The organism is Streptomyces sp. NPDC059852, from assembly GCF_042731455.1.
In the GTDB taxonomy this organism is placed as follows: Bacteria; Actinomycetota; Actinomycetes; order Streptomycetales; family Streptomycetaceae; genus Streptomyces.
Window position 1 is genome coordinate 1 of sequence record NZ_JBHWJK010000026.1, and the last position, 56341, is coordinate 56341.

Annotated in this window: 47 protein-coding genes (1 of these 47 cut by a window edge); 22 read left to right on the plus strand and 25 right to left on the minus strand. The window is 74.6% G+C overall.

Going from position 1 to position 56341, the window contains the following annotated elements; genetic code table 11:
- Positions 1-76: 76 nt before the first annotated feature.
- Positions 77-1321, minus strand: coding sequence for a cation:proton antiporter (locus tag ACFV46_RS27270; protein WP_376728119.1), 1245 nt, complete (start codon positions 1319-1321; stop codon positions 77-79).
- Between the two features lie 4 nt (positions 1322-1325).
- Positions 1326-1796 (minus strand): TrkA C-terminal domain-containing protein, encoded by a 471-nt coding sequence (locus tag ACFV46_RS27275; RefSeq protein WP_361934909.1) that lies wholly within the window; start codon positions 1794-1796, stop codon positions 1326-1328.
- A 272-nt stretch (positions 1797-2068) separates the two neighbouring features.
- On the opposite strand from ACFV46_RS27275, the gene ACFV46_RS27280 reads away from it, so the two are divergent.
- From ACFV46_RS27280 to ACFV46_RS27290, 3 genes are all read left to right on the plus strand, one after another.
- Positions 2069-3040, plus strand: a complete 972-nt coding sequence (locus ACFV46_RS27280) for a HAMP domain-containing sensor histidine kinase (protein ID WP_385500149.1) — start codon at positions 2069-2071, stop codon at positions 3038-3040.
- Entirely contained in the window at positions 3037-3696 is a 660-nt protein-coding gene (locus ACFV46_RS27285; RefSeq protein ID WP_385500150.1) for a response regulator, read from the plus strand. Before ACFV46_RS27280 ends, ACFV46_RS27285 begins: the two co-directional genes overlap by 4 nt.
- 134 nt (positions 3697-3830) lie before the next feature.
- A complete protein-coding gene (locus ACFV46_RS27290) occupies positions 3831-4286 on the plus strand; it encodes a MarR family winged helix-turn-helix transcriptional regulator (RefSeq protein ID WP_376728117.1) in 456 nt (151 codons plus the stop codon).
- Between the two features lie 12 nt (positions 4287-4298).
- Here the strand turns inward: ACFV46_RS27290 and ACFV46_RS27295 are convergent, their stop codons facing one another.
- The 6 genes from ACFV46_RS27295 to ACFV46_RS27320 form a co-directional block, all read right to left on the minus strand.
- Positions 4299-6032 (minus strand): PP2C family protein-serine/threonine phosphatase, encoded by a 1734-nt coding sequence (locus ACFV46_RS27295; RefSeq protein ID WP_385500151.1) that lies wholly within the window; start codon positions 6030-6032, stop codon positions 4299-4301.
- Positions 6029-7096 carry a SpoIIE family protein phosphatase gene (locus ACFV46_RS27300; RefSeq protein ID WP_385500152.1) on the minus strand — a complete coding sequence of 356 codons (1068 nt, stop codon included), beginning with the start codon at positions 7094-7096 and terminating at the stop codon, positions 6029-6031. The genes ACFV46_RS27295 and ACFV46_RS27300 overlap by 4 nt, the downstream gene beginning before the upstream one ends.
- Entirely contained in the window at positions 7096-7536 is a 441-nt protein-coding gene (locus ACFV46_RS27305) for an anti-sigma regulatory factor (RefSeq protein ID WP_361934925.1), read from the minus strand. The genes ACFV46_RS27300 and ACFV46_RS27305 overlap by 1 nt, the downstream gene beginning before the upstream one ends.
- On the minus strand, positions 7533-7955 hold the full coding sequence (locus ACFV46_RS27310; RefSeq protein ID WP_385500154.1) for an STAS domain-containing protein: 423 nt from the start codon (positions 7953-7955) through the stop codon (positions 7533-7535). The genes ACFV46_RS27305 and ACFV46_RS27310 overlap by 4 nt, the downstream gene beginning before the upstream one ends.
- Positions 7952-8851, minus strand: coding sequence for an STAS domain-containing protein (locus ACFV46_RS27315; RefSeq protein ID WP_385500155.1), 900 nt, complete (start codon positions 8849-8851; stop codon positions 7952-7954). The genes ACFV46_RS27310 and ACFV46_RS27315 overlap by 4 nt, the downstream gene beginning before the upstream one ends.
- Positions 8852-8912: 61 nt before the next feature.
- Positions 8913-10073 carry a PP2C family protein-serine/threonine phosphatase gene (locus ACFV46_RS27320; protein WP_385500156.1) on the minus strand — a complete coding sequence of 387 codons (1161 nt, stop codon included), beginning with the start codon at positions 10071-10073 and terminating at the stop codon, positions 8913-8915.
- Positions 10074-10286: 213 nt separating this feature from the next.
- On the opposite strand from ACFV46_RS27320, the gene ACFV46_RS27325 reads away from it, so the two are divergent.
- On the plus strand, positions 10287-10721 hold the full coding sequence (locus ACFV46_RS27325; RefSeq protein WP_361934935.1) for a MarR family transcriptional regulator: 435 nt from the start codon (positions 10287-10289) through the stop codon (positions 10719-10721).
- 211 nt (positions 10722-10932) lie between these two features.
- Here ACFV46_RS27325 and ACFV46_RS27330 read toward each other — a convergent pair whose 3' ends face one another.
- Positions 10933-11331: an STAS domain-containing protein gene (locus ACFV46_RS27330; RefSeq protein WP_361934937.1), complete on the minus strand. Its 399-nt coding sequence runs from the start codon at positions 11329-11331 to the stop codon at positions 10933-10935.
- A gap of 337 nt (positions 11332-11668) precedes the next feature.
- Between ACFV46_RS27330 and ACFV46_RS27335 the strand changes: the two genes are divergently transcribed.
- Entirely contained in the window at positions 11669-12133 is a 465-nt protein-coding gene (locus ACFV46_RS27335) for an ATP-binding protein (RefSeq protein ID WP_361934940.1), read from the plus strand.
- An 80-nt stretch (positions 12134-12213) separates the two neighbouring features.
- On the opposite strand, the gene ACFV46_RS27340 is transcribed toward ACFV46_RS27335, so the two are convergent.
- Positions 12214-13086 carry an RNA polymerase sigma factor SigF gene (locus ACFV46_RS27340; RefSeq protein WP_361934943.1) on the minus strand — a complete coding sequence of 291 codons (873 nt, stop codon included), beginning with the start codon at positions 13084-13086 and terminating at the stop codon, positions 12214-12216.
- 369 nt (positions 13087-13455) lie between these two features.
- Between ACFV46_RS27340 and ACFV46_RS27345 the strand changes: the two genes are divergently transcribed.
- The 4 genes from ACFV46_RS27345 to ACFV46_RS27360 all read left to right on the plus strand — a co-directional run bounded on the left by ACFV46_RS27345 (position 13456) and on the right by ACFV46_RS27360 (position 15604).
- A complete protein-coding gene (locus ACFV46_RS27345; RefSeq protein ID WP_385500157.1) occupies positions 13456-14316 on the plus strand; it encodes a SigB/SigF/SigG family RNA polymerase sigma factor in 861 nt (286 codons plus the stop codon).
- A gap of 50 nt (positions 14317-14366) precedes the next feature.
- A complete protein-coding gene (locus ACFV46_RS27350) occupies positions 14367-14606 on the plus strand; it encodes a DUF5133 domain-containing protein (protein ID WP_361934949.1) in 240 nt (79 codons plus the stop codon).
- Between the two features lie 44 nt (positions 14607-14650).
- Positions 14651-15022 (plus strand): PRC-barrel domain containing protein, encoded by a 372-nt coding sequence (locus ACFV46_RS27355; RefSeq protein WP_385500158.1) that lies wholly within the window; start codon positions 14651-14653, stop codon positions 15020-15022.
- Positions 15023-15169: 147 nt separating this feature from the next.
- Complete coding sequence (locus ACFV46_RS27360; RefSeq protein ID WP_361934955.1) at positions 15170-15604, plus strand: ATP-binding protein; 435 nt, start codon at positions 15170-15172, stop codon at positions 15602-15604.
- Between the two features lie 53 nt (positions 15605-15657).
- Here ACFV46_RS27360 and ACFV46_RS27365 read toward each other — a convergent pair whose 3' ends face one another.
- The 3 genes from ACFV46_RS27365 to ACFV46_RS27375 all read right to left on the minus strand — a co-directional run bounded on the left by ACFV46_RS27365 (position 15658) and on the right by ACFV46_RS27375 (position 18072).
- Entirely contained in the window at positions 15658-16098 is a 441-nt protein-coding gene (locus ACFV46_RS27365) for an ATP-binding protein (protein ID WP_376728108.1), read from the minus strand.
- 181 nt (positions 16099-16279) lie between these two features.
- A complete protein-coding gene (locus tag ACFV46_RS27370) occupies positions 16280-17764 on the minus strand; it encodes a helix-turn-helix domain-containing protein (RefSeq protein ID WP_385500159.1) in 1485 nt (494 codons plus the stop codon).
- Entirely contained in the window at positions 17761-18072 is a 312-nt protein-coding gene (locus ACFV46_RS27375; protein WP_385500160.1) for a helix-turn-helix domain-containing protein, read from the minus strand. The genes ACFV46_RS27370 and ACFV46_RS27375 overlap by 4 nt, the downstream gene beginning before the upstream one ends.
- Positions 18073-18182: 110 nt before the next feature.
- Between ACFV46_RS27375 and ACFV46_RS27380 the strand changes: the two genes are divergently transcribed.
- From ACFV46_RS27380 to ACFV46_RS27395, 4 genes are all read left to right on the plus strand, one after another.
- Positions 18183-18578 carry a helix-turn-helix transcriptional regulator gene (locus ACFV46_RS27380; protein WP_361934964.1) on the plus strand — a complete coding sequence of 132 codons (396 nt, stop codon included), beginning with the start codon at positions 18183-18185 and terminating at the stop codon, positions 18576-18578.
- A gap of 165 nt (positions 18579-18743) precedes the next feature.
- Positions 18744-19577 carry an ABC transporter permease gene (locus ACFV46_RS27385; protein ID WP_361934967.1) on the plus strand — a complete coding sequence of 278 codons (834 nt, stop codon included), beginning with the start codon at positions 18744-18746 and terminating at the stop codon, positions 19575-19577.
- Positions 19574-20653 carry an ABC transporter ATP-binding protein gene (locus ACFV46_RS27390; protein WP_385500161.1) on the plus strand — a complete coding sequence of 360 codons (1080 nt, stop codon included), beginning with the start codon at positions 19574-19576 and terminating at the stop codon, positions 20651-20653. The genes ACFV46_RS27385 and ACFV46_RS27390 overlap by 4 nt, the downstream gene beginning before the upstream one ends.
- A gap of 41 nt (positions 20654-20694) precedes the next feature.
- A complete protein-coding gene (locus ACFV46_RS27395) occupies positions 20695-21456 on the plus strand; it encodes a YqjF family protein (RefSeq protein ID WP_385500162.1) in 762 nt (253 codons plus the stop codon).
- Between the two features lie 69 nt (positions 21457-21525).
- Here the strand turns inward: ACFV46_RS27395 and ACFV46_RS27400 are convergent, their stop codons facing one another.
- The 3 genes from ACFV46_RS27400 to ACFV46_RS27410 form a co-directional block, all read right to left on the minus strand.
- A complete protein-coding gene (locus ACFV46_RS27400) occupies positions 21526-23574 on the minus strand; it encodes a DUF1996 domain-containing protein (RefSeq protein ID WP_385500164.1) in 2049 nt (682 codons plus the stop codon).
- A gap of 238 nt (positions 23575-23812) precedes the next feature.
- Positions 23813-24265 carry an NAD(P)H-dependent oxidoreductase gene (locus tag ACFV46_RS27405; protein WP_361934976.1) on the minus strand — a complete coding sequence of 151 codons (453 nt, stop codon included), beginning with the start codon at positions 24263-24265 and terminating at the stop codon, positions 23813-23815.
- A gap of 62 nt (positions 24266-24327) precedes the next feature.
- Complete coding sequence (locus ACFV46_RS27410) at positions 24328-25056, minus strand: STAS domain-containing protein (RefSeq protein WP_385500165.1); 729 nt, start codon at positions 25054-25056, stop codon at positions 24328-24330.
- 128 nt (positions 25057-25184) lie between these two features.
- Here ACFV46_RS27410 and ACFV46_RS27415 point away from each other — a divergent pair, with 128 nt between their 5' ends.
- Positions 25185-25571 (plus strand): helix-turn-helix transcriptional regulator, encoded by a 387-nt coding sequence (locus tag ACFV46_RS27415; RefSeq protein WP_385500166.1) that lies wholly within the window; start codon positions 25185-25187, stop codon positions 25569-25571.
- 26 nt (positions 25572-25597) lie between these two features.
- Here the strand turns inward: ACFV46_RS27415 and ACFV46_RS27420 are convergent, their stop codons facing one another.
- Together ACFV46_RS27420 and ACFV46_RS27425 are read right to left on the minus strand one after the other, a co-directional pair.
- Entirely contained in the window at positions 25598-26479 is an 882-nt protein-coding gene (locus tag ACFV46_RS27420; protein ID WP_385500167.1) for a YegS/Rv2252/BmrU family lipid kinase, read from the minus strand.
- An 82-nt stretch (positions 26480-26561) separates the two neighbouring features.
- A complete protein-coding gene (locus ACFV46_RS27425) occupies positions 26562-28157 on the minus strand; it encodes an FAD-binding oxidoreductase (RefSeq protein WP_385500168.1) in 1596 nt (531 codons plus the stop codon).
- 73 nt (positions 28158-28230) lie between these two features.
- On the opposite strand from ACFV46_RS27425, the gene ACFV46_RS27430 reads away from it, so the two are divergent.
- Both ACFV46_RS27430 and ACFV46_RS27435 read left to right on the plus strand, forming a co-directional pair.
- Entirely contained in the window at positions 28231-28830 is a 600-nt protein-coding gene (locus ACFV46_RS27430; RefSeq protein ID WP_376728101.1) for a TetR/AcrR family transcriptional regulator, read from the plus strand.
- The gene (locus ACFV46_RS27435) at positions 28827-30416 is read left to right on the plus strand and encodes a glycerol-3-phosphate dehydrogenase/oxidase (RefSeq protein ID WP_385500169.1); all 1590 of its coding nucleotides are present in this window, start codon (positions 28827-28829) and stop codon (positions 30414-30416) included. Before ACFV46_RS27430 ends, ACFV46_RS27435 begins: the two co-directional genes overlap by 4 nt.
- Positions 30417-30444: 28 nt before the next feature.
- Here ACFV46_RS27435 and ACFV46_RS27440 read toward each other — a convergent pair whose 3' ends face one another.
- Together ACFV46_RS27440 and ACFV46_RS27445 are read right to left on the minus strand one after the other, a co-directional pair.
- Complete coding sequence (locus tag ACFV46_RS27440; RefSeq protein WP_385500170.1) at positions 30445-31077, minus strand: class I SAM-dependent methyltransferase; 633 nt, start codon at positions 31075-31077, stop codon at positions 30445-30447.
- Positions 31078-31182: 105 nt separating this feature from the next.
- Positions 31183-31968 carry a maleylpyruvate isomerase family mycothiol-dependent enzyme gene (locus tag ACFV46_RS27445; protein ID WP_385500172.1) on the minus strand — a complete coding sequence of 262 codons (786 nt, stop codon included), beginning with the start codon at positions 31966-31968 and terminating at the stop codon, positions 31183-31185.
- An 80-nt stretch (positions 31969-32048) separates the two neighbouring features.
- On the opposite strand from ACFV46_RS27445, the gene ACFV46_RS27450 reads away from it, so the two are divergent.
- Positions 32049-32726, plus strand: a complete 678-nt coding sequence (locus ACFV46_RS27450) for a lipoprotein (protein WP_385500173.1) — start codon at positions 32049-32051, stop codon at positions 32724-32726.
- Between the two features lie 22 nt (positions 32727-32748).
- On the opposite strand, the gene ACFV46_RS27455 is transcribed toward ACFV46_RS27450, so the two are convergent.
- The 5 genes from ACFV46_RS27455 to ACFV46_RS27475 form a co-directional block, all read right to left on the minus strand.
- The gene (locus ACFV46_RS27455) at positions 32749-33528 is read right to left on the minus strand and encodes an alpha/beta hydrolase (RefSeq protein ID WP_361935006.1); all 780 of its coding nucleotides are present in this window, start codon (positions 33526-33528) and stop codon (positions 32749-32751) included.
- Positions 33529-33591: 63 nt separating this feature from the next.
- A complete protein-coding gene (locus tag ACFV46_RS27460) occupies positions 33592-34731 on the minus strand; it encodes an alpha/beta hydrolase (RefSeq protein WP_385500174.1) in 1140 nt (379 codons plus the stop codon).
- Positions 34728-37211 carry a thioester reductase domain-containing protein gene (locus ACFV46_RS27465; protein WP_385500175.1) on the minus strand — a complete coding sequence of 828 codons (2484 nt, stop codon included), beginning with the start codon at positions 37209-37211 and terminating at the stop codon, positions 34728-34730. Before ACFV46_RS27465 ends, ACFV46_RS27460 begins: the two co-directional genes overlap by 4 nt.
- A gap of 49 nt (positions 37212-37260) precedes the next feature.
- The gene (locus ACFV46_RS27470) at positions 37261-50781 is read right to left on the minus strand and encodes an SDR family NAD(P)-dependent oxidoreductase (protein WP_385500176.1); all 13521 of its coding nucleotides are present in this window, start codon (positions 50779-50781) and stop codon (positions 37261-37263) included.
- 124 nt (positions 50782-50905) lie between these two features.
- Entirely contained in the window at positions 50906-52633 is a 1728-nt protein-coding gene (locus ACFV46_RS27475) for a fatty acyl-AMP ligase (RefSeq protein ID WP_385500178.1), read from the minus strand.
- 498 nt (positions 52634-53131) lie between these two features.
- Between ACFV46_RS27475 and ACFV46_RS27480 the strand changes: the two genes are divergently transcribed.
- The 5 genes in view from ACFV46_RS27480 to ACFV46_RS27500 are tightly spaced (each overlapping or abutting the next) and all read left to right on the plus strand, a layout consistent with a single transcriptional unit that may run on beyond the window.
- A complete protein-coding gene (locus tag ACFV46_RS27480; protein ID WP_385500179.1) occupies positions 53132-54700 on the plus strand; it encodes an ATP-binding protein in 1569 nt (522 codons plus the stop codon).
- The gene (locus tag ACFV46_RS27485) at positions 54697-55119 is read left to right on the plus strand and encodes a roadblock/LC7 domain-containing protein (RefSeq protein WP_385500180.1); all 423 of its coding nucleotides are present in this window, start codon (positions 54697-54699) and stop codon (positions 55117-55119) included. The genes ACFV46_RS27480 and ACFV46_RS27485 overlap by 4 nt, the downstream gene beginning before the upstream one ends.
- A complete protein-coding gene (locus ACFV46_RS27490; RefSeq protein ID WP_361936531.1) occupies positions 55116-55478 on the plus strand; it encodes a DUF742 domain-containing protein in 363 nt (120 codons plus the stop codon). The genes ACFV46_RS27485 and ACFV46_RS27490 overlap by 4 nt, the downstream gene beginning before the upstream one ends.
- The gene (locus ACFV46_RS27495) at positions 55450-56094 is read left to right on the plus strand and encodes an ATP/GTP-binding protein (protein WP_385500182.1); all 645 of its coding nucleotides are present in this window, start codon (positions 55450-55452) and stop codon (positions 56092-56094) included. The genes ACFV46_RS27490 and ACFV46_RS27495 overlap by 29 nt, the downstream gene beginning before the upstream one ends.
- Positions 56091-56341: the 5' end (the start) of a cytochrome P450 gene (locus ACFV46_RS27500; RefSeq protein ID WP_385500183.1), read on the plus strand. The gene runs 988 nt beyond the window's last position; 251 of the gene's 1239 nt are visible here — the first part of the coding sequence; it begins with the start codon at positions 56091-56093; the stop codon falls past the right edge of the window. The genes ACFV46_RS27495 and ACFV46_RS27500 overlap by 4 nt, the downstream gene beginning before the upstream one ends.

Consider the following 56341-nt stretch of genomic DNA (forward strand, 5'->3'; position numbering starts at 1 on the left):
GGCGGGGGTGTTCCCGCCGGAGCCGCCGCCCGGGCCGTTCATCGGTCGTGCATCGCCGGCGCTCGCCGTGGAGGGCTCACACCGATCCGGACGGACCGCTCTGGACCGCCTGCGCGGACTCCTCGGGGAGCCGTTCCGCCGGCGGGGGCGGCGTGGAGCCGCCCCGCCGGCGGGCGAACCAGGCCGCGGCCGGCTCGGTGTAACGGGCGGTCAGCGGGCCCACGACGACCAGGATCAGGACGTAGGCCGTGGCCAGCGGGCCGAGCGAGGGCTCGATACCGGCGGTCACGGCCAGTCCGGCGATGACGATGGAGAACTCGCCACGGGCGACCAGCGTGCCACCCGCGCGCCAGCGGCCCTTGACCCCGACCTCGGCGCGCTTCGCCGCCCAGTAGCCGGTGGCGATCTTCGTCGCGGTCGTGACGACGGCCAGCGCGAGGGCCGGGAGCAGCACCGGCGGGATGCTCGCCGGGTCGGTGTGCAGTCCGAAGAAGACGAAGAACACCGCGGCGAACAGGTCCCGCAGCGGCGCGAGCAGGTTGTGCGCGCCCTCGGCGACCTCACCGGACAGGGCGATGCCGACGAGGAAGGCACCGACGGCCGCGGAGACCTGGAGCTGCTGGGCGATGCCCGCGACCAGCAGGGTCAGGCCGAGCACGACCAGGAGCAGCTTCTCCGGATCGTCACTGGAGACGAAACGCGAGATGTGCCGGCCGTAGCGCACGGCCAGGACGAGGACGAGCCCGGCCACACCGAGCGCGATGGCCAGTGTGAGACTGCCCGCCGCGATCCCGGCACCGGCCAGCAGGGCGGTGAGGATCGGCAGGTAGACGGCCATGGACAGGTCCTCGAGCACCAGGATGCTCAGGATGACCGGGGTCTCGCGGTTGCCGAGCCGGCCGAGGTCGCCGAGGACCTTCGCGATGACGCCCGACGACGAGATCCAGGTGACGCCAGCCAGGACGACGGCGGCGACCGGGCCCCAGCCCAGCAGCAGCGCCATGGCGGCGCCGGGCAGGGCGTTCAGGGTGGCGTCGACGAGACCCGCCGGGTACTGCGTCTTGAGGTTGGAGACGAGGTCGCTGGCCGTGTACTCCAGGCCCAGCATCAGCAGCAGCAGGATGACGCCGATCTCGGCGCCGATCGCCACGAACTCCTCACTGGTGCCGAGCGGCAGCAGCCCGCCCTCGCCGAAGGCGAGACCGGCCAGCAGATAGAGGGGGATCGGCGAGAACTGCAGACGCCCGGCCAGCCGGCCGAGCAGGCCCAGGCCGAGGATGATCGCACCGAACTCGATGAGGAAGACTGCGGAGGAGTGCATGGGATCACTCCCGCCCGAGTATCGCGGCGGCCGCCTCCACGCCCTCGCGGGTGCCGATGACGATCAGGATGTCTCCCCCGGCCAGCCGGAAGTCCGGCGTCGGCGAGGGGATCGCCTGGGCGCGCCGCAGGACGGCGACGAGGGAGGCTCCGGTCTCGGTGCGCATCTTCGTGTCGCCGAGGACGCGCCCGTTCCAGTACGAGGTGCTGGACAGCTCGACGCGCTCGGCCACCAGACCGAGGTCGGTCGTGGACAGCAGGTTCGGGCTGTGGTGGGAGGGGGCCAGGGCGTCGATCAGCGAGGCGGTCTCCGGTTCGGTCAGGTGCAGCGACTGGGCGCACGCGTCCGGGTCGTCGGCCCGGTAGACGTTCACCGTCCGGGTGCCGTCCCGGTGGGCGATCACCGACAGATGGCGGTGCTCCCGTGTGGTGAGGTCGTACTGGACACCGATCCCCGGCAAGGGCGTGGTGCTCATCCGCGGAGCAGGCACAACCCCTCCCCTCCATGTTCGTTCGCGACTGTGGTGCCGGCACGGCTCGTCGGCCCGGTGGCCCACCGTGCGGTGCTCATCGTGCCAGGTGCTCGCGAGCTGGGGATATGGGTGTCAGCACGGATGGACGGGGGCCGGCGCCGGCGGTGAGAATGGTGCGGGGCAGTGGGCCTCTTCACAGGCCGGGGCCCCGTCGAGGGGCATCTGGCGGCCACGGGAGACGGTGGAGGTGGGCATCGGCGGGAAGGGCGGCGATCATGACGTTGTACTGGCGGATCTTCCTCCTCAACGCGGCGGTGCTGCTCGCCGCGGTCCTGCTGCTCCTGGGGCCGGTCACCGTGTCCACCCCGGTGCTGTTCGGGGAGGCGCTGGTCCTGCTGACAGGACTCGCCGTGATGCTGGTCGCCAACGCCCTCCTGCTGCGCTTCGGGCTCGCCCCGCTGGCCCGGCTGACCCGCGCCATGGCCACCGCCGACCTGCTGCGCCCCGGCAGCCGTACGACCGTCACCGGGCCCGGTGAGATGGCCGAGCTGACGAAGACGTTCAACGCGATGCTCGCCCGTCTGGAGGCGGAGCGGTCCACCAGCACCGGCCGGGTGCTGTCCGCGCAGGAGGCCGAGCGGCACCGCCTCGCGCAGGAGCTCCACGACGAGGTCGGCCAGACCCTCACCGCGGTCCTGCTCCAGCTCAAGCACGCTGCCGACCGGGCGCCCGAGACGGTCCGCGCCGATCTGCGCCAGGCGCAGGAGACCACCCGCGCGGGCCTGGAGGAGATCCGCCGCATCGCCCGCCGGCTGCGGCCCGGCGTCCTGGAGGAACTGGGGCTGCACAGCGCCCTGCGAGCCCTGGCGAACGAGTTCGCCACCTCCCGGCTGAGCGCCACGACGCACATCGCGCCCGGTGTGGCCGCCCTGGACCCGGCGACCGAGCTCGTCCTGTACCGCGTCGCGCAGGAAGGGCTCACGAACACCGCGCGGCACGCCCGGGCCACCCGGGTCGAGGTGCACCTGCGGCCGGAGGGGGACGGCCGGGTCGCCCTGCTGGTCCGCGACGACGGCCGCGGGATCGGGTCGGCACCGGAGGGCGCCGGCCTCAGCGGCATGCGGGAGCGCGCCCTGCTCGTCGGCGCCGAGCTCACCGTCGGCCCCGGTCCGCGCGGCGGGACCGAGATCCGCCTGTGCGTCGACGGCAGTCCGTCCGTCCCCCGTCCCCAGGAGAAGGCACGATGACCGCACCCGCCCGCATCCTGCTCGCCGACGACCACGCCCTGGTGCGTCGCGGAGTGCGGCTGATCCTCGACGCCGAGCCCGATCTGACGGTCGTGGCCGAGGCCGCCGACGGCGCGGAGGCCATCGAGCGGGCCCGTGAGCTGGGCGACGGCGTCGACCTGGCCATCCTCGACATCGCCATGCCCCGGCAGACCGGGCTCCAGGCGGCGCGCGAACTGTCCCGCGTCCGGCCCGGCCTGCGCACGCTGATGCTGACGATGTACGACAACGAGCAGTACTTCTTCGAGGCGCTGAAGGCCGGCGCCTCCGGGTACGTGCCGAAGTCCGTGGCCGACCGGGACCTGGTGGAGGCGTGCCGCGCGGCGCTGCGGGACGAGCCGTTCATCTATCCGGGGGCCGAGTCGGCGCTGATCCGCACTTATCTGGACCGCATCCGCTCGGGTGACCGGCTGCCGGCGCGGCCGATCACGGAGCGGGAGGAGGAGATCCTCAAGCTCGTCGCCGAGGGGCACTCCTCGAAGGAGATCGCGCAACTCCTGGTGATCAGCGTCAAGACGGTGGAGCGGCACCGGGCCAACCTGCTGCAGAAGCTGGGCCTGCGGGACCGCCTCGAGCTGACCCGCTACGCCATCCGCGTCGGCCTCATCGAGCCCTAGGGTCTTTCCCTTGACAGCGTCCCGTGGCGGTCCGCGCGGCGGCGATACGTGTTCATGCTGTGTACGGCCGTGTACTCTCCCGCGCTTCGGGTACGCCCCTTTGCACTGATGAAGTCCAGGCAGGATGACGGACGATGCCCCGCGAACAGGATTCCCCGCTCCCCTCCGGCACGGTCGGACGCGAGACCGTCGAGGCCGTGGAGGGGCTGGTGACGTTGTGGTTCTCGGCGGTCGCGGATGTGAATCCACGACTGTCGCCGCGTCAGGTCCGGGCGTTGAGAGCCGTACGGGGCCGCCCCGAGCTCAATGTGACCGCGCTGGCGGGGCATCTGCGGATCGGCCTGCCCACGGCGAGCCGGCTGTGCGACCGGCTGGAGGCCGCGGGGCTGCTGCGGCGCTGTGTGCAGCCGGACAACCGGCGTGAGGTGCGGCTGGAGACCACCGCGCAGGGCGACCGGTTCCTGGCGGAGCTCACCCGGGTGCTCTCGGTGCGTCTGACGGCCGCGTTCGACGGCGTCGCGGCGGCTCAACGCGTCGCGCTGGAAGGGGTGTTGCGCTCCCTGGACCACGACGGCTTCGACACCGTGTAGGCGCCGGGGGGGTCAGGCCGGCTGTTCGCCGCCGTGCACGTGGCACAGCAGCAGGCAGACGTCGTCGTCGTGTTCGGAGTCGTGCAGCAGCGGGTGCAGCAGCCGGTCGGCGGATCCTTCGAGGTCATGGCCGAGTTCGTCGGCGCGGAACGTGGCCAGTGCCTCGGTGAGCCGCCGGATGCCGGGGTCTATGCCCTGGGCGCGGCGCTCCACGAGCCCGTCGGTGTAGAGGGCGAGCGTGGAGCCGGGGGGCAGCGGCGCCGTGTGGTCGGCGATGCGCTGCTGCAGGGGGATGCCGAGCATCGCGCCCGGTTTGGCGTCCAGGGTGAGCACCTCGCCGTCGGGGCCGCGCAGCACCGGCGGCGGATGCCCGGCGGCGGCCCAGGTGAGGGTGTCGTCGTCCGGGTGGAAGCGGGCGATGACGGCGGTGGCGTACAGGTCCATGCGCAGCCGGTGCAGGAACTCGTGCAGCCGGGTGAGGAGTTGGCCGGGGCTGCTGCCGTCGACGGCGTAGGCGCGCAGGGCGGTGCGCAGCTGGCTCATCATCACCGCGGCGTGCAGCCCGTGCCCGGTGACGTCGCCGACGACGGTGATGAGGCTGCCGTCGGGCTGGCGGAACGCGTCGTACCAGTCGCCGCCGATATTCAGGCCGCGGGTGGCGGGGAGGTAGCGGGCCGCCAGGGTCAGTCCGGGCGTGCTGGGCAGGTCGGTGAGCAGGGCGCGCTGGAGGGTCTCGGCGATGTCCCGGTTGTGCTCGAACCTGCGGGCGTTCTCCAGGGCGATGCTGGCGCGGCGGGTCAGTTCGATGAGCATGACGGCGTCGTCGGCGTCCCAGCCCTCGTCGGGGGCGGTGAGCGTGAGGACGCCCTGCGGGGCCCGGCGGGTCAGCAGGGGGATGCAGAGCAGGGGCCGGCCCGGGTCGAGGGCGGACGGGGGCTGGTCGTCCACGCCGGGCAGGCCGCCCGGGTGGTCGGCGGCGTACTGGGGGCGTTCGCGACGGGCGGCGACGACCGCGGCGGCGGGGTGGGAGGCGCCGCGGTCGGGGCGGCTGCCCTCCGCACCGTCGAACAGCCAGACGTCGACGGCGCGGGCGTAGCGCGGGACCAGCAGGGCGGGCAGCAGCCGCACGATGGCCTCGTGGTTGAGGGACGCGGTCAGGGCGGCGCTCGCGTCGGCGAGGAAGGTCAGCCGGCCGCGGGCCGCCTCGGCCTCCCTGCGGGCCTTCTGCTCGGCGTCGAAGAGGCGGCGCTGGGCCTGGTTGGCGGCGTCGAGTTCGGCGTGCAGGGCGAGGACGCCCTGGTTGGTCTGGTGCAGTTCCTCCCGGTGGAAGGCGACGAGGGCCTCCTGCTCGTCGAGCCGTTCCAGCAGCAGGGCGGTGTCCTCGTCGGCGCCGAACAGGGCCTCGGCCAGGGCGGCCGGGTCGTCTCCGTCGGTGTCGCCGTCGGAGAGGTCCACGTCCTCGGCGCAGGAGATCGCCGTGCGCCAGGGCCGGCGGGGGTCCTCGGGGCGGCGTCCCTCCGCCTCCACCTCGATGACGAACTCGCCGCCGCCGGGCATCGGGGTGGCCGTGACGCCGACCCGCCAGACCCCGCCCTTGGTGAGGCACTGCCGCAGATGCGCGGTGAACGTCGTGACCATACGGGTGCGTTCGACCGTGCTGATCCCGCACGCGGCCGCCAGCCGCGCCGCGGCGATACGGACTCGCGCGGCGTCGGTGACGGTGCGGACGGACCAGGTTCGGATCATGAGGAGGGGTCCGGAGGGCTGGGGCTCAGTACGGCGACAGCGGTGTCGTCGCGCACCGGCCGGGCTGAGCTGCTGGCGTCCCGCACGATGGAGGCGGCGACGACGGCGGGGTCGAGCAGGGGTGGACCGCCGGTGGCGGGGCCGGGGCTCCAGCGGCTCGGCAGGCCGTCGGAGTGCAGGACGAGGAGACTGTCCGGGGTCCAGGGCTCCTGGTGCTGGTGCAGATGCGTGGGGAGGTGGGCGCCGACGATCCCGGGACGCGACACCAGTCCGTGCCAGGTGTCCTGCCGACGCAGCCGGGCCCCCGCGTTTCCCACCCCGGCAAAATACAACTGCCCCGCTGTGACGTCGAGTTGGGCCACGGCGACGGCCGCGCCCCGGGTGTCGCGCAGCGCGGTGTGCATCCGCCGCAGCAGGTCGGCCGGCGGGAGGTGGGCCGCCTGGTGCAGGGCGTGCGCGGCCGCCGAGGAGGCGCGGGCCGCCTGGGGGCCGTGGCCGAGCCCGTCGGCCAGCATCAGCGTGACGCGGTCGGCGGTGCGCACGCACGTCCAGGCGTCGCCGGAGAACTCGCCGCCGGCCAGCGGGACGTTGACGCCGCCGGCCCGTACCGGGACCGGCGGGGGGTACGGGCCGGTGCCGGGCGGGGTGGAGCCTATCCTCGCCATGACGACCGTGCCCCGGCCGGGCACGCTGTGCAGGCCGAAACCGTCGGCGGTGCGCCGGCAGGTGCCAAGGCCCGCGCCGAGGGAGTGGGCGGTCGTGAAGCCGTCCCGCAGCGCCGTCTCGACGTCGGCGATGCCGGGGCCGTGGTCGACGGCCAGGATCTGCACCAGCCGGAGGTCGTCGTCGCCGTACGCCGGTGCGGGCGGGCCGACGAGGTCGAGCAGGACGCGTCCGCCGCCGGCGTGCTTGAGGAGGTTGGTCGCCAGTTCGGTGGCCACGAGTTCCGCGGCGGCGACCCGTTCCCCGGGCAGCCGGGCACGCCCGGCCGCGTCCCGGGCCGCGACGCGGACGTCGCGGACGCGGGTCGAGTCGTGCACCGGCACCTCCCAGACGCGGGGCATCAGGAGCCCTCGCGCGGCCGGGGCGGCCCGGCGACCCACGACGTCACCGTGACGGTGGTGCCGCGGCCGCGGGCGCTGTCGACGGAGAACTCGTGCACCAGGCGCCGGGCGCCGGGCAGCCCCATGCCCAGCCCTTCGCCCGAGGTGTAGCCGTCGGAGAGCGCCTGGTCGAGGTCCGCGATGCCGGGGCCGTCGTCGCTGAAGACGAGGCGCAGCCCCCGTACGCCGCCCTCGGTCACCGCCGCGCACTCCATCCGGCCGCCGCCGCCGTGGACGAGGGCGTTGCGCGCCAGCTCGCTGGCCGCGGTGACCAGCTTGGTCTGCTCGACCAGGCTGAACCCGAGCTCGGCCGTCATCTGCCGCACATGCTGCCGGGCCCGGACCAGGTCGAGGTCCGAGGTCAGGGGCAGGCAGGCGGAGACACTTCCGGTGTGGGTCACGGGCGCTCCCGGCGGGCGCCGGCGGTCCGGGGCAGGGGCGCGACCTCGGCCCCGAGCAGGTTCATGGCCTCCTCGGTGCTCAGGGCGGTGCGCAGCCCCGGCAGGGTGAGTCCCAGTTCGACCAGGGTGATGGCGACGGCGGGACGCATCCCGGCGACGACGGTCTGCGCGGCCAGCAGCCGGGTCATCGCCGCGATGTCGCTGAGCACACGGCCCATGAAGGAGTCGACGATCTCGACGCCGGAGAGGTCGATGACGACGCCGGTGACCGCGTCGTCGGAGACGGTCCGGCCGATGTCCTGCCGCAGTCTCTCGGCCGTGCTGTCGTACAGGTCGCCCTGGAGGGTGACCAGCAGGATGCCGCCGAGGCGCAGGACGGGGACGTAGCCGTCGGGTGGCGGGGCGGCCGCGCCGGTCATCGCGGCTCCGCGACGGGGCCGGCGGACGGCACGATGTGCGCGCCCTGCTGCTGGAGGGCGTAGGCCAGGGCGTCCGCGAGGCTGGCGCGGGTGAGGATCGAGCTCAGGTCGATGCCGAGGTGGACGATGGTCTGCGCGATGGCGGGGCGGATGCCGGAGACGATGCACTCGGCGCCCATCAGGCGGGCCGCCGCGACGGTCTTCATCAGGTGCTGCGCCACCAGCGAGTCGACGGTGGGCACGCCGGTGATGTCCAGGATCGCGATGCGCGCGTGCTGCTCGACGATGGCGTCCAGCAGGGTCTCCATGACGACCTGGCTGCGCGCGCTGTCGAGGGTGCCGATGAGCGGGACGGCGACGATGCCCTCCCACAGCTTGATGACGGGCGTGGCGATCTCCAGCATCTCCAGCCGCTGCCGGTTGATGAGGTCCTGGCCCGCGACGGTCGTCGTCTCCAGCATGACCAGCCGCAGGGTGCCCATCAGCACCGCGAGGACGGTGGTGCACTCGCGGACGTGGTCGGCGGGCGCGCCGGAGAGCTCGTCGAGCAGCAGCTCGGTGACGGGCGGGCGCAGCGCCTCCATCTCCGTGGAGATCTGCCCCGTGGTGGCACCGGCTCGGGCGCGGGCGTGCGCGGTGCGCGCGAGCTGTTCGCGGACCACGGCGAAGCCGTCGGCCTCCAGGTCCTCGATGCGTCCGGACGCGGCGACCGCGGCCAGGGCCTCGACGACGGCGCGGCCGGCCTCGACCGCCTCGTCCCGGGAGACGGTGAACACGGTGCGGAACACCGCGGCGTCGGCCCAGCGCTGGGCGATCTGCTCGCGTCGCTCCCGCAGGAAGGCGGCCACCTCCTGCGTCGGATCGGTCCTGTCCTCTGCGGTGTGCTGTTCCGGCACGAAGTTCCCTCCTCGTTGGTTGTGCGCTGCCCCGACCCTACGGGGAAGCCGTGCTGCCCGGTCAGGGCACCTCGGGCGGCCCGAACCAGTCGAGGCACACCACGAGCGCGTCGTCGGCGGGTTCGGTCCCGCCGCGGTGGCCGGCCAGTTCCCGCAGGACAGCCCGGGGCACCTCGGCGGCGGGCAGCAGGCTGGTGGAGACGATGGCGCGGGCCAGGGCGCGCTCCCCGTACTCCTCCCCGCCGGGGGCGCAGACGGCGTAGACACCGTCGCTGGCGAACACGAGCCGGTCGCCGGGCGCGAGATCGACCTCGTGGGCGACGTAGTCCGTCTCCTCGAACATGCCGAGCGGGAGCTGCGCCTCCAGGTCGACGGGGGTGACGGTGCGGCCGCGCAGCCGCATCATCCGCGGGGACCCGGCGTCGACGACCCGCAGCCGTCCGGTGCGCAGTTCTAGTTCGACGAGCAGGACGGAGATGTACGCCTCCCCCCGGTACTGGGCGAAGACGGCCTGGTCGGCGAGGGCGGCCTGGTCCTCGACGGAGAGGCCGGCCCGGCGCGCGTTGCGCAGCGCGTTGATGCCGAGGTTGGTCAGCAGGGACGCCTCGATGCCCTCGCCCATGCCGTTGGTGACGTAGAGCATCAGCCGGTCGGCGTCGGCGGACCAGTCGAAGTTGTCGCCGTAGATGGCGTAGGCGGGCTCCAGCTGGGCACCCAGGGCGTACTCGGGGCCCGCGCAGGACCGTCCGGGAAGGAGCTGCCACTGCATCTCGGCGGCGAGGGTGAGCCGGTCGGCGCGCCGGGCGCGCATGTAGAGATCGGTGTCCCGGTCGGCGACGACGATCTCGTGCCCGAGCACCTGGGCGATGTCGGTGAGCTCGCCGCGGGCCTGCTCGGCCCGGTCGGAGGAGGACATCGTGACGGTGAGCACCCCGAGGCGGTCGCCGCGCACGGTCACCGGCAGATGCAGACGCGCGTCGCCCCCGGCGAGCTTCTCGACGAACGGCTCCTGCGCGCCGAAGGCCCGTCCGGCGCTGCTGCCACGGGCCGGGACCGACTCGGCCGGAGCGCCGGCCGAGCGGACCCGCTGGAGAGAGACGAGGGCGTAGTCGGCCAGGTAGAGCTCGACGGACGTCGCGCCGTACTCGGCGCGCACCACGTCGCGGACCGCGTCCACGAGCCGGTGCGGGGCCGCGGAGCGCAGCGCCCGCTCGGCTGCCATGAATCTGTTCACGATGTCGGATCGGCCATCCTCGTCACGGTGACGGCTGCGGGCCCCCGCGTCACCGCGGGAACCGCCGTCGGTCCCTCTTGTCCGTATCTATCGTTTCGCACGTAGTGCCCGAAGCCGCGGGCTGACAGCATCCGCCAAGCCTGCAAGAGTGGGGCCGTGACTTCCTCCTATGCCCATCCGCGGCCGGACGAGGTGGCACACATGACCTCCGAGGCCGCCGAGTTGCTGGAGGTCCTGTGGGGCCGCGCCTCGACGGCTCCGGTGTCCGCCTCCCAGATCCGGGTGCTGTTCATCCTGGAGCACAGCGACGGCATCAATCTGCGCATGCTCGCGGAGGCGCTCGGCTCCACTCCGCCGTCGACGAGCCGGCTGTGCGACCGGCTGCAGGCGGTGGGTTTCGTCGAGCGGGAGACCAGCGCCGCCAACCGCAGGGAGCTGCGGCTGCATCTGAGCCGGCGCGGGCGCACGTTCCTGGCGGAGCTGCGGGCTCGGCGGGAGGCCGCCCTGCAGTCCGTCCTGGAGCAGATGCCGGTCGCGAAGCGGCACGCGCTGCTGGAGGGCCTGGAGGCCTTCTGCCTCGCGGCGAGCGCGGAGATCCACGAGGGCGACGAGGCGTCCGACGCCCGAAGCGCCTGACACCCGGCGCCCGGTGACCGGGCCGGGGCAGGACGGGGTCCGCGCCACCGGACGGCGGCGCGGACCGGCGTTGCTGAACGGCACGTCCCACACCCCTCCCGCGCTATGACTCGCTCACTCTGTTGCCTCATGGCCATAGTTGTCAAACGGCAACTGTTGGGCCTGCGGGCGCGACGGCGCCCGGCCGGACCGGCCGCCGGAAGGGCGGCGCTCAGTCCTCGGCCGGGGGCTCCGGGGCCGCGGGGCCGCCGGAGTCCGCCACGGCCAGCGCCTCCTCCACGCTCTCCACGATCGGGACGGTGATGCTGACCCCGGTCAGGTCCATGATGCGCCGCACCGCGGGAGTAGGGGAGATCACGTACACCCCGCCGGGGATCTCCCGCACCTCCTGGTAGGCCCGCAGCACGATGTTCATGCCCGACGAGTCCATGAAGGGCACACCGGCGATGTCGAGCAGGAAGTGGCGCCGGCCGTGATGGAGCTGGTTGGCCAGGTGGTGCTGCAGCTCGGTGGCCGTATCCATGTCCAGGTCGCCCTCCACCGTCAGCAGCACGGCATCCTCCCTGGGCACTTCCACCTTGATCGACAAGGGATTCTGGGCAATGGACACGAGTACCTCCCACAGGATTGGCGATCGGGACGGGTGCCCCGACCGGCCGATTCGATGCATCACGGAACCGCTATGACGTCGACGCGTTCCGCACGGCCGTCTACCCCCGGATCCTCCCCGTACACGGACCAGATCCGAGGTACCCCCTGCCAGGTGACCCCGATGGCCCGACCTGCGCGGACGTGGGCCGCGACCGGTTTGACCCGCGAGCGTCTGGTCACGCGAAAAGGGAGGGAACGTCACAGATCGTGGAGGAGGAAGGAACGGTTCCGCCCGTCCGGTACGGACGCCCCGGCGGTCCCCCGTCCTTCCGCCCTCCGTTCAGGGGAGCGACAGGATGAGTCAGGAACAAGGAGCCGGTGGCACCACCGGCCCGGCCGGCGGCCACCCGCACCACGGTCCGCTCAACCCGGCCGAGGCGCGGGGAGCCGTGCGGCGCGCCCTCGCGCAGCGGCCGTCCGGCCAGGGCGCCCCGTACACCCCCGACACGCTGTCGGACGCGCTGCTCGTCGCCTCGGAGCTGACGACCAACGCCATGCTGCACGGCGGCGGGGTCACCGACTTCGACGTGGAGGTCGTCGGCGAGAACCTCTACCTGTCCGTGTGCGACAGGGAGCGGCGGCGGCCGGTGACGCTGGAGTCCGCCGACCGCGGGGACCGGCACCGGTGTGGGGGCCGCGGCTGGCCGATCGTGTGCCGGCTGGCCTGCGAGGTGGAGGTGGCGGACCTGCCCGCCGGCGGCAAGCGCGTCACGGCGGTGATCCCGCTGCTGGGGCCCTACCCGCACCCGGGCGGCGCCTGACCCCGCACATGCGGGTGGGCCGCCGGCCTCGCGGCCACGGCCCACCCGTACTGCTCCTTATGACATCCCTCAGCCCGCGGTCAGGCGACCCCGGGCTCCAGCAGTCCGACCCGCAACTGCTTGATGATGCGGCTGATGAGCCGCGAGACGTGCATCTGCGAGACGCCGATCTGCTCGGCGATCTGCGACTGGGTCAGCTCCTCCACGAACCGCAGGTGGATGATCCTGCGCTCCCGGTCGTCCAGCCCCGCGATCAGCGGGGCGAGCGAGTGGAAGTCCTCCACCAGCTCCAGCGACGGGTCCTCCTCGCCGAGGAGGTCCGCGAGGACCGACTCGCCGCTCTCCGCGTCACCGGAGACGGCGGCGTCCAGCGAGGCCGACTGGTAGCAGTTGGAGGCCTTGCGGGCCTCGATGACCTCTTCCTCCGACAGCGACATCAGCTCGGACAGCTCACGCGTGGTCGGCGTCCGGCCGAGCCGGGAGCTGAGCTCCTCGGTGGCCTTGGCCAGCTCCACCCGCGCCTCCTGCAGACGGCGCGGCACGTGGACCGCCCAGCTCGTGTCACGGAAGAAACGCTTGATCTCACCGACGATGTACGGCACGGCGAACGTCGTGAACTCGACCTCGCGGGAGATCTCGAACCGGTCGATGGCCTTGATCAGACCGATCGTGCCGACCTGGACGATGTCCTCCAGCGAGTCCCCGCGGGCACGGAAGCGGGAAGCCGCGTACCGCACGAGGGACAGGTTCATCTCGATCAGGGTGTTGCGTACGTACTGGTATTCGTGCGTGCCCTCTTCCAGGATGTCCAGTCGATCGAAGAACTGACGCGACAGCTCGCGTGCGTCCTGGGGCTTCACCCGCGACGGGTCCTCGATCAGCGGCAGCGCCGCCTCCGTCGCGTCCGTCTCCTGTGCCGTGGCCGTTGCCTGCGCCACCGTCACGGCTGCCATGCCGCCCTCCCGATGCCGGAACCTGTTGTCGTACCCCCGGATGCCCCCGATCTCGCGGGCCAATCCCGCGAAAACGAAGAACTTCGAGGAACTTTTCGAACGTGGTGACTTCCCACCGGAAGCCACGCCCGGATGCATCCACCATACGATGCGCGCACGCCCGGGGACCCGGCCGGTCCGGCCCGAAGATTTCCCTCCCCCTTCTTCTGCGTGTGCGCTGTTTGCACCCCCTGACCCGGGGCATGCGGGGATTCGTGCTTCGGACCAGAGGCGCGCCGGTGCGAACGAGGTGAGCCGCTCCGCGGCCGCCGCGCCCCGTGCACCGTTTCCACACGCACATCCCTGAGAACGCCGTTCAGGAGCTGCTACATGCTGGTTGAAACGTCCGCACATGGTTCCGACCTCCCCACCCGCCCCCGCGTCTCCGGCGGACGCGTCCACGACGACGCCCCCGACACCGCGAGCGGCTTCGTCCGTCTGGCCGAGCTGCCGGAGGGGCCCGAGCGGAACGCGCTCCGCGACGAGCTGACCCGGGCCTGGCTGCCCATGGCCCACCGCATCGCCGGCCGCTTCCGCAACCGCGGGGAGTCGCTGGAGGACCTGCGCCAGGTCGCCGCGCTCGGCCTGGTCAAGGCGATCGACCGGTACGAGCCGGGCCGCGGCGCCTTCGAGAGCTACGCCGTCCCCACCATCACCGGTGAGATCAAGCGGCACTTCCGCGACCGGATGTGGGCCCTGCGGGTCCCCCGCCGCGTCCAGGAGCTGCGCAACAAGGTGCGGATCGCGCGCCGTGAGCTGACCGAGTCCGGGTCGGGGGCCACCGCGTCCGTCGCGGACATCGCCGCCCACACCGGGCTCACCGAGGACGAGGTCAACGCGGGCCTGGAGGCGCTGGAGAGCTACAGCACGCTCTCCCTGGACGCCGAGATGTCCGCGAGCGAGGACGGCTTCAGCCTCGCCGACACGATCGGCGGCTGCGAGGAGGCGTACGACGTGGTCATCGACCGGGAGGCGGCGAAGGAGGGGCTGCGCCGGCTTCCGGAGCGCGAGCGGACCATCCTCTACATGCGGTTCTTCGAGGACATGACGCAGAGCCGCATAGCCGAGCAGCTCGGGATCTCCCAGATGCACGTCTCACGGCTGATCAGCCGGTGCTGCGCGAAGGTGCGGGCCGAGGTGCTCGACCAGGACGCCCGGCCGCAGCGCCGCGGCGGAGGCCGGGCCGGATGAGGCCCGCTCCCCTCCCCCGTACGACGACTTCATCCGAGGAGAGCACACCGATGCTGACGCCCCACCCGACGCTGCTGCGCCGGCTCGTCGACGAGTACGAGACGCTCATGGCGCGGCAGGACCCCGGCGAGGGTCACGGGCGGCGCGATGTGCGGGCCCAGGACCTGGCGTACACGCTGTGCGTGTCGACCGGGACCCGCGAGGTGGGACAGGCACTGGAGACGGCACGCCATCTGCTCGCGGCGTCGATGGACGAGGCCGCGGCGCGCGGCACGGCGGCAGCCGTGTAGCCCCGCGCCGGCACGGACGAACGGTCACGAACGAAGGGAGCCATGTGGGCACCGACGGAATCTGGTCCTACCCGCCCGGCAGCGGGCACCGGGAAGGGCTCGCGCTCACCGGGTTCAGGGTCGAGGCGACGGACGGCGTCATCGGGCACGTCGACCGGCAGGCCGACGACACCGGCCGGCGCCATCTGATCGTCGACACGGGCGCCTGGGTGTTCGGCCGGAGCCTCCTGGTTCCCGCGGGCATGGTCACGGGCGTCGACGAGCGGGCGCGGACCGTCACGGTGGCGTGCACCCGCGCCGAGGCGAAGGACGCTCCCCGGTTCGAGACGGACCGTGAGACCCGGGAACCGGGCTATCTGGCCGCTGTCGGCGCGTACTACGCGACGCTGTCCCATGCTTCACGGACTTCGGGGTAGCAGGGTGGTCATGCACGGAAACGGGACGAGGGGCGCGGGACGACCGTGCCGGGAGGATGGTGACGTGACCACAGCCGCGCGGCACCGGGTGCGCGCCCGGAACGCCCAGCAGGTCGGGCGCGGGGCGCGCACCACGGGCGGGCGATCGTGAGGCCGGCGGAGCACCGGCCGGCCGGGGACGGCGGCACGCTGCGTTTCCGGCCGGCCGAGATCGGCAGCGCGGCCTCGGCACGCGGCTTCGTGAAGTCGGTCGTCGAGGAGCACGCGCGCACCTCCCCCGTGGACGAGCGCGCCGTCATGGATCTGATGCTGGTGGTGTCGGAACTGGTCACCAACGCGATCCGGCACGGCGACGGCCTCGCCGGGTTCGAGGTGGCCGTGGAGAGCGGGGGTCTGCGGCTGCGCGTGCACGACTACAGCGACACCGTGCCGGCGGCCGCCTTCGGACCGGGCACGCTGCCGCAGACGCACGAGGGCAGCGGATACGGCTGGCCGCTGATCATCCGGCTGACGCGGGAGATCCGGATCGACCGCCGCCGTGAGGGAGGAAAGACGGTCAGCGTCCTGGCACCGCTGACGTGACCGTCCGTCCCGCCGCCGGGCGGCCCTCCTTCGGGACGGTCACGCGGCACCGCTCACCAGGGCAGGAAGGCGTGGACGTCCTTGCCGTCCTCGCGCACCACCACGCTGACCTGGTCGCACAGCGTGTGGATGAGATACCAGCCGATGCCTCCGCCCTTGCCCGTCCCGGGGTGGAAGGGACGCGGCGCCGGCGGTGTGGTGCTGGTGTCGCCGAGCGTCACATGGACGCCGTCGAACGCCTTGCGCATGGTCAGTTCTATCGGTCCCGGCGCGTACTGGATGGCGTTGGAGACGAGCTCGCTCACCACCAGCAGGATGTCGTCCCGGTACTCCGGGGTCGCGGGGGGCGAGGCCCGCGCGAGCGTCGTCAGATACTGCTCCGCGCCCAGACGCGCACGCGTCACATCGCCGAACCCCCCGTCGAAGCGGGCCCCCCACTCCTGTGCCTGTTCCATAGACGGCTTGTTGCCGCCGTCCTGTGATTCGGTCGCCATCACACCTTCTTCGGCCCCGTCCGCCGTTTCGGCCGCGGTGACTTGTCCTTGCTGCTTCCTCCGCTGCTGGTTCCCAACGAGAGCGCGGATACGCGTCCCGAACCAGGTGCAGCCTGCCAGGTTCCCCGGCGGCGGGGTGCTCACACAGGACACCGAGTGCCATCACCGGGCAACTCGGGCGCTACCCCTCCGGCCGGACGGCGTCGCCCACGGTGTAGATGTCCTTCACCTTCACCTCGGTCACCGCGCGCCCCTCGGGGAACACCGCCCGCCAGTCGCCGATCACATGCAGTTCGTCGGTGCCCATGGCGCGGACGACGATCAGGCCCTCGTCGTAGGCGCGGTGCGCCTTCCACCACAGGTTCACGAACGCCTGGGAGCGGATCAGGTGCATCCAGTCGGTGCGGTACAGCTCCCGGTTGTAGTTCGACTCCCCCATCGTGGAGACGAATTTCGCGTACATGGCCTTCACGTACTCCTGCGTGACCTCGTCGCCCTCGGCGATCGCCCGGTCGCGGGCGTCCTTCAGCAGGACCCGGAACTTCTCCAGCAGGTTCTCGGTGGCCCCGGAGGTCCATGACTCGTGGATCACGGGCGGGTCGCACAGTCCGTACCGGGGTCCGGAGAGCCGTTGCAGCAGGCGCAGCGTCGGCTCGGTGACCCACAGGGGACCCGGTTCGTCCCGGTTGCCGATCGGATTGGGCAGATAGGCGCCGTGCTCCCACTCGGGCGGGGTGACGAGGTGCACGCCGGCGCGGCGCCGGTCGTGGTGGTCGCCGGTGGAGTGCTCGAGCCGGCCGATCGGCAGATGGGTCTTGAGGGCGGAGAGATAGGCGCCGTTGACGTCGAGCGCGGTCACCTGGTGCTCGCCGGGCGGGAGCGTGGGCCGGGTCCACTTGGGCCGGGCCTCCCAGATGTCGTCGGCGCTGCGGGCCGTGGGCTTGCGCAGGACGTCGGGCAGCCAGGGGTGGGCGACGACGTCGTACCGGCCGCCCTTGCGGGTCCGGTCCAGCAACGCCATGGCGTCCGGGATGGCCCGTCTGACCAGGGCGGCGGTGGCGGCCTCGACGTCCCCGGAGTGCTGATCGAGGGCGGCCGCGACGGCGGCGGCGATCGGGTCCGGGGTCTCGCCCGTACGCAGCCGCCGTCCGGCCGGGACGACCTTCTGGGGGCGCGGGACGGTGGCGGGCTCGGAGCGGGGCTCCTCAGGCGGAGGGGTCCGCTCTGCTTGCGTGCCGCACTCGGCGGGATCGAGGTGCTGCGGGAAGCCCTCCACCTGGTGCCGGGCGGGCCGGCCGCACAGGACGCAAGGGCGGGGGGCGGCCAGTTCGTCCCCGTCGCCCGCGCCGCTCGTGGCGGCGGAGGGCGCCGCCGGGGTGGGGGCGGGCTGGGGCGGGGGGTCGGTGGCCGGTGGCGTGGAGCCGGCGGCCAGTTTCGTGCGGGCGCCTTCCAGGAAGTAGGCGTACTTCTCGCGGACCTCGCCGCTCGGGTCCCGGCCGGACTCCCAGCCCGCGATCGTGGACGGTCCGACGCCGAGGGCCTGCGCCAGCTGGGGCCGGGACAGGCCCAGCTCCTCCCGCAGGGCGCGGCGCTCCGGCACCGGCGGCAGCGGGACCTCTTTCCTGGCCCCGGCGAGCAGAGCGTCGATCGCGTCGAAGTCGGTCATCGGGCCACCCCGTCCGTCACGTTCGCGCGCGTGGGCCCGGCCGGGCGGGCCGGCCTGCGGCGCCGCTCGGCGGGCAGGGCCTCGGTGGCGCGGGTCGGTCCCGCGAGGAGGTCCAGCACGTCGATGCCGTAGTGCGCGGCGACGACGTCGCAGTCGGCCAGGCTCCAGACGGCCGCCCCGGACTGACGCCGGCTCACCTGGGCCTGGCTGACACCGAGTGCCGCCGCGAGGGCGGTCTGCGACTCACCGGTGGCGTGCAGGAGCGCGGCGACCGCCGCCCGCGCCCGCTCGTCGAGACCCATACGCATGGGGGCGACTCTAGCGCGCCGTGCTCATGCCTCATGCGTACGGCGCATGCCGGTCGCCGTCCGACCGGTGCGGGGGCGGCGGAGCCCGGTGGCTGACCTATCTTGGCGCCATGCAGGCATACACGATCGGTCAGGCGGCGCGGCTGCTGGGCGTCAGTCCGGACACCGCCCGGCGCTGGGCGGACGCGGGCAGGGTCGCCACCCATCGCGACGAGAGCGGCAGACGGCTCATCGACGGCAAGGACCTCGCCGCCTTCTCCGTGGAGCTCGCGCGCTCCGGCGCGGGCGAGGAGGCGCCCTCCTCCACCTCGGTGCGCAACGCCTTCCCCGGGATCGTCACCGCGATCAAGCTGGGGGACGTGGCGGCCCAGGTGGAGATCCAGGCCGGACCGCACCGGCTGGTGTCGCTCCTGACCCGGGAGGCGGTGGAGGAGCTGGGTCTGGAAGTGGGCGTGGAGGCCACCGCGCGCGTGAAGTCGACGAATGTCCATGTCGACCGCGCCTGAGCCGGCCGGGCGTTTCATGCGAACGCACATGCGAGGCCGGTGAGCCGGGGCACCGGCTCATGCGAAGCGACAAGGGTCCTGCCCCTCGCATCTGCGTCAGTATCATCGGCGGCGTACGCGTGCGTGATCGAGGAAGCGCAGCCCGAGGGAGTGGAGGAGGCCGCCATGGAGAAGGACGTCCGCGGTCCCCGGGCCACCTCTCGGCGGCGCCTGCGGGTGGGCCGCGCGGCTCCGCTGCCCCTGCTCGTGCCGGCGCTGATCGGGGTGGCGTTCCTCGTCCTGCCGCTGGCGGCCCTGCTCGTACGCGCCCCCTGGCGGAGCATGCCCGAGCTGCTGACCAGCACCGAGGTGTGGCAGGCGCTACGGCTGTCCCTGGTCTGCGCGACGGCGGCGACCGCGGTGAGCCTGGTCGTGGGCGTGCCGCTGGCCTGGCTGCTGGCACGCGTGGAGTTCCCGGGGCGGCGGCTGGTGCGGGCCCTGGTCACCCTGCCGCTGGTGCTGCCGCCCGTGGTCGGCGGTGTGGCGCTGCTGATGGCCCTCGGCCGCAACGGTGTGGTGGGGCGTCTGCTGGACGACTGGTTCGGGGTGACGCTGCCGTTCACCACGGCGGGCGTGGTGGTGGCCGAGGCGTTCGTGGCGATGCCGTTCCTCGTCATCAGCGTGGAGGGCACCCTGCGGGCCGCCGACCCGCGCTTCGAGGAGGCCGCCGCGACCCTGGGCGCCTCCCGGTTCACCGCGTTCCGCCGGGTCACGCTGCCGCTGGTCGCACCCGGCATCGCGGCGGGCGCCGTGCTCGCCTGGGCGCGGGCGCTCGGCGAGTTCGGGGCGACCATCACCTTCGCCGGCAATTTCCCCGGCCGGACCCAGACCATGCCGCTCGCCGTGTACCTGGCCCTGCAGAACGACCCGGAGGCGGCGGTCGCGCTGAGTATCGTCCTGCTCGCGGTGTCCGTCGCGGTGCTCGCGGGGCTGCGGGACCGCTGGATGACCGCCTCATGACCGCGGCGGCACACGACGGCACGCCCGCACGCGGCGGCGAGGGCCTGGACGCGCGTCTGGTCGTGGAGCGGGACGCCTTCCGTCTCGACGTGGCGCTGCGCGCCGCGCCCGGTGACGTGGTCGCGCTCCTCGGCCCGAACGGGGCCGGCAAGACGACCGCTCTGCGCGCGCTGGCCGGTCTGGTCCCGCTGTCGGCCGGGCATCTGCTGCTGGACGGCGCCGACCTCGGCCGTACGCCGCCCGAGGGCCGCCCGGTCGGGGTCGTCTTCCAGGACTATCTGCTCTTCCCGCATCTGTCCGCGCTGGACAACGTGGCGTTCGGGCCGCGCTGCCGGAAGGTCCCCAAGGCCGCCGCCCGTGCGCAGGCCGCCGCGTGGCTGGAGCGGATGGGGCTCGCCGAGCACGCCGCGAGCAGACCGCGCCGGCTGTCCGGCGGGCAGGCCCAGCGGGTCGCGCTCGCCCGCGCCCTGGCGACCCGTCCGCGGCTGCTTCTCCTCGACGAGCCGCTCGCCGCGCTCGACGCCCGCACCCGGCTCGACGTACGGGCGCAACTGCGTCACCACCTCGCGGACTTCGAGGCGGTCGCCGTCCTGGTCACCCATGATCCGCTGGACGCCATGGTGCTGGCCGACCACCTCGTCGTGATCGAGGACGGGCGGGTCGTCCAGGAGGGCGGCCCGGCCGACATCGCGCGGCATCCGCGCAGCGACTACATCGCCCGGCTGGTCGGCCTGAACCTCTACCGGGGCGAGGCGGACGGGCACACCGTACGGGTCGACGGCGGGCCGGCGGTCACGACCACCGAGGAGCTGACCGGCCCCGTCTTCGTCGCGTTCCCGCCCGGTGCGGTGACCCTGCACCGGGAGCGGCCCACGGGTTCCAGCGCCCGCAATCTGTGGCGCTGCGAGGTGGCCGGTCTGGAGACGCACGGCGACCAGATCCGCGCGGCGCTCTCCGGTGAACTCCCGCTGGCCGCCGACCTGACGACGCTCGCCGCCGCCGAGCTGGGCCTGCGCCCCGGCGCGACGGTCTGGGCCACGGTCAAGGCGACCCAGACCCACGCCTACCCGGCCTGAGACCCGGCGGCGGGCGGTGGCCCCTCTGGCATGCTGGGCGCGTGCTCGAGCCGTCGCCCGTCTCCCCGGACGCCCCCGCCCGTGTCCGCAGCCCGCTGCTGACCCAGCGGTGGCTCGATCTCGCCTTCCTGCACTGGGCGGTCGAGCCCGGCACCGTGGCCGGGCTGCTGCCGCGCGGCACCGTCCCCGACACGTACGACGGGGCGACCTACGTCGGTCTGGTCGCCTTCCGGATGCATCGCGTCGGCTGGCTCGGGCTGCCCGGGGTGCCGTACCTGGGGACGTTCCCGGAGACCAATGTGCGGCTCTACTCGGTCGACGCGCACGGGCGGCGCGGGGTGGTGTTCCGCTCCATGGACGCCTCCCGGCTGATCCCGGTCGTCATGGGGCGCGTCGGCTTCCGGCTGCCGTACCTGTGGTCGCGGATGTCCGTGCGGCGGGCGGGCGACACCGTCACGTACGCCAGTCGCCGACGGTGGCCGGGACCGCGCGGCGCCTCCAGCCTCGTCACCGTCCGCGTCGGGGAGCCGATCGCGGAGCCTACGGGGCTGGAGCACTTTCTGACGGCCCGTTGGGGCATGCACAACGCCTTCTTCGGCGGGTCCGGACCGTCGGCCTATCTACCGAACGACCATCCCCGCTGGCCCCTGCACCGCGCCGAGGTCCTCACCTGCGAGGAGGACCTGATCACGGCGGCCGGTCTGCCCGCGCCCGCCGGCGACCCGGTCAGCGTGCTCCACTCCCCCGGCGTGCCGGTCCGCCTGGGCCGTCCGGCGCGCCCGGCGGGACTGCCCACTCCCTAGGTTGTTCGGCACGAAGGGCCCGGACCGGTGTCCCGGTCCGGGCCCTTCGTCGATGCGTCGGCGCCTACGTCAGCGGGCGTGACGCCTCGTGCGCATGAGCACCACGAACCCGGCGATCAGCAGCACCGCTCCGCCCGCTGCGGGCCAGAGCGAGGTGCCGGTCTCGGCGAGGTCGCCGCCGACCGCCTGCGCGCGCGCACCGCCCGTGAGGGAGTCGGTGTCGCTCGTCGGGGGCTGGGTCTGCGCCGGGGTGCCGATGACCTCCGCCTCGTCGTCGCCCGCGTCGTTCCCGGCGTCCGGCCGGCCGCTGGACTTCGGCTCCACCGTGGCGGACCCGGTCGGCTCGTCGTCCTGCCCGGTGCCGGGGTTGGCGTCGTCCCCGTTGCCGGCGCCGCCCTCACCACCGTCGTCGTTCTTGCCGCCGTCGGCCTGGCCGCCGTCGTCGTTCTTGCCGTCGTCGGGCCGGCCGGTCCCCGGGGCGTCGGTCGTGGGGGCCTGCGTGGCGGGCGGCTCCGTCTGGTCGTCGCCCTTGCCGCCGCCGTTCCCGCCGTCGCCGCCGCCGTTGTCGGCCGGCGGGGTGCTGGGAGCCTGGGTCGGCTCCTCCTGGTCACCGCCGCCGTTGCCACCGCCGCCATTGCCACCGTCGCCGCCGGCGCCGACACCGCAGGTGCGGCCCGCGTTGATGCAGTCGACCATCTCGCTCATCAGCTTCTCGTCGAAGACGTTGATGAAGTCGCCGTGGTCGGTGACGGGCTTGTGCAGCTGCTCCGGGAAGGAGTCCACGGCGAACAGCGGGGTGGTCCTGCCGCCGTCCTGGAGGCTGGGCGCGTCGACGTCGTACACGATCCGCTGCACGAGCTGCGGGATGGCCTTGAAGCCGTTCGCGCAGCTGCCGTCGGCCGCGGCGAACGCCACGTGGGTACGGTGGTTGGCGCTGTCGATGTTCTGGCCGTCCCAGCAGCTCTGGAACTTGAAGGTGCGCACCACGTCACTGCCCTTCGGGCACAGCGGGTACTTGTCCTTCAGCTGCCGGTCCTCGAACCCGGTGCAGCTCCAGGAGGCGTTGGCGTTGGCCGGGCCGTTGACGAACGCCTTGGCGTCGCCGGTGATGATGCGCAGCAGGCGCGGCATCTCGGTGACCTTGCTCTGCGGGTTGCCCACGAAGTTCAGCGTCACCTCCTTGGCCCGGACGATCTCACCGGCGTTGCCCTCGATGCCGCCGCCGGGCTTGTCCGCGTCCCGCTCCTGCTTGCCGTTCTGCAGGCGCAGCACGGGCCAGTAGTACGTGGACTTGTCGCTCTGGTCCACGCAGCTGGTCTCGGCGTTGGCCAGGTCCTCGTCGCTCGCGAAGGCGGAGTTGGACTGGTTGCCGATGTAGTCGTGGAAGTGGTGGGCGCCGTTGGAGACGCCGGGGGCCACGATCACGTTGTCCGAGTTGAACAGCCCGTTCTCGTTGACGCCACAGCTGGTGGCGAAGGTGCCGCGGGAGCCGCCCTTGCGCACGGCCGGCTGGGAGACGTTGGGCTGGACGGACTTGATGTCCACGTAGTCCTCGGCGACGGGTCCGTTGCCGGCCTGACCGCCGTTGCCGTTCTGGCCGTTGCCGCCGTTCCCGGCGTTCTCGTCACCGCCGCCGCCCTGCTGGCCGCCCTGTCCGGCGTCGCCCTGGCCGTCGCCCGGGTTCTGGGCGCCGTCGCTCGCCTGGTCGGCCGGGGCGCTGCTCTCGGGGGCGCGCAGGGTGCAGGCGGCGAGGGCGTCCAGGCCCTCGGGCCGGTCGCCCTGGCGGTCCACCGCGATGGCGATCCGCTCGATCGTCGCGGCGCGCTTCTCCTTCAGCGGGTTCATGATCGCGTTGTCGGCGAAGGCCGCGTCCTGCTCGATGGCCTGCCCGGCGTTCATCAGCCGCTGGTAGGCGTCGGCGATCTGCTGGTCCAGGAGGGCGAGTTCCTTGGCGACGTCCTCCTTCGCCCCCTCCGGCACATTCGTCAGCTTGGTGCCGACGTCCGGGCAGTCGATCGTGCCGGCCGGGGTGGACAGCGTCTGGGCGGGGTCGGTCCCGCCCTCCTCGGTGGCCGAGGCATAGACATTGGCCGCGACGAGGCCGCCACCACCCAACATCAGCGCGACCGCTGCAAAGGTCGCGCGCCGTGCGCCCGTGGGGCGTCTCCGCGTGCTGCGTCCCAAGGAATTACTCCATCGCCTCGTGGTCGGTCAGGGCATGAAAATCCCCCTGCTGTCATACGGAGGCGGTCCCAGGTGTGTTCAACCGCATCGGAAATTCTCACAAGTTTCTCAGTGCCCGGCGGTTTGAAACGCTCTGGCCTGCGTCAACGCGGGTGGATGGAGCGGGAGTCGGTCAGGGCACGAGACCCGCGGCGAGCGTGGCGCCCAGCTCCCAGCACGCCTCGATGTCGCTCTTCGCGGGTTCGCCCGTCACCGTCACCGGCTGCGCCGCGGGCTGCCAGCCGAGTCCGGTCGTGATGGCGGTGACGGCCCGCAGGGCGCCGGTGACGTCACTGCCCCCGTGCACGTAGTGCCCGAACGGGCGGCCCCGGGTGGCGTCGAGGCACGGGTAGTAGATCTGGTCGAAGAAGTGCTTCAGGGCACCGGAGATGTAACCGAGGTTGGCCGGAGTGCCCAGGAGGTAGGCGTCCGCGGCGAGCACGTCGGAGGCGGTGGCGGACAGCGCCGGGCGGCGTACGACGTCGACGCCCTCGATCTCGGGCGCGGTGGCACCGGAGACGACGGCTTCCAGCAGGGCCTGGCAGTTGGGCGACGGCGTGTGATGCACGATCAGCAAGGTGGGCACGACCGCACCCTGCCCCCGGGGGGCCGGTCCGCGCAAGCGCCACGCCCGGTGCCGGGCGGCCCTCAGCCGTCGGCGACGCTCACGCGCGCGATCGCGGAGGACAGCTCCGCCCGCAGTCCGGCGGGCAGGGGCGCGCCGCCCTGGGCGGACGCGACGAGATCCTCGGCGAGGGTGCCCGGCTCGGTGCCGGCCCCCTCGGCGGCCGAGGCGAGCACCGCCCAGGCGTCCTGGGGGCCCAGGCCGTAGTAGGCCATGAGGACGCCCCGGGCGAGGTCGACGGTGGGCCGGGTGCGCATGGCCTGCCGCAGCTGGGCGAGTTCGGTCCGCAGGTCGTGGTCGGTCACGTCCGGCGCCTCCCCGTGCTGGGGCTGCCGGGCGGCCGTGCCGGGGCCGGCCGGGGCGGGGCCGGTGAACAGGTCCCGGGTGCCGGTCAGCATGAGCAGCCGGTCGACCATGGCGCTGCTGCCGTGGAGCGCGACGGTCTTGCCGTCGGCCAGGGCTCGCCCGCGCACCGCCAGGAGGATGTTGAGCGCGGCGCAGTCGCAGAACGTGACGCCCCGCAGATCGAGATCGACGCCGCGGACCGAACGGTGCAGGGCGTCGCGGAGAATCCGCTGGAACCGGTCCGCCGCATCCAGATCCAGCTCCCCGCGGACGACCACCTTCATGCGGTCGCCCTCCGGGCACAGGGCCGCGACCAGCGGAATCGGCTCCACCACCGGCGTACCGGCGATCTCCGCATCCGTGGCGTCGCCTACGGCAGAAATGTGTACCGACGCGAGCTCGGGCATGTCCGCCTCTCCCTCAGGTCTCCCCGTCTCCCGTACAGCTTGAACCCGAACCGCAGTACACGTCAACTGATACATGAAACGCAGTACGTGTTTTTGTATACGTGAATACGAAGTCGTAAGGTAGGGCCATGGATGGAGTTCCTGAGCCGCACACCGGGTGGACGTTCCTCACCAATCACGCACGGGTGCTGGCCACGATCGCCGACAATCCGGATGTCCGCATCCGGCACATCGCGGCGCACTGCCGGCTCACCGAGCGCGCCGTCCAGAAGATCATCTCGGAGCTGGAGCGGGACGGCTACCTGTCCCACAAGCGCGAGGGGCGCACCAACACCTACCGGATCGAGTCGGGCAAGCTGCTGCGGCACCCCGCCGAGGCGGGGCTCCCGGTCGCGGCGCTGATCGGTCTGCTCATCCAGGACCACACGCAGCGCGAGACCGCGTCCGAGCAGCTGCGGGCGACGCGCTCGCCGATCCAGGTGGAGGGCTCGTCCGTCCGCGCCGAGGGCAGCTGACGGACCTCCCGGGAGCTCGCGGTCGCTCAGCGAAGGACGCGCAGGGCGCCCGGCAGGACCCGGACGGTGACCGGGAGAGTCGCGTCCACCTCGCCGTCCGCGCCGTAGGGCACGTCCCGGTCGGCGGCGATCCTTATCGCCTTGCCCCGCAGGATCTCCACCTCGGGGCGGCGCACGTGCGCGCCCGTCTTGAGCTCGTTCATCAGGGCGAAGAACAGCCGGCGCGGTGCCTGCCGGATCATCACGACGTCCAGCAGTCCGTCGTCGACGCGCGCGTCCGGCGCTATCCGGCGGCCGGAGCCGTAGTAGCCGGAGTTGGCGGCCACGACCGTGTAGCCGACGTGCAGGTGCTCGTGACCGTCGACGGTGACGCGGTAGCGGGCGGGGCGCCAGGTCGTGACGGCGCGCAGGCCGCCCGCGTAGTAGGAGGCGGCGCCGCGCAGCAGGGTGGAGGTGTTCGCGTGCCGGTTGGCCAGGGCGTCGACCCCGGCGTACACGCTGCCGAGGACGACCGTGCGCGGGTGGACGGCCGACTCGACCTCGATGGTGTCGACCGCGCGGGGCTCGTGGTCCAGCAGCACCCGGGCGAGCGCCGCCGGATCGGTCGGCAGGTCGAGGGCGCGTGCGAAGTCGTTGCCGCGGCCGGCGGGGACGAGCCCGAGCAGCGCGTCGGTGCCGCTGAGCGCGCCGCCGACACCGCCGGCCATGCCGTCGCCGCCCACGGCGAGCACCACCCGCCCGCGTGCCCCGGCGTCCCGGGCCAGTTCCTGGGCGTGCGCCAGGCTGCGGCTGTACAGGGTCTCCAGGCCGGCCCCGGCCTCCCGCAGCGGCCGGGCCACGTCCAGCAGCGCGGCAGCCGCGGCGGACCCGCCCGCCGTGGGGTTGACGATGGCGGTGAACTGTCGCATCGGTGTGCCTTTCGGGCCGGCGGTCAGGAGCCGCCAGAGGCGGGAGGTGGAGGGGAATGTACCGGGGTGGTGTGCGGGCGCGTCAGTCGAGGGGCAGCAGGACGCCCGGGTTGAGCAGGCCCGACGGGTCCAGCCGGCGCTTGACGGCGCGCAGCGCCTCGACGCCCAGGGCGCCCGCCTCGCGGACGTACCAGTCGCGGTGGTCCGTGCCCACGCCGTGGTGGTGGGTGATGGTGCCGCCGGCCGCGAGGATCGCGTCGTTGGCGGCGCGCTTGGCCCGGTCCCAGTGGGCCACGGGCTCGTCGCCCTGCGCCGAGACGACGGTGAAGTACAGGGAGGCGCCGTTCTCGTAGACGTGGGAGATGTGGCACATCACCAGGGGCGGGGTGCCGGCCTCGGTGAGCGTGCCGGTGAGGGCGTCGCGGACGGCGGCGTACAGGCCGGGCAGGGACGACCAGAAGGTGGCCGTCTCCAGCGTCTCGGCGAACGCGCCGGCGTCCAGCAGGGAGTCCCGCAGATAGGGGGCCGAGTAGCGGCCGTGCGCCCAGCGCCGGCCCGGTTCCTCGCCGAGGGGGGTGCCGCCGCAGGCGCGCAGGACGGCCGCGGCCCGTTCGCGCCGGTGGGCGGCCTCCTCCTCGGTGCCCTCGTAGCCGGCGATCGCGAGGCAGCCCGCGTCCTGTGGGAGGGAGCCGCCGATGGCGTCGGGCTGGGCGAGGCCCACCAGGGTCTCGGTCTCGTCGGACAGCCGCAGCACGGTCGGGCGCGGGCCGTCCTGCGCGAGGCGGCGGAGCGCGGCGGTGCCCTCCTCGAAGGAGGCGAACCGCCAGCCCTCGTACACGCGGGTCTCCGGGACGGGCCGGACGCGGACGGTCACGGAGGTGATGACGCCGAACGCGCCCTCCGAGCCGAGCAGGAGCTGGCGCAGGTCGGGGCCGGCGGCCGAGCGCGGGGCGCGGCCGGTGCCGAGGGTGCCCTCGGGGGTGGCGACGGTCAGGCCGAGCACCATCTCGTCGAAGCGGCCGTACCCGGCGGACGCCTGGCCGCTGGAGCGGGTGGCGGCGAATCCGCCGATGGTGGCCCACTCGTAGGACTGCGGGAAGTGGCCCAGGGTGAAGCCGTGTTCGGCGAGCAGCGCCTCGGCCTGCGGGGCGCGCAGGCCCGGTTGCAGGGTGGCGGTGCGGGAGACGGGGTCGAGGGCGAGCATCCGGTCCATGCGGCGCAGGTCCAGGGCGACGAAGGGGCGCCGGCGGGCGGGCGCGAGGCCGCCGACGACGGAGGTGCCGCCGCCGAACGGGACCACGATCAGGCCGTGTTCGGCGCAGGCGCGCAGGACCGCGACCACCTCGTCGTGATCGGCGGGCAGGACGACGGCGGCGGGGATGTCGGCGCCGACCTCGCCGTCGCGGATGCGCAGCAGGTCGGGGGTGGACTTGCCCCGGGTGTGGCGTACACGTGACTCGGCGTCGGTGCGGACGTGGTCCGCGCCGCCGGCCGCGGCCTCGAGGGCCTGGAGCGCGGCGGGTTCGAGGCCCGGCTCGGGTACGGCGATGTCCGCGAGGGCGACCGGCGCGGTGGTACGCGGCTTGACGCCGAGCAGGTCGCGCAGCAGCCCGGTCACGGTCTCGGGCAGGGGGGCCGCCTCGGCGGGGTCGCCCCAGCCACTCCACAGCATGTCCATCGACTGTCGTCCTCACCGTCGAGTCGGGCGATGCCGTGTCCCGGACGGCCTCGCAGGCGTTACACTGTGACACATGACGCCTATTCGTCACAACCACTCGGACGGTGACGCGGTGCTCGACGCGGTGCGGGACTGTGTCCTCGCCGTCGGAGTCCGCCGTACGACGATGACCGACGTGGCCCGCCGCGCCGGGGTCTCCCGGATGACGCTGTACCGGCGCTGGCCCGATGTGCGCTCGCTGGTCGGGGATCTGATGACCCGTGAGTGGGTCGCGGCCGCCACCGGCGCCATGCCCGAACGGCGGCCCGGGACGCTCACCCGCGACCTGATCGCCGACGGGCTGGTCGCCGGGGTGGCCGCGTTCCGCGCGCACCCGCTCTTCCACAAGATCCTCGACGTCGATCCGGAGCTGCTCCTGCCGTACATCCTCGACCGGCGCGGCGCGAGCCAGGAGGCGCTGCTCGCCCAGCTGACCGGCGTGCTGCGCGAGGGACACGCCGACGGGTCGGTGCGCCAGGGCCACGTCGATCGGCAGGCGCGGGCCCTGCTGCTGATCGTGCAGTCCTTCGCCCTGTCCCTGCGGACCATGACCGACGCGGACGACACCGAGCTGAACGGCGACGCCTTCCTGGCGGAGCTGCGCGGCATCATCGAGAGGACCCTGACGCCATGAGCACCGCCACTCCCCCGCCCCGCGGCGCGTCGCTGTCCGCCGCACGGCGCGCCCGCGAGCTCGCCGCGACCGTCGGCGGCCCGGCCGTCGACGTCCTGGTCGTCGGGCTCGGCGCCACCGGCGCGGGCGCCGCCCTGGACGCCGCCTCCCGCGGGCTCACGGTCGCCGCGATCGACGCGCACGACCTCGCCTTCGGCACCTCGCGCTTCAGCAGCAAGCTCATCCACGGCGGGCTGCGCTACCTCGCCTCCGCCCAGTTCGACGTCGCCCACGAGAGCGCGGTCGAGCGCGGGGTGCTGATGGAGCGCACGGCACCGCACCTGGTGCGGGCCCAGCCCTTCGTGCTGCCCCTGACCCCGCTGGTCTCGCGCGCCCAGTCCGCGCTGGCCTGGGCCGGCTTCCGGGCCGGCGACACACTGCGCCTCGCGGCGCGCACCGCCCGCGCCACCCTGCCCGCCCCGCGCCGCCTCTCCGCCGTCGAGACCCGGCACCTCGCCCCCGCCCTGCGCACCCAGGGCCTGCGCGGCGGGCTGCTGTCCTGGGACGGCCGGCTCACCGACGACGCCCGCCTGGTCACCGCCGTGGCCCGCACCGCCGCCGCGCACGGCGCCCGCGTGCTGACCCGGGTCCGGGCCCTGGAACTCGGCGCGTCCGGAGCCCGCGTCCGTGACGAACTGACCGGCGAGGAGGGCGAGATCAGAGCCCGCGTCGTCGTCAACGCCACCGGTGTCTGGGCCGGCGGACTGGTGGAGGGCATCCGCATCCGCCCGTCACGCGGCACGCACCTCGTGCTGCGCTCCGACCGGCTGGGCCCGCTGCCCGCGGGACTGCACGTGCCCGTCCCCGGGGAGACCAGCCGCTTCGTGCTGGTCCTGCCGCAGGGTGACGGCCGGGTCTACGTCGGCCTCACCGACGAACCCGTCGAGGGCCCCGTCCCCGAGGTCCCCGAGGTGCCGGAGACCGACATCGGCTTCCTGCTCGACGTGCTCGGCTCCGTCCTGGACGCGCCGGTCGGACGCGCGGACGTCGTCGGCGCCTTCGCCGGACTGCGCCCCCTGCTCGACACCACCGCCGAGGACGGCTCGGGGGCCGCCCGCACCGCCGACGTCTCCCGCCGGCACGCGGTCCTCACCTCGTCCGAGGGCGTGATCACGGTGGTCGGCGGCAAGCTCACCACGTACCGGCGGATGGCCGAGGACGCCGTCGACGCCGCCGTGGCCACCGGCCGGATCGGCGCGGGGCCCTCCCCCACCGCCTCGCTCCCGCTCGTCGGCGCCGCGTCGCCCGCCGCCCTCACGGCCGTCAGGGCCCCGCGCCGCCTCGTCCAGCGCTACGGCACCGAGGCCGCGGACGTCGCGGCGCTGGGCGCCCGCGACCCCCGGCTCGCCGAGCCGGTCCTTCCCGGCCACCCCGTCACGGCGGCCGAACTGCTGTGGGCGGTACGGCACGAAGGCGCCCTGGACGAGTCCGACCTGCTCGACCGGCGCACCCGCATCGGCCTGGTCCCGGCCGACCGGGCGGCCGCCCTGGACGCGGTGCGCGAGGCCCTGGGCGAGGAGGCTCCGGCGGGCGCCGGCGAGGGATGACCCCTGGCCGGGGAGGAGCCGTGAGGGGTCAGCGGCGGCGGAACCTCCACACATGGTTGTCCCGGTGGCCCTCCACACCGTCGGGCGACGTGTGCGGGCTGCGCACCGTCTCCCGTGTCACCACCGTCCACTCCCCCTCGGCGAGGGCCAGGTCGTCGTCGACGCTGTCCAGGGTCGGGAACTCCGCCTCGAAGGGCGGCTCGGTCTGCCAGGACGGCCAGCCCGCGTGCAGGACGATCAGCAGGGTGCCGCCGGGCGCCACGGCGTCGGCCGCCCGGCGCAGGACGCGGCGCTGGTCGAGCGGGACCGGCGACTGCAGGAACTGCGCGTCGACCAGATCGAACGTGCCGCCCGGGAACGTCTCCCCGAGGACGTGCCGCTCCCACACCGTACGGTCGGCCACCCCGGCGTCGGCGGCGTGCCCGGCGGCCCGCTCCAGCGCCGTACGGGAGATGTCGACACCGGTCACCCGCCAGCCGCGCGAGGCCAGCCACACCGCGTCGGCGCCCTCGCCGCATCCGAGGTCGAGCGCGGTGCCCGGGGCCAGCCCCTCGGTCTCGCGGACGAGGAGGGCGTTGGGGCGGCCGCTCCACAGCGGCCCGCCGTCGCGGTAGCGGGCCTCCCAGAACTCGGCGGCCTCCAGGGCGTTCGTGTCGGTCACGGGTGCCTCCCGGTGCGTAGGAAAGGGGCGCGGGCGCGCTCCTCAAGCCTGCGCGGGGGCATTCCCCGGCGACAAACACTGTTGCCGGATCGGCAAACGGCCGCGCTACGGGGCCTCCAGCCAGAAGCCGGCACGGGTCCGCCAGAGGTCCAGCAGGGCCGTGTCACCACCGGTCACCACGACCGGGGCGGGCCGCCGGTAGAAGTACAGGAGGAGGTCGGCCACCGGGCCGCGCGCGGTCGCCGCGGGCGTGCCGGAACCGGCCCGCAAGGCCGGGCGTTCGCCGCTGAGGTCGACGTGCCACACGCCCGCGTCGGGGGCCTCGAAGCGCATCGTGCGGCCGGGGCCGAGCAGGTCGGGCAGGTCCGGGCGGGGCGCGTACGCCTCGGGGAAGGTGGAGAACTCCAGCCACTCCTCCACCGCGTCGGCGGCGAGGCCGGCGTCCAGCGTGAACGACGCCCCGGTCGTCAGTGCCGCGTCGGCCCGGTGCACGGCCGTCTCGTACGCCATCCGCCGGGCCCAGAACCGTACGGGTGCCGGCCGGTCCGCGGACGGGTTCCACGCGAGGGCGTCGGGTCCCGCGGCGCGCAGGGTGGCGCTCAGGCGCGCCGCGCCCTCGGTGAGCCAGGGCAGCAGGGTGGACGTGTCCGCCAGCGGGTCGGCGCGGGGGTCGTCGACGAGGTCGTTCCCGACGGGGCCGGCGGCCCGGGTCCGGACGATCTCCTCGGCCCAGCGGTGGTCGCCGCCGACGTGCCGCAGCAGCTGCCCGAGGGTCCAGCCGGGGCAGGTGGGCACCGGGGCGGAGAGGTCGGCGCCGCGCACCTGGGCGGTGAGCAGTTCGGTCTGCGTGACGATCGCGTCGCGGTGGTGCTCGAAGGCGGGCGGAGTCATCGCCTCATGATGCCGCAGGGCCGCCCGTCCGAGGGCTCGACTACTGTGAGGCGGCTGATCGAGAGCGGTGGGGAGAGACCATGCGGGTGGGGACGGAACGGATGCGGCGCGCGGTGGCCTGCGCGGCCGTGCTGGGCGCGGTGCTGACGGGGTGTTCGGGTGCTTCCGGCGAGGAGCCGGAGGACGGCCGCGCGAGCGCGTCGGCCGAGGCGGCCGGAGACGGGCCGGAGGCGGCGAAGAGCGGGGGGAGCGTCGGCGCCGCCGGGTCGGCCTGCGAGCTCCCGGTGACCTTCGACATCGCCGCGTCCTGGAAGCCGAAGGCCGTCGACACGAAGCCCGCCGGGGGCGACGACGAGCTGGCCCGGGAGCTGGCCGACGCCCTGCTGCACCAGGGCCCGGTCACCGCGGCCTGCGAGATCGACGCCAAGCCGGCCGGCGCCATCGGCTTCCTGCGCGTCTGGACGGGCGAGCCCGGCGACGCCGACGCGCGCTCCGTGCTGAAGGAGTTCGTCGCGGCGGAGGAGGGCGCCGGGAAGGCGACATACCGCACCTTCGAGGCGGCGGACGGCGTCACGGGCGCCGAGGTGACGTACCAGTACACGAGCAAGGCCCTGGAGGAGACGAAGGAGGAGCGGGCGCTGGCCGTGACCACGAAGCGCGGCCCGGTCGTCCTCCACCTCGGCGGACTGGACACGGAGGAGCACCGGGCGATGCTGCCGGCCTACGAGCTGGCCAAGCGGACCCTGCGCGTCGGCTGACGGCCGCGCGCCCCGCGCCCGTTCAGCCGACGCCCGTGAGGAAGCGGTCGAGGACGGCGGTCAGTTCGGCCGGCTTCTCCACGGGCAGCTCGTGCCCGGCGTCCAGGACCCGGACCACCGCGTCCGGGTACGCCGTGGCCAGGCGCAGCATCGGGCCGATCGGCAGCTGGACGTCGTGGTAGCCGTGCACGATCAGGGTCGGCGCCTGGATCGCGCCGAGCCGGTCGGAGACGTCGAAGGCCCGCATGGCGCCGTACAGCGTCATGACGACCTCGCGGGGCGTGCCGGCGGAGGCGCGGATGTGGGCGCGGACCTCCTCGCGCGGGTGGCCGGGGGCGAAGGCGCGCTGGATGTTCGCCGCGACGAACAGCTTGAACGGCACGAGCGTCGAGGCCGCCATCAGCAGGGCCCGGCCGCGGCTGTAGGCCATCTTGCCGATGGAGTTGACCAGCACCAGGCGCTCCACCCGCTCCGGGTGCGACAGCGCGATGGTCTGGGCGATCATGCCGCCCATCGAGTGGCCGACGATCACGAACCGCTCGATCTTCAGCTGGTCCAGGAGGGCGAGGACGTCGGCGGCGAGGTCGTCGATGCGGCGCACGCCCGCCCCGGTGCTCTCGCCGTGCCCGCGCAGGTCGAGCCGCACGACCCGGCGCGTCCGGGAGAAGTGGGCCGTCTGGTGGTCCCAGCGGTGCCGGTTCGCCGTCCAGCCGTGCACGAACACCAGGGGCACACCCTCGCCGTCGCGGGGGCCCTCGTCGTCGTACGTCAGGGTGGCGCCGTCGACTTCGAGCTGCGGCATGGAGGGCCTCCTGGGAGCGAGCCGGTTACTGACCGGTACGGTATCCGGCCGTGCGGCCCGCCGTCACCGGCGTTCCCCGAGGAAGTCGAGGATGTGACCGAACACGTCGAGGGCCGCTCCCCGGCCGAGGAACGTGTCCAGGTGCCCGTAGCCCGGGATCTCGGTGTAGCGCACGTCCAGTCGGGGCTGACGGCGGGCCAGCACGTCGTGGCACAGCTTCTGCGAGTCGAGCCACAGCCCGTTCTCGCTGCCGGACAGCAGCAGCACGGGGGTGTCGATACGGCCGGCGGCGTCCAAGGCGTTCTCCGGCAGGGCCCGGTAGCGGTGGTCGGTGTCGTGCCAGCGGACGACCGTACGGGCCAGTTCGATCCGGCGCAGATGCGGCAGGATCCACAGCGGGGCGGGGCCCAGGAGTTCGGCCAGCCGGTCGTGGGTGGCGGCGGACAGGTGCTCGTGGACGAACAGGGAGGCGCCGGTCCCCCAGGCCGAGTGGTGCAGGATCTGGCAGGTCGGGTCGGGGCAGTCCGCGCCGCGCGAGGCCAGCGCGAACAGCGGGGTGTACTTCGACCACAGGCCGACCGTGCGGAAGTCGACCGGGATGTGGTCGACGCGGGACCTCAGCAGCTCGCCCGCCAAGGTCATGCGCAGCGAGGTGCGGCCCGCGAGCTTCGGCGTGAGGAAGACCCCCTGGGACACCACCCCGGCCAGCCCCGGGACCAGGCCCGCCGTCATGCTCAGCGACAGCGTGAGGGAGCCGATGCAGTGGGCGACCACGAACAGCGGCCGGTCCCCGATCCGCGCCCGGACGTGGGAGATGGCGGCCGGGATGTCGTGCAGCGCCACGTCGTCGTACGTGTAGCGCCCGCCGGTCTCGTTGTAGGGCAGCCGGCAACTGCCCCGCCAGTCCAGCAGCCAGGGCTCGTAGCCGTCGTCCAGCAGCACGTCGACCAGGTTGCGCGTCTCCGGCAGCAGGAACATGTCGGCGGACGCGGTGTGCCCGTGCAGCAGCAGCACGGCGGGCCGGCCCTGCTCGCCGGGGTCCACGCGGGTCAGGCCGAGGCGCACCCCGTCGCCCGCGCGCAGCGGGATCTCCTCGACGGCGGCCGGGTCGAGGCGGTGCCGCAGGGGCCGGGGCGTCACCGTGCCGCGGACCCTGCGCAGGGCCGGCCGGGTCGTACGGGGGGCGGGGGTCCGGAAGATCATCGGTGGTTCTCCGTGAGGTTCGGGGTGCGGCGCAGGTCGAGCAGGTCCGCGGCGGCCCGGGCGAAGGGCCCGGCCAGGCCCCGGCCCATCTCCAGCCCGAACCAGGCCAGCCAGGTCAGCTTGGCGGCGCGTTTCTCCCGGCCGGTCAGGCGCGGGTCCACCCGGATGCCGTCGATCTGGTCGCGGACGTAGGTGTCGGCGGGGACGACGACCTCGCCCGCGAGGCTCGCCGGTCCGCCCTCGCGGCCCAGTTCCACCGTGAGGGTCCGGGTCTGCCGCCACAGGTCGCGGCGCGCGCGGGCGTACTTGTGCCCCTCCAGCCACCAGCGGCCCCCGTCGGCGTCGGTCAGCTCCAGGCGGTAGTGCAGCAGCGGGTGGCGCAGGCCGTGGCGGTGCGGGATGCCCTCCTCGGGGCGGACCCGGACGTCACCGCGGGCCACGGTGAGCGGTGCCGGGTGCGCGGCCGGGCAGACGACCTCGCCGCGGACGTCGACGCGCCGCTCCGTCACCAGCTGGTGCATGCTCGCCACGGACAGGGTCAGGGCCATCGAGCAGGGGCCGTCGGGGGCGGCCCCCACCGGGCCGACGCCGCCCTCGGTGGTCTCGGAGAACCACAGGTACGGCTGGTCGTCCTTGTGCGGCAGGCGGGCCAGGCCGTCCCCGGCGAGGCGTTCGAACGTCTTCAGCTGCGCCCGGGCGTCGTAGCGGGCGGCGGGCGGCAGGCCGAGCGCCGCGACGAGCGCGTCGGTGCGGTCGGCCGTGGCCGCGGGGCCCGTCAGGGTCGCCTCGCACAGCTTCAGGGCGGTCGGGCTGCGCAGCACCCGGGTCAGGAAGCCGAGTTCGGGGACGGGCTCGGCCTCCAGACGGGCGAGCGTGTCGGCGCGCCACTCCTCCCAGTCGTGCACGCGCACGTGCATCCCGCCGAAGGCCATGTCCCGTACGACGTCGTCGAGCGTGTTGGGGACGCCGGTGAGGTGGTAGTCGAAGCCCCAGGCGTCCGGTTCGCAGATCGCGGCGACCGCGACCCGGCTCACCCAGTCGACCGGGGCGGCGTTGAGGTGCCGGAAGGCGGGGACCGTGCGGTACCGGGCGAACGCCGACAGCAGGCCGCTGCTGAGGTCCTGGGCGTTGTAGGCGCCGGTCTTCGTGTGCCCGCCGATCCCGCCGGGCCGCAGGGCCGTGACGACCAGACCGTGGTCGCGGGCGCGGCGCAGGGCGACCTCGGCGGCCCACTTGGACTGGTCGTAGCCGGCGACGAGGCGGTCGATGTGCGCGAGCGGGTCGTCCTCGCCCATGGAGGGGATGCCGACCTCGTTGAAGACGGCGACGGACGAGATGTGGTGCAGCGGCTTGGGGCGGCCGGTCGCGGCGAGTTCGGCCAGCGTGAGCGCGCCGAGCACATTGCCGGCGCGCAGCGACGGATAGCCGCGCAGGAAGTCCACGGCGGCGGCGACCGAGACGACACTGTCCAGTTCCCCGGCGAGGCGGTCCCAGAGATCGCCGGACAGGCCCAGGCGGGGTTCACGGATGTCACCCGGGAGGACGGTGACACGCCGGCGGACCTCCGACGACCAGGGCAGCGCGTACTTCGTGAGGGCATCGCCGAGCCGGGCCAGGGCGGCCTCCTCGTCGGCGGCGCGGACCAGGCAGTACACATGGGCATCGCTGTGCCGCAGCAGGTCCAGGAGCATATGGCTGCCCAGGAAGCCGGTGGCGCCGGTCAGCAGGACCCGGCGGGGCGGGGCGGGTTCGGGCGATCCGACGAACGGCAGACGGTCGGCCAGGGAGAGGTCGGCGAGGATCTGCGCCAGGTCCTCGGGGCGAGCCACCGCGTCGGAGGGAGCGGCGGGGGGCGGTGCGGGGAGGGCGGGTGCGGGAGTCCCGGCCTCGGTGGGCGCCTGTGCGGCGGGCTGTTCCACGGCGGCTGGAACCCCGTTGGCCGCGATCGCGCGCCGGACCAGGCTCGCGGGCCGCGCGTCCGCGAACACCTCGTCCAGGTCGATCGTCAGGCTGAGGTCCGCCTCCAGCGCGGCGACCAGTTCGACCGCGTGCACGGAGGTGCCGCCGGCGTCGAAGAAGTCCGCGTCGGGCGGCAGATGCCCGGCGGGTACGTAACGGCCCGCGAGGGCGGCGACGGCGGAGACGAGGGCGGCCTCGTCGTGCGGGGCGGGGGTGGGCTCGTGGTGGGGGTCGGGGGCGGGCTCGTCGCGGAGTTCGGGGGCGGGGTCGTCGCAGGGCGCGGCGGCAGCGAGCGCCACCGACTGCAAGGGTTCGGGGGAGGCAGGGGTCGTCACCGGCTGTGGGGGCTCGGTCCCGTCGGGCGCCACCGGCCGCGGGGGCTCCGCCTCCGGCGGTGCGGCGCCGGGCGCGATCCTGGCCAGCAGGTCGGTCACCGAGAGGCCGATGCCGCCCCGCTCGATCGCCTCGGCGGTCGCCCGCTGGTCGGCGGGTGCCGGCCCGTTCTCGTTCACCTCACGCATGGAAGCCCTTCACGTCGCTTTGCGTCTATGTCGATGGCAGCCGCCGCCGTCACGCCCGCCGCCAGGAGCGGAACGCCCGCAGCCGGTCCGGGGTGACGACGGCCTCCAGTCGGTCGTCGTCCAGGCCGCCCCCGCCCAGGGCGGCGAGCAGCCGGCGCGCCGGTGTGTTGCGGGGCGTGCGCTCGGCCGTCAGCCGGACCTCGGCGCAGCCCAGCTCCTCGGCGCGCCCGGCCAGCCAGTCCAGGAGGCGTTCCTCGACGCCCCGCCCGAGGGCGCGGCAGCTGAGCAGCCAGCCGGTGACGTCGAGCCGGTCGCCGTCGCCGCGCAGGGCGAGGACGCCGATCTGGCCGTAGTCGCCGAAACGGTCGCGGGCGGACGCCGTCCACACCTCGCCGTGCTCGCGCCAGCGGCGGACGTCTCCGCCGTCGGCGGAGCGGGCGCGCAGGGTGAACTGGTTGGTGCGGCGCACCAGTTGCTCGGCGCGGCCGACGTCGGCGTCGGTCAGGGCCCGGACGTCGACCTCCAGCCGCAGCTGCTCCAGGAACTCCTCGAACCCGGTTTCCTCGCGTACGGCGTCCCGTCGCCGTTCCTGTGCGTAGAACCGGGCGCGCAGCGCGTCCTCGGCCGTGGCCGCGACCGGGACCACCGGCCACAACCGGTCAAGGAACGCGGGCAGTTCGCCGGCGTCCGGGCAGGTCACCGAGAGCACCTGGGGTGCGGCGGCGCGCATCCGGGCGATTTCCGCCGGGTTGTCGTCGAGGAACAGGAAGCTGTCCAGGCCCAGACCGAGGGTGCGGGCCGCCTCGGCCAGCCGGTCCGGCTTCGGCTCCCACGCGGCGGAGATCACGCTGAAGTGCTCCGTCCTCAGCAGGCCGTCCGGGCGGTCCAGCACGGCGCGGACGGTGTCCTCGTCGTTGTTGCTGACCAGCACGAGCAGCGCACCCGCCGCCCGCCACTGGAGTAGCCGCCGGGCCAACCGGATCCGCGCGCCGCCCAGTTCGACGCCTTCGGGGCCCGCCTCGCCGGCGACGCCGCCCCACAGGGTCTCGTCGCCGTCGACGGCGATCACCTTGGGTGCCGGTCGGTGCGCGGCGCGGACGGCCTCGGCCAGGCGCAGCGCCACCGCGGCCTGGAACGGCGCCGTGAACGGCAGATGGCCCAGCCGCTCGGTGCGTTCGTCGAACGGCTGGTCCACGCCGTGGCCCCGGGTCCAGGCGTCCGGCCCGAGGACGGCGACGCCGGGCACCTCGGCCAGGTCGGCGGCGACCTCCCGCTCCCAGCGGGTGAGGCGTTCCCCGGCGTGGGCGCAGGGCAGGACGCCGACGACGAGCGGGGCGCGGCGGCGTTCGGCGGCGGCACGGACGGAGCCCGTGTAGGCCGCGCGCAGTTCGGCCAGCGCGTCGTCGTCGACGGGGCCGAAGCGCTCGAGGTCGGCGGCCCGCACCAGGACGAGGCCCGCGGTCGTGTCCGGGTCCGCGAAGACGCCCGACGGGTCGCGCAGGGCGGCCGGCACCTGGTGGTACGGGGCTTCGGCGACGCTGACCGGGGCGCCGGGCGCCGCCGCGCCGAGGGCCGCTTCGCACATCCGCGGCAGGTTGCCCAGGGCGAACGTGGCGGCGAGGGCGAGCCGGTGGCCGGGTCCCGCGGCCGGTGCCGGGGCGCGCACCGGGCCGGAGGGGTCGTCCGCCGTGTCCGCGAGGAGCCGCAGCAGTTCCTCGCCGAGCCCGGTGGCGGCCCCCGCGTCCAGGATGTCGAGGTTGTGGTCGAGCCGGACGCGGCCGGCGTCCGGTGTCATGGTGACCATCAGGTCGAGGTCGGAGTAGCCGGTCCCGGCCGGCAGCACCTCCAGGGCCTTCAGGCCGCCGCCGGAGCGGACGTAGTTGAAGTACACCTCGACCAGGGGCGCCTCGGCCCGGTACAGGCCCTCCTCGGCCAGCACCGGAAGCACGTCGGAGAACATCGCGCCCTTCGTCAGCACCTTCTCCAGGCGTCCGTCGGTGCGGCGCAGCACCTCCTCGATCCGCTCCCCGGCCCGCGCCTCGGCGGGGAAGGGCACCGGCACCCCGAAGAAGCCCACCGCGTCGTAGGCGTCGGCGTGGATGCGGGTGTCGACGGGCACGGCGAGGACGAAGCGCTCCCGTTCGCGCCTGCGGGCCAGCAGGACGGTGAGGACGCCGAGGCAGAAGGCGGCCGGGGTGACGGCCAGCGTGCTCGCGGCGGCCGCGATCCGCTCGGCCAGCCCCTCGGGGATCGGCAGCGTGATACTCCCGGCCCGGTAGGTGCGGGCCTCGGGGCGGGGCCGGCTCAGGGCGAGGTCCAGGCGGGCGCTGCCCCGGAACATGTCGTGCCACCCGTCCGTGCCGCCGGGCCCGTCGGCGCGCTGTGCCTCGACCAGCTGGTGCGCCTCGCGGTTGGTGACGGTGTCACCGAGCGGTCCCGTGGTCAGCTCGGCGTCGATCTCGCCCGCCACCAGCAGCAGGGACTGCAGGTCGCTGACGGCGTGGTGGGCGCCGTAGACGAGGATCTGGCCGCGCTCACCGCAGTCCAGCAGTTCGAAGCGCCACAGGGGTGCCGTGGCCAGGTCGAAGGGCGGTTCGAGGAGGGCGCTCAGCCGTGCGGCGGCGTCCGGTTCCGTGCCGTCGGGGACGACGGTCCAGCGCAGCGGTGTCGCCGCGAGGTCCCGTCGTACGCGCAGCACGCGCCCGCCGCCGTCCGCGTCGGTGACGGCGGTGCGCAGGGCCGCGTGCCGGGCGACGAGGCGGTCGAGGACGCCGGTCAGGGTCGCGCGGGTGACGGGTGCGGTGAGGCGTACGGCGAGACCGACGGCGTGGGCGGCGTCCGGCATGCCGGGCCGGGCGCTGCGCAGCAGCCGTACGACGTCACGGGTCGCGGGGAGGCGTTCCTCGTCGGGGACCTCGGCCGGGCCGTCCGGCCTCTCGGGTGCCGTGTCCGTCCGCCCGGGCAGGGCGGTGCGCAGCGCCTCGGCGAGACCGCGCAGGTCGGAGGCGGAGAAGACGGTGGCGGCGGGGAGGTCGACGCCGAGGTCGCGGGCGAAGGCGTTGCGCAGCCGCACCAGCATCAGCGAGTCGAGGCCGAGTTCCTTCAGGGCCGTCGTCGCGGGGACCTGGGCGGTGCCGCCGGAGACCTCGGCGATCCGGGCCCGGACGTACGCCTCCAGTCGGACGGCCCGTTCGGCGTCGTCGGCGGCCGCGAGCACCTTCTCGACGAGGTCGTCGGTGCCGGTGGCCGGGGCGGGCAGGGTCACCAGGTCGGCGAGGAGGGGGCGGGTGCGGACGGCGTCGGGGTCGAGGGCGAGCAGCTCCCAGTCCAGATTGAGCGGGGCGAGCTGCCGACGGGAGGTGGTCAGCACCCGTTCGAAGAGTTCACCGCCGTCCCCGGCGGAGAGGGCGACCAGCCCGGAGCGGGCGGTCTGCGCGGCGCGGGCGTCGGACCCCGCGACCATGCCCACGCCGGCCCAGGCACCCCAGTCGAGGCTGAGGGCCCGGCGTCCGCGCAGGGCGAGGTGGTGGGCCCACGCGTCGAGGAAGGCGTTCGCGGCGCAGTAGGCGCTCTGCCCGGCGGAGCCGAGCAGCCCGGCTGCGGACGCGAACAGCACGAAGTCGTCGGCCTCCGGGAGGAGTTCGGTCAGCAGGGCGGTGCCCAGGACCTTGGGGGCGAGCACGGCCGTGACGCGGTCGGCGTCGAGGTGGGCGAGGGTGGCGTCGTCGAGGACACCGGCCGTGTGCACCACCCCGGTGATCGGCCCGAGCGCCGCGCGTACGCCGTCCAGCGCGGCCGTGAGGGCGGCGCGGTCGGTGACGTCGGCGCGGGCCACGTGCACGGTGACCCCGCGTGCGCGGAGCCCGTCGATCCAGGTGAGGGCGTCCTCTGCGGGGGCGCTGCGGGCTAGCAGGGCCAGCCGGCGGGCGCCCCGCGCGGCCAGCCGTTCGGCGACCACGCGGCCGAGGCCGCCCAGGCCGCCGGTGATCAGGTGGGCGCCGGACGGGGTGGGGTGTCCGGCGTCGTCGGGGCGGGTCCGGGCGAGCCGGGGGACGTGGCGTCCGCCGGGGCGCAGGGCGACGAGGCGTTCGTCGTCGGCGTGGCGCAGCTGGGTCCACAGGTCGTCGGTGCCGCCGGTGGGCGGCAGGTCGACCAGGGTGGTCCGCAGTTCGGGGTGCTCCTGGGCGACGGCGAGGCCGAAGCCCCAGGCGAGCGCCTGCTGGGGGTGGGTGACGTCCGTGCTGTCGCCGGCGGCCTGGCTGCCGCGGACGACGATGTGGAGGCGGGGTGCCCAGGCCCGGTCCGCGAGGGCCCGCACCAGATGCAGGGTGCTCAGGCAGCCCAGCCGGGCGGCCTCCCCGGCTGTGGCCCCGTCCTCGACCGCGGGGGCGTCGAGCGCGGTCAACTGCACGACGTGCCGGGGAGGTTCGTGCCCGAACGCCTCGTCGAGCAGCCGGGCCAGCTGGTCCGGGTCGGCCGGGTCGAGCACGTACCGGCCGGGTCCCTCCTCGGTGAACTCCCCGCCCGCGCGGGCGATGACGTGGGGTGTGGAGCCGTCCAGGCGCCGGGCCAGGTCGGCGGCGACGCCGGTCGCGTCGGCGAGGACGAGCCAGGTGCCCGGTGCGGGGGGTTCGGCGGCGGCCGGGCGGGGCCGCCAGCGCGTCTCGAACAGCGCCCCGTCGAGCGGGGACAGCGCGGCGAGCCGGAACTCGCGTGCCTCCAGGACGAGTTGGTCCTCCTCGTCGTACAGACGGAGGTCCAGGGTGGCGGTGTCGCCGGAGACGGTCCGCAGGGCGCAGGTCACCCGGGTGGGGGCGGTGCGCAGCCCGGTGTGGCGGAGGTCGCCGACGCCGGCCGGGACGAACGCGCGGCCCTGCGGGGCGTCGGCGGGCAGGGCGGCCGTGTGGAGGGCGGTGTCGAGGACGGCGGGGTGGATCAGGTGCCCGGCGGCGGGCCGGTCGGTGAGACGGGCGACGGCGGCCGTGGCGGAACGGCGGCCCGACTCCAGGCCCTGGAAGGCGGGGCCGTACTCGATGCCGAGCGTGGCCAGGGCGGCGTGCAGGGCGGTGACGTCGGCGGGTTCGTCGCAGCGGGCGCGCAGGGCGGCCGGGTCGTCCTCGGTGGCGGCGGCCGGGGCGGTGGTGACGCGGCCGGTTACATGCCGTTCCCAGCGCGCGTCCGGGTCACCGGCCGGGGCGGCGGAGACGGTGAAGTCCCGGACACCGTCGACGGCGGGCCGTAGGACGAGTTGCAGCCGGACCGGCCGGGAGGCGTCCAGGCGCAGCGGCTGGAGGAAGGCGACGTCGGTGAGCCGTACGTCGCCGCCGTCCTGGACGGCGCGGGCGGCTTCCAGCGCCATGGTCAGGAAGGCAGCGCCGGGCAGCCACACCTCGCCGGTCACGCGGTGGTCGGTGAGATAGGCGAAGCGGCTGTCGCGCAGGTCCACCTCGGTCTGGAAGAGGTGCCGGCCGGGTTCGTCGCTGGCCTCGACATGCGCGCCGAGCAGCGGTGAGGTGCCCGGCGCGGTCGCCGGGGCCGGGGCGAGCCAGTGGCGTGCGCGGGCGAAGGCGTAGGTCGGCAGGTCGGCGCGGCGGTCCCCCGGGAACAGCGCCGTCCAGTCGGGGGTGTGGCCGGCCGTGTGGAGGGCGCCCAGGGAGCGCAGCAGCGTGTCGCGCCGGCCCGCGCCGCGGCGCAGGGTGCCGACGGTGACCGCGTCGACGCCGGCCTCGGCCGCCACGGCCTCGACGGCGGCGCCGAGCGACGGGTGCGGGCTGAGTTCGACGAAGTAGCGGTGCCCGTCGTCGAGGAGGCGCCGGACGGTGTCGGCGAAGCGGACGGGTTCGCTGAGGTTGGCGTACCAGTACGCGGCGTCGAGGCTCTCGCCGGGCACGGGCTCGGCGAGGACCGTCGAGTACAGCGGGATCGCCGTGGGTGTGCCCCGGACATCGCAGAGCCGGGCGAGCAGGTCCTCGCGGATCGGGGCCGTCAGCGGGGTGTGCGAGGCGAACGGCGTGGACAGCGGCCGTGCCCGCACGCCCCGTTCGTCCAGGCTCCGGCGCAGGTCGGCCAGGGCGCCGGCGTCGCCGGACACGGCGGTGGCTTCGGGGCCGTTGACGGCGGCGACGAACAGCAGCCCGGCGTAGGGGGCGAGCAGTTCCTCGGCGCGGTCGCGCGGCACGTCGAGGGAGAGCATGCCGCCGCGTCCGGCGAGGGGGACGACGGCCCGGGCGCGGCCGGTGACGACGGCGACGGCGTCCTCCAGGGAGAGGGCGCCCGCGCTGTGGGCGGCGGCGATCTCGCCGAGGCTGTGCCCGGCCACGGCGTCCGGGGTGACGCCGACGGAGCGCCAGGCGGCGGTGAGCGCCGCGTTGACGGCGAAGAGCACCGGCTGGAGGTACTCGGTGCGCTCCAGCGGGGAGAACTCCTCGGGTGCCCGCAGCGCGGTGAGCACGGACCAGCCGGCGTGCCGCCGCACCGCCTCGTCGACGCGGGTCAGTTCGGCGGCGAACTCCTCCGAGTCGGCCATCAGGTCCAGGGCCATGCCGGGCCACTGGCCGCCGTGCCCGGCGTAGAGGAAGGCGACCTTGCCGGTGGGGTCCTCGCGACGGCGGGGCAGGGAGAGCCGGCCGGCCGCCAGGTCGGTCAGGGCGGTCCTCAGCTCGTCGCGGTCGTCGGCGACGAGGGCGGCGCGGTGCTCGAAGTGGCTGCGGTGGCGGGCCAGGGTGTGGGCGGCGTCGTGCAGGTCGGTGCCGCTGCCGGCCAGGTGCCGGGCGAGGGCGGCGGCCTGCCCGCGCAGAGCGGCCTCGTCGCGGCCGGACAGCACGAACAGCCGTGGGCCCGTGGAGGGCTGCGGCGCGGGGGTGGGCGCGGGCGGGGCCTCCTCCACGATCACGTGCGCGTTGGTGCCGCTGATCCCGAACGCGCTGACCCCCGCGCGCCGCACCCGGTCCGCCGAGGCGGGCCAGGCGGTCTCCTCGTGCAGCAGGCGCAGCCCGCTGTGGTCCCAGTCGACGTGCCGGCTGGGCGGATCGGCGTGCAGGGTGCGCGGCAGGGTGCCGTGGCGCAGGGACTGCACGACCTTGATCAGGCCGAGGACGCCGGACGCGGCCTGGGCGTGCCCGACGTTGGACTTCAGCGAGCCGACGTACAGCGGACGCCCTTCGGGGCGGGAGGCGCCGAAGACCTCCGCGAGCGCGCCCGCCTCGATCGGGTCGCCGAGGGTGGTGCCGGTGCCGTGCGCCTCGACGTGGTCGATGTCGGCGGGGCGCAGCCCGGACTGTTCCAGGGCGCGGCGGATCACCCGTTCCTGGGCGGGGCCGTTGGGCGCGGACAGGCCCTGGCTGCGGCCGTCCTGGTTGACGGCGGTGCCGCGCAGCACGGCCAGCACCCGGTCGCCGTCGCGCCGCGCGTCGCCGAGGCGTTTGAGGACGAGCATGCCGGCACCCTCGGCCCACACGGCGCCGTCGGCGGCGTCGGAGAACGAGCGGCAGCGGCCCGTCGGGGACAGTCCGCGCAGCCGGCTGAACTCGACGAAGGTCCCCGGAGTGACCATCAGGGTGACACCGCCGGCGAGCGCGAGGTCGCACTCGCCGGACCGCAGCGCCTGCGCCGCCAGGTGCACGGCCACCAGGGAGGACGAGCACGCGGTGTCGACGGTGAGGGCGGGGCCGTTCAGCCCGAGCGTGTACGCGAGCCGCCCGGAGGCCACGCTGAGGGCGGAGCCGGTGCCGACGTAGCCGTCGAGCTGGTCGAGCCGGGTGCCGGAGAGGTAGTCGCTGCCGAACATACCGACGTAGACGCCGGTGCTGCTGCCCGCGAGGTCGGCGGGGACGATGCCGGCGCGTTCCAGCGACTCCCAGGCGGTCTCCAGGAGCAGGCGCTGCTGGGGGTCCATGGCCGCCGCCTCCTTCGGGGTGATGCCGAAGAACGCGGCGTCGAAGGAGTCGATGTCGTCGAGGAACCCGCCCTCACGGGCGTAGGACTTGCCGGGCGCGTCCGGGTCGGGGTCGTACAGCGCCTCGACGTCCCACCGTGCGTCCGGGAACGGCCCGACGGCGTCCCGGCCCTCGGCGAGGAGCCGCCACAGGCCCTCGGGATCGCGGGCGCCGCCGGGCAGCCGGCAGGCCATGGCGACGAGGGCCACCGGCTCCTGCGCGGAGGGTGTGGGCGTGGGTCGCGCGGTCGTCGCCGGGCGTGGACGGCCGAGGACCGTGGTCAGCAGGTGGTCGGTGAGCCGGGCCGGGGTGGGGTGGTCGAAGAGGAGGGTGGCGGGGAGCCGGGCACCGATGCGGGTGCCGACGCGGTTGCGCAGGTCGACGGCGGTCACCGAGTCCATGCCGAGGTCGCGCAGCGGCTGGTCGGGGCGGACCGCGTCGGCCGAGCGCAGACCGAGGGCCTGGGCGGCCTCCTCGCGGACCAGGGCGAGGACGCGGGCGGCGCGTTCGCTCTCGGGCAGCCGGGACAGCCGGTCGGCGAGGGTGGGTCCCCCCGCCTCTGCGGAGGTCTGGGCGGGCAGCAGGGACCGCCACAGGGCGCCGGCGGGCGCGGCGGCGCGCAGCCGGGGCAGGTCGAGGGACCAGGCGACCAGGTGGGCGCTGCCGTGCCGCAGGGCGAGTGCGGTGAGGGCGGCGCCCTGGTCGGGGGTGAGGGCGCGGTGGCCGAGGCGGGCCATGCGCTCCAGGTCGGCGTGTTCGGCGGCCAGCCCCTCCCCCGCCCAGGCGCCGTAGGAGACGGAGAGGGCGGGCAGGCCGCGGGCGCGCCGGTGGTGGGCGAGCTGGTCGAGGAAGGCGTTGGCGGCCGCGTAGTTGGCCTGTCCCGGGCTGCCGGCGACGCCCGCGGCGGAGGAGACGAGCAGGAACAGGCCGAGGTCGAGGCCCGCGGTGAGGCGATGCAGATGGGCGGCGCCGTCGGCCTTCGGCCGCAGGACCTCGGCCAGCCGCTGCGGGGTCGTCTCGGCGAGCACGCCGTCGGCCAGGACACCGGCGCAGTGGACGACGCCGCGCAGGGGTGCCTCCTCCGCAACGCGGGCGAGGACATCGCAGAGGGCGGCTTCGTCGGCGACGTCACAGGCGGCGATCTCCACCTGGGCGCCGAGCGCGGTCAGTTCGGCCGTCGCCTCACCGGCACGCGGGTCCTCAGGTCCCCGACGTGACGTCAGCAGGAGCCGCGGCACCCCGTGTTCGGCGAGGAGGCGGGCGATGCGGCGGCCCACGGCACCGAGGCCGCCGGTGATCAGCACGGTGCCGTCGGTCGGGATGACGGGCGCGTCGCCGGGCGGGGCGGGACGGGCCCGGACGAGGCGGGGGGCGAGGAACCGCTCGCCGCGCAGGGCGAGTTCGGGTTCGCCGGTGTCCACGACGGCGGAGAGCGGCAGCTCCCGGTCGTCCGTGTCGACGTCGACCAGGGTCAGTCCCAGGTCGGGGTGTTCGGCCCGGGCCCCGCGGACCAGGCCCCACAGCACGGACCCCGCGTATCCGGCGGCGGTGTCGGTGGCCGTGGCCGCGACGGCGCCCGTGGTGACCCAGACGGTACGGGCGGGGGCCTCGTCCGGAGGGAGGGCGATCAGCGCCCGCAGTTCGCCCAGCGCCGCCGTCGCCGTCGCGTGGGCCGTGGCGGCCGGGTCGGCGCCGGGCTCCGGGGCGGGCCAGCGGCGCACGACGGTACCGGCGGGCGTCTCCGCCCGTACGGTTCCCGCTGTGCCCACCGGCGTCCAGGCCACCTCGTACAGATGGCGGCCGTGCTCCGCGCCGCCGGTCAGCTCGGCCGGGTGCGCGGCCCGCAGGCGCACGCCCTCCAGCCGGCCGGCCGGGAAGCCGTCGGTGTCCCACAGGGTGATGTCCAGGACGACGTCCTCGCCGGGCTCCGGGGTGCTGCGGACGACGGCGAGCAGGTCCGTCGCCCCGCCGGGCGGCAGGACGCAGCGGGCCATCGCGACCGGCAGCAGCACCCGCCGGCCGTCGAGCGGTTCGAGGGCGGCGGCCACCTGGAGGGCGGCGTCGAGCAGGGCGGGGTGGACCGGGTACGGGTCGGCGGTGTCCCGGGCCGCGGCCGGGAGGGAGAGCCGGGCCAGGACGGTCCCGGCGCCGGTCGTGACGGCCTCCCGTACGCCCTGGAAGGCGGGCCCGTAGCCGAGGCCGGCGGCGGCGAGGCGGGCGTAGGTGTCCTCGGCCCAGGCGGGCGCGGACTCCTCGGGCCAGGCGGGCGGTTCACCGGCGGGCGGCTCGGCCGGCTCGGCGGCGGACGCCGTGGCGTGCAGGGTCCAGTCGGTGCTCTCCGGGCCGCGCGGCCGGCTGTGGACGGTGACCTCGGCCGTGGGCCCGGCCGTGCTCACCTCGACGGACACCTCGGTGGTGCCGCTCGCGGGCAGGGTGAGCGGGGTGAGGAGCAGCAGCCCGGCGACGTCGGCGGGCCGGTCCGGGCGGGCCACCGCGAGGGCGGCGCGGCACAGTTCGAGCAGGGTGGTGCCGGAGACGACCGTACGGCCGTGGACGGTGTGGTCGGCGAGCCAGTCGGCGGTCGAGGCGGACCACTCGTCGCGGAAGGTCCAGCGGGTCTCGTCGGCGGAGCGGAGCTGGATGCCGAGCAGCGGGTGCGCGGCCCGGTCGAACAGGCCCGGCGCGTCGGCGGGGGCGGCGGCCTCGATCCAGTGGCGCTGCTCGTCCCAGGCGTAGGTGGGCAGGTCGACGGGGGCGGTGGGCGGTACGAGCCGGCGCCAGTCGACGCCGTGGCCGTGGACGTGGAGCGCGGCGGCGGCGCGGTCCAGGCAGGCGGGGCCGTCCTCGTCGCGGCGCAGCGAGCCCACGGCGACCAGGTTCTCGTCGATGGTGCCCAGGGCGGTCAGCAGCGAGGGGTGCGGGGCGAGTTCGACGAAGCAGCGGTGGCCGTCCGCGATCATGCGCTCGACGGTGGGTGCGAAGCGGACGGGTTCGCGCAGATTGCGGTACCAGTACTCGGCTTCCAGTTCGTCGGTGACCGGTGCCGCGGTGACCGTGGAGTACCAGGCGACGGACGTGGGCTGGGTGAGCACGCCGTCGAGTTCGTCGAGGACGGTGTCGCGCACCGGCTCGACGCGGTCGCTGTGCGAGGCGTAGTCGACGTCGAGCACGCGGGCGAAGACCTGCTCCCGCTCCAGGCCCTCCACGAGGGCGCGGACGGCGTCCACGGCTCCCGACACCACCGTCGAGCGGCCGCTGTTGACGGCCGCGACGGTGATCGCGCCGTCGCCCGTCCGGCGTTCCACCTCGGTGTGCGGCAGCGCGACGACGGCCATGGTGCCGGTGCCGGACAGGCCGGTCAGGGCCTGGCTGCGCAGGGCGACGACGGCGGCGGCGTCGTTGAGGCTGAGGGCACCGGCGACGCAGGCCGCGGCGACCTCGCCCTGGCTGTGCCCGACGACGGCGTCCGGGCGGACCCCTCGGGCCCGCCACACGGCGGCCAGCGACACCATCACGGCGAACAGGACCGGCTGGACGACGTCGACGCGGTCGGGGTCGGGGGCCGTGGGGTCACCGCGCAGGACGGAGGTCACCGACCAGCCGGTGAAGGGCCGCAGGGCGGCGTCGCAGCGGTCGAGCTCGTCGGCGAACACCGGGTCCTGGTCGAGGAGGTCGCGTGCCATGCCGGGCCACTGGGAGCCCTGGCCGGGGAAGACGAACGCCACCTTGCCGGTGCGGGCCGTCCGGGGCGGGCCGGTGACGAGGCCGTCGTCGGCCGTGCCCTCGGCGAGCGCGCGCAGGGAGCGCAGCAGGCCGTCCCGGTCGGCCGCCCGGACGACGGCCCGGTGCTCGAAGTGGGTGCGGTGGTGGGCGAGGGTGGCGGCGACGGCGGGCAGCGGCAGGTCGGGCCGGGCGTCGAGGTGGTCGAGCAGCCGGGCCGCCTGGGCGCCGAGCGCCGGGAGGCCGCGCGCGGAGAGCGGGAACAGGGCGGCACCGGGCGGGTCGGCGGGCCGGGGCTCCGGTGCGTCGGGGGCCTCCTCCAGCACGACATGGGCGTTGGTGCCGCTGATGCCGAACGCGCTCACTCCTGCGCGCCGCACCCGTCCGGACTCCCGCGGCCAGGGGCGTGCCTCGTCGAGGACGCGCAGTCCGCCGTGCTCGAAGTCGATGTGCCCGGTCGGCGTCCCGGCGTGCAGGGACGCCGGTATCCGCTCGTGCCGGAGCGCCAGGACGGTCTTGATGACGCCGGCGATGCCCGCGGCGGCCTGCGTGTGCCCGATGTTGGACTTCAGGGACCCGATGCCGAGGGGCCGGCCGGCGGGGCGGTCCGGGCCGAACACGGCGGCGAGGGCGCGGCCCTCGATGGGGTCGCCGAGCGGGGTGCCGGTGCCGTGCGCTTCGACGTGGTCGATGTCGTGCGGCCGCAGCCCGGCCGCGTCGAGCGCGGCCCGCACCACGCGTTCCTGGGCGGGTCCGCTGGGGGCGCTCAGGCCCTGGCTGCGGCCGTCCTGGTTGATCGCGGAGCCCTTGACGACGGCGAGGACCCGGTCGCCGTCGCGGCGGGCGTCCGCGAGCCGCTTGAGGAGGACGACACCGCAGCCCTCCGCCCAGACGACCCCGTCGGCGTCGGCGGAGAAGGGGCTGCACCGCCCGGACGGCGACAGCCCGCGCAGCCGGCTGAACTCGACGTGCCCGCGCGGGGTGAGCAGCAGGGTGGCGCCGCCGGCCAGCGCGAGGTCGCACTCGCCGCCCGCCAGCGCCCGTGCCGCCAGATGCAGGGCGACCAGGGAGGAGGAGCAGGCGGTGTCGACGGTGACGGCGGGTCCGCGCAGGCCGAGGGTGTAGGCGATGCGCCCGGAGGCGACGCTGGGCGCGGTGCCGGTGCCGACGTGCCCGTCGAGTCGGCCGAGGCCGGCCGAGGCGAGGTAGCCGCCGTCGTACAGGCCGACGTAGACGCCGGTGGAGCTGCCGTTCAGGGTGGCGGGGACGATGCCGGCGCGTTCGACGGCCTCCCAGCTCGTCCGCAGCAGGAGCCGCTGCTGGGGGTCCATGGCCGCCGCCTCGCGCGGGGAGATCCCGAAGAACGCGGCGTCGAAGCGGTCGATGTCGCGGAGGTAGCCGCCGCGCAGGGAGTACGCCTTGCCCGTCGCCTCCGGGTCGGGATCGTACAGGTCGCCGGTGTCCCAGCGGCCCGCGGGCGCGTCACCGACGGCTTCCCGGCCCGCGTCGAGGAGCCGCCACAGGGCGTCGGGGTCCTCGGCGCCGGGCAGCCGGCAGGCCATGGAGATGATCGCGATGTCGTCGTGGCGGTGCGGGTCCGTGCCGTCGCGTTCCGGGGGTGCGGCCGGGGTGATGGGCCGGTCGTCGAGGACGGCTTCCGAGAGCGCCGCGATCGTGGGGTGGTCGAAGACCACGGAGGGGTCGAGGGGCCGGCCGGTGAGCGCCGACAGGTCGGCCGCCAGGGTCACCAACTTCCGTGATCCGAGGCCGAGTTCGGCGAGGGGACGGTCGGGGTCGACGGAGTCCGGGTCGAGTCCGGTCGCCCGGGCGACGGCGGACTCCAGCCAGGCCCGGACGTCCTGCGGGGTGCGCAGGGGCGGATCGGGGAACTGCTTCGGGGACGCGTGCGCAGGCATGGAGACAGATGTCCTCGGGGGTCGCGGAGAGAAGGCCGCGGCGTACGGGGGTTGCTCGGGTCCGCGTACGCCGCGGTGTGCGTCGTACGGCGCGCTCGGCGGCGTACGGCGGGACGGGGCGGCGTCAGCCGAGGGCGGGTTCCTCGATACGGGCGAGGGTGCCGCCCAGGTGGGCCGCCCGGGAGGCATGGCGCTGGATCTTGCCGCTGGAGGTCTTGGGAATGGTGCCGGGCCGGACGAGGACCACCTCGCGCAGCGCGATGCCGTGGGCGTCCGCGACGGCGCTGCGGATCACGTCGACGATCTTCTCCGCCTCGCCCGCCATGTCAGGGGCGATCTCGGCGACGAGGACGGCCTGTTCGGTGCCGGCCGCGCCGTCCGAGGTGGCCGGGGTGTCCACGCCGAAGGCGGCGGTGCAGCCGGGGCGCAGGGCCGGGTGGGCGGTCTCCGCGGTCAGTTCGAGGTCCTGCGGGTAGTGGTTGCGGCCGTCGACGACGATGAGGTCCTTGAGGCGTCCGGTGACGAACAGCTCGCCGTCGCGCAGGAATCCGAGGTCGCCGGTGCGCAGGAAGCGGCCCTCGTGCCCGGCGAGGCGGGCCCGGAAGGTCTCGCGGGTGGCGAGGGCGTTGCGCCAGTAGCCCTTGGCGACGCTCGCGCCGGACACCCAGATCTCACCGACCTCGCCGTCGGGGAGTTCCTCGCCGCGCTCGGGGTCGGCGACGGCGACGGTGAGTCCGGGTCCGGGGCGGCCGGAGCCGACGGCGGCGGTGTCGGGCCGCCCGTCGGGGGGCGGGAGCAGGGTGGGCGCGGTGCCCGGGGTGCTGCCGGTGACCATGAGGGTGGCCTCGGCCAGGCCGTAGCAGGGGTACAGGGCCTCGCGGCGGAAGCCGGCCGGGGCGAAGGTGTCGGCGAAGCGCCGCAGGGTGGCGGCCCGCACGGGCTCGGCGCCGTTGAAGGCGACCTTCCACGCGCTCAGGTCGAGGCCGTCGAGGAGTTCGGGCGTGGCGTGCCGCAGGCTGAGTTCGTAGGCGAAGTTGGGGCCGCCGCTGGTGTGCGGGCGGTAGCGGCCGACGGCGTCGAGCCAGCGCCGCGGCTGCTGCAGGAAGTGCAGCGGGGAGAACAGGGTGGCGGTGACGCCGAGATAGACGGTGTTGAGGACGGGGCCGATGAGGCCCATGTCGTGGTAGACGGGCAGCCAGCTGACGAACATCTCGTGTCCGTGCTCGGCGATGGCGTCCTCGGTGTGCCCCATGCGCTCGGTGATGATCCGCTCGTTGTCGAGCAGATTGCCGTGCGTGACCATCACGCCGCGGGGCGCGGAGGTGGAGCCGGACGTGTACTGGAGGAAGGCGACCGAGTCGGCGTCCAGGTCGGGTTCGCGCCAGGCGGCGGCCGCGTCGTCGGGGATGTCCTCGGTGGCCACGCAGGTCAGTCCGGCGAGCTCGGGCAGGTGCTCGGTCAGGCCGGTCAGCGCCTCGATCACCTCGCGGCCGCCCAGGATCACCTGGGCGTCGGCGTCGGCGATCAGCCGCCGCATCCGGGTCAGGGCGCGGTGGTTCCGGGATCGGCCGCGCGGGGGGACGCCGGGGACGGCGACGACTCCGGCGGCGAGGCAGCCGAGGTAGCCGCAGACGAACTCCAGGCCGGGCGGGAGGAGCAGCATGGCCCGGCTGCCCGTGAGGCCGCGCTCCTGGAGCCAGGCGGCGATCGCGCGGGACCGCCGGGCGAGGCGGCCGTAGGAGAGCTCCTGGATCTCGCCGTCGCAGTCGCCGGTGACGAGGTATCGGTAGGCGGTGCGCTCGGGGTGGCGCACCGAGTGCTCGGTCATAAGGTCGACCAGGGATCGCACCATGTCGCGAGTCTCACCTGTCTGGATCGGTGGGCGAAGGAGGGAGTTCGAGGGTCACGTGCCGGACACGTGCAGACGCCTCGGTCGCCCGGGCCCCCTTGCCCGGCCGTCCGTCTCGACGACCCGCCGAGGGGTCACGGCGCTGGTCCGCCGTCCCCTCGTGTCCCCCCGCATCAATGTGCTACCGGTGAGTAGAACCGTAGCAAGCCTGTCCGGTCCGATGGGCCGAACGCATGTAAACCCTACGTGTCGAACGGGCGTTGGCGAAGCGGGGCCCTGTTCGGCGCGTCGCGAACCCACTCAACTCTCCTGCCACGGACCACAATTGCGACAGTCCGCGACAGATGCGAGCAACCTCCCGGCACATTCGAACCCAAGTATTCGCCGACCGTGCGAGATCGATCGATGACGGTGTGTACTGTGCTCCGAGCGCCGCGCGCCACGGTCGCGCGACGAGGCCTGCCCGACTGCCCCGAACCGACCTTCTGGGAAACCGACTCGATGATCGAATTACCGGACCTGGTGACCGGCGGGCTCGCCGTCGGCATGCTGTCCGCGCTCGCCCTGGGCGGCCTGCTGCTGCGCGCACAGCGCCAACAGGCGCTCCAGCGCGCCGAGATCGGCCGGCTTCGCGCCCGACTCGACGAGGTCGCGCGGGCGTTGACGGACGAGGTCGAGCACCTGGCGGCGCGGCGCCTGCCCGCCGCCGCCCGGCAGCAGACCCACGCGAACGTCGCCGTGCCCGGCCCGCTGCACCCCCAGACCTCCGGCACTCCCCTGGGCCTCGCGCTGGAGCACGTCCTGGACGCCCTGCGCACCGAACTCACCGCGCAGCGCACCCGGATCGACGCGGCCGCGCAGGCCGGTATGCGCGGCGCGACCCGCGAGATCCAGGCGGCGCTCTACCGCTTGCAGGACGCGCTGCGCGGACTCCAGCAGAAGTACGACGACCCCGAGCTGACGCAGACGCTGTTCCAGCTCGACCACGAGAACGAGCAGTCGCTGCGGCGCGCGCAGGTCGCCGCCGTGGTGTGCGGGGCCTGGGTCGGGCTCGCGCGCGAGGAGTCGCACCTGGTGGACGCGGTGACCGGCGGCCAGGCACGGCTCGCCGGCTACCACCGGGTCCGGGTCCACAACCATCTGGAAGCGGGCACCGCGCTGGTGTCCCACGCCGTGGAGCCGGTCGCGATCATCGTCGCCGAACTCCTCGACAACGCTCTGCGGCACTCCGCGCCCGACACCGACGTCGTCGTCAACCTGGAGCACGTCCACCACGGTGTGTGCGTCACGGTCGACGACGCGGGCCTGGGCATGACACAGGACGAACGCGCCCGTGCGCAGCGGCTGGTGGCGGGGTCCGAGCCGATCCTCCTCACCGACCTCGGCGATCCGCCGCGGATGGGGCTGGCCGCGATCGGGCAGCTGACGCGGCAGTTCGATCTGGGCGTGGACCTGTCGTCGCCGTCGCCGTACGGCGGGGTGCGCGCGGTGCTGCGGGTGGACAGCCGTCTGCTCGGGCACATCGACCCCGAGGAACGGCCCCCGGCGGCGAGCGCGCCGCGCTCCACCCGCCCGACGTCCCGGGTCGAGCCGGCCGCCGTCCCCGGCCCCCGGTCCACCGGCCCGTCCTCCGAGGGCGACCCCGCGGACTCCGCGCACGGCTACGGCAGTGACCGGCCCGAGGGCGACACGGGCTCCGGGCACCGGGACGGACACGACACCGGGGGGCTGCCGCGGCGCCGGCGCCGTACGCGGGTGACCGCCGCGTCGGAGGAGCCCGCCGCGCCGCGGTCCGAGGCCCCCCGCCCGGAGCAGGCGGCCGCCGCGCTCGGCGCGCTCCAGGCGGGCACCGCCGCGGCACGGTCCGCCACCGGCGGCATCACCGACGAGGCGGCCCCCGCCGCGACGGAGCGCGAGGAACCGGCCCCGGCCGACTCGACCACCGGGACCGGCTCCACCGACCGGTCCGACCCGACCGGCCCGACCGGACCGACCGCCTCGTCCGACCCGACCGACCATGAACCGACCGACCACGAACTGACCGACCACGAAGGGGGAACGGCTCGATGAGCAGCCGCGATGCGGGAGACACGGCCTGGGTGCTCGATCCGATCCTGGAGGTGCCGCACGTCGTGGCCGCCGTGCTGCTCACCCGGGACGGACTCGTGACCGGCTACACCGACGCGCTGGCCCAGCCCTCGGCCGAGCGCGTCGCCGCGATCACCAGCACCGTGCAGGGCGCCTGCCGCACCGCGGCCGCCGCGTTCGCCGACCGGGACCGGGCCGAGGTGCGCCAGGTCGTCATCGAGTCCGACCACGGCTATGTGCTGATCGTGCCGACGGACCACGGCACCTGTGTGGCCGCCTACGGAGACCAGGAGGTGCGCCTCGACCTCCTCGCGCACCGCGTGCACTCGCAGGTGGCGCGGCTCGGCGAGAAGGCGATGGCCGCCGCGCCCCGGGGCGGCGACGGCGGCGCGCCGGCATGACCGGCCGCCGTGGTGGCCGCCCCCTGGTCCCCGCGTACCTGTCGACCGGCGGGGTGGCCCGGCCCAGCCGGCCGCACCTGGAGCGGCTGTCGGTGCTCACCCGCGCCGGCGCGCCCGCTCCCGCCGGTCTGCCCGCCGCCCAGCTCGCCCTGCTGGACGCGCTGGAGGACGGCTCGCTGACGGTGGTGGAGGCGGCGGCGCTGCTGCGGCTCCCTGTGTCGGCGGTGCGCGTCCTCGCGGGCGGCCTCATCGACCGGGAACTGGCGTCGGCCCGCGCGCCGATCCCGCCCGCCGCACGCTTCGACCCCGACCTGCTGAAGAGAGTGGCCGATGGCCTTCGCGCCCTCAAGCACGCCTAGCGACGTCCGCGCCCGCGCCACCGCGGGTACGTCCGACGACGTCCATCTCCCCGACACCGCACGGGACCTGGTCAAGATCCTGGTGACCGGGCCGTTCGGGGTGGGCAAGACGACCCTGATCGGTTCCGTCTCCGAGATCCGGCCCCTGCACACCGAGGAGCCGCTCAGCGAGGCGTCCGCGCCGGTCGACGACCTCGCCGGGGTACGGGACAAGTCGACGACGACCGTGGCGGTCGACTTCGGCCGGATCAGCCTGCCGGGCGGGGGCGTGCTCTACCTGTTCGGCACGCCCGGCCAGGAGCGGTTCCGGCCCCTGTGGGACGACATCGCCTACGGCGCCCTGGGCGCCCTCGTCCTGGTCGACTGCCGGCGCATCGACGCCTCGTTCGGCGTGCTGGGACTCGTGGAGGAGACGGGTCTGCCGTACGCGGTCGCCTTCAACACCTTCCCGGACGCGCCCCGGCACCACACGGAGGCCGAACTGCGCGCCGCCCTCGACCTGGAGGACGGCACCCCGATGGTCACCTGCGACGCGCGGGACGCCGGCTCGTCCGTCGACGCGCTCCTCGCCCTCGTCCAGCACCTCATCGACCGCGACACCCCGGAGGGCCGGTGACCGTCCACTCCCCCGACCTCGACAGCTTCTCGCGCGCGACGCCCGTACGGCTGTGGGAGGACGGCTTCGCGCGCGACCCCTACCGCTACTACGAGGCGCTGCGCGCCCAGGGCCCGGTCGGCTGGGGCGAGTTGGCGCCGGGCGTCCCGGCGTACGTCGTCACCGGCCGTCGCGCGGCACTGGACCTGCTGCACGACACGGACGCCTTCTCGCACGATCCCCGGCCGTGGGAGTCGACGGTCGCCGA

Bases quoted from the DNA above. Each gene is read 5' to 3' on its own strand.
- ACFV46_RS27335 (WP_361934940.1), top strand. From the start codon at position 11,669: ATGAGTCAGGAACAAGGAGCCGGTGGCACCACCGGCCCGGCCGGCGGC.
- ACFV46_RS27410 (WP_385500165.1), bottom strand. From the start codon at position 25,056: ATGCCCGAGCTCGCGTCGGTACACATTTCTGCCGTAGGCGACGCCACG.
- ACFV46_RS27350 (WP_361934949.1), top strand. From the start codon at position 14,367: ATGCTGACGCCCCACCCGACGCTGCTGCGCCGGCTCGTCGACGAGTAC.
- ACFV46_RS27340 (WP_361934943.1), bottom strand. From the start codon at position 13,086: ATGGCAGCCGTGACGGTGGCGCAGGCAACGGCCACGGCACAGGAGACG.
- ACFV46_RS27390 (WP_385500161.1), top strand. From the start codon at position 19,574: ATGACCGCGGCGGCACACGACGGCACGCCCGCACGCGGCGGCGAGGGC.
- ACFV46_RS27420 (WP_385500167.1), bottom strand. From the start codon at position 26,479: ATGCGACAGTTCACCGCCATCGTCAACCCCACGGCGGGCGGGTCCGCC.
- ACFV46_RS27490 (WP_361936531.1), top strand. From the start codon at position 55,116: ATGACCGGCCGCCGTGGTGGCCGCCCCCTGGTCCCCGCGTACCTGTCG.
- ACFV46_RS27465 (WP_385500175.1), bottom strand. From the start codon at position 37,211: ATGCGTGAGGTGAACGAGAACGGGCCGGCACCCGCCGACCAGCGGGCG.
- ACFV46_RS27485 (WP_385500180.1), top strand. From the start codon at position 54,697: ATGAGCAGCCGCGATGCGGGAGACACGGCCTGGGTGCTCGATCCGATC.
- ACFV46_RS27495 (WP_385500182.1), top strand. From the start codon at position 55,450: ATGGCCTTCGCGCCCTCAAGCACGCCTAGCGACGTCCGCGCCCGCGCC.
- ACFV46_RS27470 (WP_385500176.1), bottom strand. From the start codon at position 50,781: ATGCCTGCGCACGCGTCCCCGAAGCAGTTCCCCGATCCGCCCCTGCGC.
- ACFV46_RS27380 (WP_361934964.1), top strand. From the start codon at position 18,183: ATGCAGGCATACACGATCGGTCAGGCGGCGCGGCTGCTGGGCGTCAGT.
- ACFV46_RS27295 (WP_385500151.1), bottom strand. From the start codon at position 6,032: ATGATCCGAACCTGGTCCGTCCGCACCGTCACCGACGCCGCGCGAGTC.
- ACFV46_RS27285 (WP_385500150.1), top strand. From the start codon at position 3,037: ATGACCGCACCCGCCCGCATCCTGCTCGCCGACGACCACGCCCTGGTG.
- ACFV46_RS27320 (WP_385500156.1), bottom strand. From the start codon at position 10,073: ATGGCAGCCGAGCGGGCGCTGCGCTCCGCGGCCCCGCACCGGCTCGTG.
- ACFV46_RS27475 (WP_385500178.1), bottom strand. From the start codon at position 52,633: ATGGTGCGATCCCTGGTCGACCTTATGACCGAGCACTCGGTGCGCCAC.
- ACFV46_RS27400 (WP_385500164.1), bottom strand. From the start codon at position 23,574: ATGTTGGGTGGTGGCGGCCTCGTCGCGGCCAATGTCTATGCCTCGGCC.
- ACFV46_RS27325 (WP_361934935.1), top strand. From the start codon at position 10,287: ATGACCTCCGAGGCCGCCGAGTTGCTGGAGGTCCTGTGGGGCCGCGCC.
- ACFV46_RS27455 (WP_361935006.1), bottom strand. From the start codon at position 33,528: ATGCCGCAGCTCGAAGTCGACGGCGCCACCCTGACGTACGACGACGAG.
- ACFV46_RS27275 (WP_361934909.1), bottom strand. From the start codon at position 1,796: ATGAGCACCACGCCCTTGCCGGGGATCGGTGTCCAGTACGACCTCACC.
- ACFV46_RS27375 (WP_385500160.1), bottom strand. From the start codon at position 18,072: ATGCGTATGGGTCTCGACGAGCGGGCGCGGGCGGCGGTCGCCGCGCTC.
- ACFV46_RS27450 (WP_385500173.1), top strand. From the start codon at position 32,049: ATGCGGGTGGGGACGGAACGGATGCGGCGCGCGGTGGCCTGCGCGGCC.
- ACFV46_RS27415 (WP_385500166.1), top strand. From the start codon at position 25,185: ATGGATGGAGTTCCTGAGCCGCACACCGGGTGGACGTTCCTCACCAAT.
- ACFV46_RS27385 (WP_361934967.1), top strand. From the start codon at position 18,744: ATGGAGAAGGACGTCCGCGGTCCCCGGGCCACCTCTCGGCGGCGCCTG.
- ACFV46_RS27270 (WP_376728119.1), bottom strand. From the start codon at position 1,321: ATGCACTCCTCCGCAGTCTTCCTCATCGAGTTCGGTGCGATCATCCTC.
- ACFV46_RS27345 (WP_385500157.1), top strand. From the start codon at position 13,456: ATGCTGGTTGAAACGTCCGCACATGGTTCCGACCTCCCCACCCGCCCC.
- ACFV46_RS27280 (WP_385500149.1), top strand. From the start codon at position 2,069: ATGACGTTGTACTGGCGGATCTTCCTCCTCAACGCGGCGGTGCTGCTC.
- ACFV46_RS27425 (WP_385500168.1), bottom strand. From the start codon at position 28,157: ATGGACATGCTGTGGAGTGGCTGGGGCGACCCCGCCGAGGCGGCCCCC.
- ACFV46_RS27300 (WP_385500152.1), bottom strand. From the start codon at position 7,096: ATGCCCCGCGTCTGGGAGGTGCCGGTGCACGACTCGACCCGCGTCCGC.
- ACFV46_RS27460 (WP_385500174.1), bottom strand. From the start codon at position 34,731: ATGATCTTCCGGACCCCCGCCCCCCGTACGACCCGGCCGGCCCTGCGC.
- ACFV46_RS27430 (WP_376728101.1), top strand. From the start codon at position 28,231: ATGACGCCTATTCGTCACAACCACTCGGACGGTGACGCGGTGCTCGAC.
- ACFV46_RS27370 (WP_385500159.1), bottom strand. From the start codon at position 17,764: ATGACCGACTTCGACGCGATCGACGCTCTGCTCGCCGGGGCCAGGAAA.
- ACFV46_RS27435 (WP_385500169.1), top strand. From the start codon at position 28,827: ATGAGCACCGCCACTCCCCCGCCCCGCGGCGCGTCGCTGTCCGCCGCA.
- ACFV46_RS27310 (WP_385500154.1), bottom strand. From the start codon at position 7,955: ATGACCGGCGCGGCCGCCCCGCCACCCGACGGCTACGTCCCCGTCCTG.
- ACFV46_RS27365 (WP_376728108.1), bottom strand. From the start codon at position 16,098: ATGGCGACCGAATCACAGGACGGCGGCAACAAGCCGTCTATGGAACAG.
- ACFV46_RS27445 (WP_385500172.1), bottom strand. From the start codon at position 31,968: ATGACTCCGCCCGCCTTCGAGCACCACCGCGACGCGATCGTCACGCAG.
- ACFV46_RS27480 (WP_385500179.1), top strand. From the start codon at position 53,132: ATGATCGAATTACCGGACCTGGTGACCGGCGGGCTCGCCGTCGGCATG.
- ACFV46_RS27290 (WP_376728117.1), top strand. From the start codon at position 3,831: ATGCCCCGCGAACAGGATTCCCCGCTCCCCTCCGGCACGGTCGGACGC.